Genomic DNA, 50,238 nt, shown 5'->3' on the forward strand with positions numbered 1-50,238 from the left:
CCTTACGGGCGTCAGACGCCCGTAAGGTGGCCTTAACGGCATTTCCGCGGGAGGGAGGCGAGCGGTTAGGGGAGGGTGTCGAGGCCGGAGCGGACGGTGGTGGCGAAGGAGTAGCCGTTCGAGGCGTCCCAGTTGATCGACCAGGTCATCGCGCCGCGGATCTCCGGGTACGTGGCCGGCGGCTTGAAGTTCCCGCACGAAGTGCCCTTGGCCAGGCAGTTCAGCGCCGACACGGTGTTCGACGGCGACTGGTACCCGCCGCCCGCCGCCCGGGACGACGCGGGCAGGCCGAGGCCGACCTGGTCCGCGCGCAAACCACCCTTGAGCTGGATGCAGGCGAGCCCGGTCAGGAAGTCCACCGTGCCCTGCGAGTAGACGTTCCCGTCGCACCCGTTCATCGCGCCGCTGTTGTAGTACTGCATGTTCACCACGGTCAGGATGTCCTTGACGTTCAGCGCCAGCTGGAAATACCCACCGGACGTCGACTGCATGTCGATGGTCTGCGGCGCCATGGTGATCACCGTGCCGCCGCCGGCGTGGATGCTGCGCAGCGCGGAACCCATATACGTCGCACTGATGCCGTTCTCCAGGTCGATGTCGACGCCGTCGAAGCCGTACTGCGCGATCAGTGACTTCATGCTGCTCGCGAAGTTCGACGCCGCCGAAGAATCGCCGACGCTGATCGTGCCCTTCTCCCCGCCGACGGAAAGGATCACCTTCTGCCCGCGCGACTGGAGCGTCTTGATGTCGGCCTTGAACTGCGCGTCGGTGTACCCGCCGAGCTGCGAGGAAAGCCCGGGATCGAGGGTGAACGTGACCCCGCCGCGGTTGCTCGGGTCGGCGTCGGCGAAGGCCACGGCGACGATGTTGTAGCTGCTCGGGACGTCCGCCAGCTTCAACGCCTTCGCGCCGTTGTAGAAGTTCTGCCAGTAGCCGGTCAGCACGTGCTTGGGCAGCGAGCCGGTCGGCGGCGTGGTGGTCGTGGTCGTGGTCGGCGGCGTCGTAGAAACAGTAGTCGTCGGAGTGGTCGGAGCCGTCGTTGTCGGTGGTGTGCCGGGGCCGTCGAGGTTGACGTCGTCGGCGTAGTAGGCGGGCTGCCCGTACCAGCCGTGCAGATACACCGTGACCTGCGTCGACGCGCCGGTGGTGAAGCTCAGCGACAGCTGCTGCCAGCCGGACGCGCCCGGCGTCCAGGTGCTGGTGTCCGAGCCGCCGGTGCCGGAAACACCGAGGTAGACGTAGCTGCCCTGCACCCACGCCGAAAGCTTGTAGGCGGTGTTCGCCTGCACGGTGACGGTCTGGGAGCACTGGGCGTTGTCCTGGCCCGCCGGGGTCGCGCTCAGCGCGCCCTGGCCGCTGTGCACCGGGCTGGTCACCACGGCGGACGTGCCGGTGCAGGACCAACCGGAAAGCGTCCCGGCCTCGAATCCCGGGTTGGACAGAATGTTCGCCGCGGAAGCGCTTCCACTCAACGTGAGCGTGACGCCGAGACACAGCGCGAGCGTGGAAAAGAGGGCGAGGAGAGCGTTCCTGGGTTTGAGGACCACGTTGGCCTCCACGAATGGGTGAACTGAGTCCCCCCAAAATGGACTAGACCAATATGGGTGTCAAGGGACTAGCCCGGGAGGCCCAGTCCGAACGTCGCACCGGCCGGACGGCACAATGCTGGATCAGGACGGTGCAGGATCAGAGCACACATCCATAGGCGGAGCGGGAGCGTGGCAGTGAGCGTGCAGTCGGTCGAGCAGAAGATCGCCGAAGAGCTGGGGGTGCGCGAGGGGCAGGTCAAGGCCGCGGTCGACCTGCTCGACGGCGGTTCGACGGTGCCGTTCATCGCCCGGTACCGCAAGGAAGTCACCGGCATGCTCGACGACGCGCAGCTGCGCACGCTCGAGGAGCGCCTCCGCTACCTGCGTGAGCTGGACGAACGCCGCGTCGCGGTGCTCGACTCGATCCGCACCCAGGGCAAGCTCACCGACGAGCTGGAGGCGCAGATCGTCGCGGCGGACACGAAGTCCCGCTTGGAGGACATCTACCTCCCGTACAAGCCGAAGCGCCGCACCAAGGCCCAGATCGCCCGCGAGGCTGGGCTGGAGCCCCTCGCGGACGGGCTGCTCGGCGACCCGAACACCGACCCGCAGGCCGCCGCCGCGGTGTTCGTCGACGCCGAAAAGGGCGTCGCGGACGCGCAGGCCGCGCTCGACGGCGCCCGTGCGATCCTCGTCGAGCGCTTCGCCGAGGACGCCGACCTCATCGGCGAACTGCGCGAGAAGATGTGGACGCAGGGGCGGCTCGCCTCCAAGGTCCGCGAGGGCAAAGCCGAGGCCGGCGCCAAGTTCGCCGACTACTTCGAGTTCGACGAGCCGTACACCAAGCTCCCCTCGCACCGCATCCTCGCGATGTTCCGTGGTGAGAAGGAAGAAATCCTCGACCTCACGATGGAGTCGGAAGAGGCCACCGAGGAGCCGCGCGTCGGGCCGACCGAGTACGAGCAGCGCATCGCGCAGCGCTTCGGCATCGCGAACGAGGGCCGTCCCGGCGACAAGTGGCTCGCTGACACCGTGCGCTGGGCCTGGCGCACCAAGATCCTCCTGCACCTGGGCATCGACCTGCGGATGCGGCTGCGCCAGTCCGCCGAGGACGACGCCGTGCGCGTGTTCGCGTCGAACCTGCGTGACCTGTTACTCGCCGCCCCCGCCGGGACCCGCGCGACGATGGGTCTCGACCCCGGCTTCCGCACCGGCGTCAAGGTCGCCGTCGTCGACGCGACCGGCAAGGTCGTCGCGACGCACACGATCTACCCGCACCAGCCCGCGAACAAGTGGGACGCCTCGATCGCCGAACTCGCCGCGCTCTGCGCCCGGCACAAGGTCGACCTGATCTCGATCGGCAACGGCACCGCCTCGCGCGAGACCGACAAGCTCGCCGGCGAGCTGATCAAGAAGTACCCGGACCTGAAGCTCACGAAGGTCGTCGTCTCGGAAGCGGGCGCGTCGGTCTACTCCGCGTCCGCCTTCGCCTCGCAGGAACTGCCGGAACTCGACGTTTCCCTGCGTGGCGCGGTTTCCATCGCGCGGCGCCTCCAGGACCCGCTGGCCGAGCTGGTCAAGATCGACCCGAAGTCGATCGGTGTCGGGCAGTACCAGCACGACCTTTCCGAGGTCTCGCTGTCGCGCTCGCTCGACGCCGTCGTCGAGGACTGCGTGAACGCCGTCGGCGTCGACCTCAACACCGCGTCCGCTCCCCTGCTGAGCCGCGTTTCCGGCATCACGACGGGCCTCGCCGAGAACATCGTCGGGCACCGCGACCAGCACGGGCCGTTCCGCTCGCGGACCGCGCTCAAGGACGTCGCGCGGCTCGGCCCGAAGGCGTTCGAGCAGTGCGCCGGCTTCCTGCGGATCCCGGACGGCGACGACCCGCTCGACTCCTCGTCCGTGCACCCCGAGGCCTACCCGGTGGTGCGGCGGATCCTGTCGACCACCGGCTCGGACATCCGCGAGCTGATCGGCAACACCCGGACGCTGCAGAAGCTGCGCCCGGCGGACTTCGTGGACGAGACCTTCGGGCTCCCGACCGTCACCGACATCCTGTCCGAATTGGACAAACCGGGCCGCGACCCGCGTCCGGCGTTCAAGACCGCGACCTTCGTCGACGGCGTCGAGAAGATCTCCGACCTCAAGCCGGGCATGACGCTGGAGGGCGTGGTCACGAACGTCGCCGCGTTCGGCGCGTTCATCGACGTCGGCGTGCACCAGGACGGTCTCGCGCACGTTTCCGCGCTGTCGAAGAACTTCGTCAAGGACCCGCGTGAGGTCGTGAAGCCCGGCGACATCGTGAAGTGCAAGGTCCTCGACGTCGACGTGCCGCGCAAGCGGATCTCGCTGACGCTGCGCCTCGACGACGAGCCCGGCGCCGGTGGCTCCGGCTCGCAGGACCGTCGCGGCGGTGGCGGTCAGGGTGGTGGCCGCCAGGGCGGCGGCGGTGGTCGCGGTCAGGGCGGTGGCCAGGGCCAGCGCCGCGGTGGCCAGCAGGGTGGCCGCGGTGGGGGCCGGGGCAACGACTTCGGCGGCGGCGGTGCCATGGCCGACGCCCTCCGCCGCGCTGGCTACAAGAAGTAGATCCCGATGGTCCGTGAATGCCACATTGAGGGACTCTGATTCCCTCAATGTGGCATTCACGGAACGCTGGCGGCGGGGTCGAGGCGGACCAGTTCGAGGGTGGCGGGGTTGCCGAGGACGGCAAGCAGGGAATCGGGTGAACTGAACGTGCCGTGTACCCGGCTGTCAACGGACTGCGCCATCAGGTGATCGTCGAATTCGAGGCCCCACGCGATGAGGGCGCAGTCGTGGCCGCGCTCGTCCTCGGCGAACGAGCACACCGCGAAGCGCTTCGGCGGGTTGTCGCGGGCCCAGGTGCGCATCATGGCGCCAGCCTGATCGCGGGTCAGGCGTACCGTGAGCGGGGTCCGCGCGGCTTCCCGGGCGATGGAGCGGTCTTCCTCAGGTGTCATGGTTCATCACCCTGCCATCGGGTGACGCATCTCAGTACATGAAACAGGGCATCCGATCGTGTGATAGCGCGGAGCGCATCATCGCTGGTGAGATCGGGTGCCATGACAAGGAAACACGGTTCCGCCCGGATGCGCAGCCTGGCCCACGATCTGGCGGCGCTGCGAGCCGCCGCGGGACTGAACACGCGGGACGCGGCGAAGAAACTCGGCATGTCGGCCGCGACCCTGAACCGGCTGGAGAACGGCGGCAAGGAGATCGAGCCGGAGCACGTGGCCGCGCTGTGCGTGGTCTACGGAGTAATCGGCCCCGAGCGCGAACGCCTCATGGCCATGTCGCGGGAACAGCATCTGCCGGGCTGGTGGGAGACGAGCGGAACCCCCCTGCCCGAACAACTTCCGGCCCTCATCCGCTTCGAAGCCGACGCCACCCGGATCGTTCACGTCTCGATGCTGCGCATCCCCGGTTTGCTCCAGACCGCTGAGTATTGCCGCGCGATCATGGCGGCCACCGGCGTGGTCGGCACGGAGCGCGAGGCGATGGTCGCGACCCGCTTGGGACGACAGGCCGTACTTTCCAAGGCACGGCCCCCGGCTTACTTGTCGATCATCGACGAAGCAGCGCTGCGCAGGCCTGTTGGCGATCGAGCGGTCATGATCGCGCAGGTGCAGCACATCATCGATGTGGCCACGACGAAGCCACACGTGGACGTGCGGGTGGTCCCGTTTTCCTTGGGTTCGCACACCGGGCTCGACGGGACGTATGTGGTGCTGGAGTTCGCCAAGGACCGCACGATCGTGCATTTGGAACACAAGCGTTCCTCGCTGTTCCTGGACGAGCCCGAGGAGGTGGACCCGTTTCACGAGGCAACCGATACGCTGATCCAGACAGCGTTGGGACCAGCCGATTCGGTGAAGTTCCTCGCCTCGGTTGCAGCGGACTACGGCAAAGGGTGAAACACGATGAGCCTTGCTGACGCTCAGTGGCGCAAGTCCAACTACAGCGGTTCCCAAGGAGAGTGCGTCGAGGTGGCATGGTTCAAATCCAGCTATAGCGGCTCACAGACCAACTGCCTCGAAGTCGCTTGGCACAAGTCGAGCTACAGCGGCTCGCAAACTGAGTGCGTCGAGGTGGCTGTGGCGCCGAGCGTGGTCGGAGTCCGTGACACCAAGGACCGCCAAGGCGGGACGCTCACCGTCCCCGCCGCCGCGTGGTCCGCGTTCCTGAAAGCGCAGCGTTGAGCCAAGTCATCGTCCTCACCGGGCCGCCCGGCGCCGGTAAGAGCACCATCGCCCGTCTGCTCGCCGACGCCGTCTCCCCCAGCGTCCACCTGCACACGGACGACTTCTACGCGTACATCCGCAACGGCGCGATCCTCCCCTACCTTCCCGAGGCCCAGCAGCAGAACGAGGTCGTCACCGACGTCCTCGCGCAGGCCGCCGCCGGGTACGCGCGGGGCGGGTACGAGGTGTTCTGCGACGGCGTCGTCGGGCCGTGGTTCCTCGACCCGTTCCGCGCCGCCGCCGAACAGCACGGCGTCCCACTGCACTACGTCGTCCTGCGGCCGGACGAGGCCACCACCGTGCACCGCGCCAGCGGCCGGGGCACCGACGAGCTGACCGATCCGGAGCCCGTCCGCGCGATGCACCGGCAGTTCGCCGACCTCGGCGAGCTGGAGCACCACGCCGTCGACTCGACCGGTCTCGGCGCGGAGGCCACGGCCGCCGCGGTCCGGGACGTCATCGCCAAGGGATCGCACCTCCTCAAACCATGACGCCCGACGAGATGGCCTCGGTCTTCGGCTCCTTCATCCACGCGCACCGCGTCAGGGACATCGACGGACTGGTCGCCCTGTTCACCGAAGACGCCGAATACGAGGTCGTCGGCGACCCGTACGGTCGGCGTCACGGCCACGAGTCCATCCGACGGCGCTACGAGGAAGCCTTCGAAGAACTCGGCGACGCGTGTATCACCGTCGCGCGGCAGGCGTCCGGCGAGAACCTGCTGTTCACCGAGAGCGTCATGACCGCGAAGGCCATCGGGACGATCTTCGGCGTCGAGGGCGGCGGCCGGGACGTCACCTATCGCGTGCTGCACCTGTGCGAGTTCCGGGAGGGCCGGATCAGCAAGCAAACCGTCTGGGTCGACGCGTCCGAGCTGATGGCCCAGCTCCTCGCCCCGAAGGAATAGCGCTACTCCTCGGACGCATACGTCCCGGTCAGGTTGCTTTTCGCGTTCCCGGCTTGCCCGTTCGGGCTCCCCTGACAACCGATAAGACCGGATCGCTTGTGGGCCGTGCCGCCTTCTCCTGACGATGCCATGAGGCCCTGGGCTTCCGGGCTGTCGGGGAAAGGGTATTGCGGTGGCGAAGACTTCACAAGCACAGGTGAGACGATTCGTGCGCTTCGAGCGGCGCCGGTGGTGGGCGCCGTGAGCGAGCAGCACATCGCCCGTGACCGGTTGTTCTCCGTGATCACGGTGGTACTGGCCGTATTCCTGTTGCCGATCGCGTTCGCCGGACGTCCCGGTTGTGCTCGCGAGCTGGCGTGCCAATGGGCACTCCGCCTGCGCTTCCCCGCCGAGGACCTCAGTGGACTCGCCGACGACGCCAAGGCCGCCTTCATCGCGGCGCGCACCGAGGCGCTCTGGGGCCACGGCCAGCTGCTCGGCCTCACCTCGGGGTACCGCGATCACCAGACGCAGCAACAACTTTTCGACGAGGAGGTGCGCCGCTCCGGCTCGTCGGCCTCGGCGCGCACGCTCGTGCTGCCGCCGTCGGAATCCAGTCACGTCAAGGGTGTCGCGCTGGATGTCCGCCCACGCGAGGGCGCCCTGTGGCTCGAGGAACACGGTGCGCGCTACGACCTCTACCGCACCTACGACAACGAGTGGTGGCACTTCGAGCACTGGCCGGAGCGCGTCCCGCAGTTGCTGGCCCACCCCGGCGTCAAGACTCGCGAGTGCTGCCAGCGGTTCTAACCGGTTCTGGTTCTCACGGACGCAACGCTCACCAGCCCTCGTGCTCCGCGTTCGAGTTGTGCGGTGGTCATGCGCCCCAATGTGGCGTTCGCTGCGCTCAACGCACCCAATGCCACATTCGCTGCGTCCAACGCACCCAATGCCGCATTGGGGCGCTCGTCCCCGCCGATAGCCGGCCCGGTGTCGCCCTAACCGGTCGCGACGCTCAAGAGCCGTTGACCAGGTAGGCGATTTCGCGGCGCTGGGTGGCTTCGTCGTTGAAGTAGCCGGTGTGGCCGACGCCGTTCCAGGTCAGCAGTTTCGCCCCGGCGATCTGGCTCGCGAGGCCGACAGCCCACGGGTGTGGCGTCGCCGGATCGTGTTCACCGCCGACGACGAGGATCGGCGGCGTGCCGCGCACCGGCGTCGGGCCCCACGGATTCGCGGGCCGGACGGGCCAGCCGAGACAGCCTGCCTGGACGTCCCAGGCTTCGACGTAGCCTCCGGTCACCGGGGCGATCCGGCGCGCTTCCCGTTCCCGCGCGGCGAAATCCGCGAAGCCGCGGACGTCCGAGGGGAAGTCGTGGCAGGCGATGACCCGGTAGGCGGCGTCATTTCCCTTCACCCGGGCGAAAATCCCCGCGTCGGGGTCGGGCGCGACGGCGCCGCTGATCGCTTCCGCCAGTTCCTTCCACCGCCTCGGTACTTCGGTGAGCGCCGAGTAGGTGCCGTAGCCGATCTGGTCCGCGGTCGCGCCGTCCGCGGATTCCCTCGAAGGGATCGGCTTTTTGGCGGCCCTTTCGAGCAGTGCGCGATATTCGGCGACGACGTCCCGGCCGTGCATCGCACAGCTCTTCTCGGCAGCGCACCAGTCGGCGAACTTCCCGAAGACGTCGTCGGTGACTCGTGCTTCGTCGGCGGCCATGCGGCGCGAGCCGATGGTGTGGTCGACGGCGCCGTCGAGCACCGCGGCGCGCACGCGCACCGGGTAGAGCTGCGCGTAGGTGGCGCCGAGCAGGGTGCCGTAGGACAGGCCGAGCCAGGTGACCTTGTCGACGCCGAGCGCGCTCCGGACGACCTCGACATCCCGGGCAGCGCTGATCGTGTCCACGTGGTCGATCAACGGGCCGGTCGCTCGCCGGCAGCCTTCTCCGACATCGCGGTTATAGGCGACCAGCCGGTCGTATTCGGTGCGGTTACGCGGAAATTGGCTGATCTTCGGGTTCAGCGTGGGCTTCTCGCAGGCGATCGCGGGAACGCTCTCGCCGACGCCTCGCGGGTCCATGCCGACGATGTCGAACCGGTCCCGCAAGTCCTGCGGGAAGAACTCGCCCGGCGCGTCGCGGACCAGCGGCACCGCCGGGCCACCCGGCCCGCCGGGGTTGACGAACAACGTCCCGGCCCGGCGCGCGGGGTCGGCGGCCTTGAGGCGGCTCAGCGCCAGCGTGATCCGCTGCCCGCCGGGGTTCGCCCAGTCGAGCGGCACGCGCAGCGACGCGCATTCGGCGCCCTGGTCACCGCATTTCCGCCAGGCGATCCCGGCCTCGGCGGCCTGTGCCGTGGTGGGAGCGAGGGCCAGCGCGGCCCCCGTCGTCGCGGTCAGCACCAGTGCCCACAGCCGTCGCATGCGTCTCCCCCGATCTCCCGGACTCCGGGCGATCATGGGGCACCGCGGCCCTCGACGTCATCAGCCTGCGGGATGACCGGGACTCGGGGATTTCCCTGAGGGTTAAGGATTCATGGCGTAGGCACCGGAAAGGCCGCGGACCTGGGCCCACACGCGGTCGAAGCGTTCGGCGTCCACGACCGGCTTGCGGACCGACGCCAGCGCCAAAGCCTGCTGCGGCTCCGTCGAACTCGCCTTGCCGTTGAGGTCGACGGCGGCGACGCTGAAGTCCTGCACCAGCACCGCGAAGATCTGGTCGATGACATCGGTTTCCAGCCCGGTGATCTCGGCCTGTTCGAGGATCAGCTGGCCGTAGACGATCAGCGTGAACAGCTCGGTCAGCGCGAGGCCGAAGTCGAGATCGGCCTGCTGTGTCTCGTCCGGGGTGGCCTCGGTCAGCAGCTTCACCAGATAGCCCGCCTGCTCGGTGAAGAGCACGACGTTCGGGATGGTGGCGAACTTTTCGTAGGCCTCGCGCCAGTTGTGGAAGCGGACCTTCGAAAGCCCGCGCGCGGGGCCCTGGCGGAAAAGGAACTCGTCGTCCGCGGCGTCGGTGCGGGTGGGCACCGGCGCGTAGTCCTGCGGGGCGAAGAGGTAGGCGGGCATGAACTTCGCGATGAGCGCGAGGTTCACCGCGACGGTGCCCTCCAGCTTGGGCAGGCCGTCGATGTCGTTCTTCGCCATCGCGAGATAGGTGTCGGCCTCGAAACCCTTGGCCGCCACCACATCCGCGACCAGGCCGATGACGCGCTGCGCCTCGGTGGTCACCTTCATCTTGGTGATCGGGTTGAACAGGAGATAGCGGCGGTCGTCCGGGTTCGCCGAGCGGAAGTAGTCCACGGCGCGGTCGGAGAACAGCTTCATCGCGGTCAGCCGCGCGTACGCCTCGACGAATTCCCTGCGCACGTGCGGGAAATCGGTCACCGGCTTGCCGTAGAGAACGCGGTTGTGCGCGTGCGTGATCGCCTCGTACAGCGAGTGCGTCGACATCCCGATCCCGCCGAAGCACAGGTTGAACTTGCCGATGTTGACCGTGTTCAGCGCCGCGCTGAACGCCTCCGCGCCGACGTGCAGGATGTCCTCGGCGCGCACCGGGTAGTCCTCGAGCCGGAATTCGGCGACGTACATCTGCGACGGCACCACGTTCTTGACGACGTGGTAGTTCGGGTGGTTCGAGTCGGCGTAGAAGAAGACGTACTGCTCGGGGCCTTCGATGCCCTCGATGCGGCCGAAGACCGACACGGTCTGCGCGCAGTTCCCGTTGCCGATGTAGTACTTCGAGCCGGTCGCGCGGTAGCCGCCGTCACCGTCCGGGGTGAGCACCATGTCCGAGGAGTAGATGTCCGCGCCATGGTCCTTTTCGGACAGTCCGAACGCGCCGACGCCGCCGGCGGCCAGCGCGTCGGCGGCACGCTTGCGGGCGACCTCGTTCGAGCTCTGCCACACCGGGCCGAGACCGAGGATGGTGACCTGCCACGGGTACCAGTAGTTGAGCCCGTAGAAGCCGAGAATTTCCGACAGCGCGGCGACGCGGCTGGTGTCCCACCGCTTGTCCGGGTTCCCGTCGGCGTTCGCGGCCGGCGTCAGGAACGTCGAGAAGAGACCTTCCTTCCCGGCGAACTCCAGGAAGTCGGCGTAGAACGTCCGCTCGTGGTAGTCCTCGGCGAGCTTGCGCTTGCCGCGCTGCTCGAACCAGTCGATGGTGGCACGCAGCAGGCGGCGCGTTTCCGCGTCGAAGTGCTTCGGGTCGTAGGTACCCGGGTTCAGCAACTGCGCCGTGCTCATCCACGCTCCCGAAGTGTGTGACGTTACTAAGCGGTAACTTAGCAAGCGGGACCGGTGCGGGCAATCTCACGTGCTGGGCGCCACCCTCACCCGATATACTGATTACGCGGTCCGCTCAGTTCTGCCTCGGACCGCGTCTACATGTTGTTCAGTGACCACGCGCCGCGACCACGGGGTCTGCGCCGGGCAGGACAACCCTTCTCAGCAATGGAGAAACAGGGCGCCGCGCGCCCGTACCCACGATGAACGTACCGACTTTCGCCGAACTCGGCCTGCCCACCTCGCTGGTGCGCGCGCTGGCCGAGCAGGGCATCACCACCCCGTTCCCGATCCAGGCCGCCACCCTGCCGCACGCGCTCGCCGGGCGCGACGTGCTCGGCCGCGGCCGCACCGGCTCCGGCAAGACCTACGGCTTCGTGCTGCCGGTCCTCGCCCGGCTGGCCGCCAACCCCGCCAAGCGCCGCTCTGGCCGTCCGCGCGCGCTGATTCTCGCGCCGACCAGGGAACTCGTGACGCAGATCGAGGCGTCGATCCTGCCGCTCGGCAAGGCGCTGGGCCTGCGCACGATGACCGTCTTCGGCGGCGTCAGCGCGAACCCCCAGATCTCGAAGCTGCGCGACGGCGTCGACATCGTCGTCGCCTGCCCCGGCCGTCTCGCCGATCACATGCGTTCGGGCGTCGCCAAGCTGGACGACGTCGAGATCACCGTGCTCGACGAGGCCGACCACATGGCCGACCTCGGGTTCCTGCCCGAGGTCCGGCGCATCATGGCCGCGACGCCGGAGCGCGGGCAGCGGCTGCTGTTCTCGGCGACGCTGGACGCCGGCGTCGACGTGCTGGTCAAGAAGTTCATGGACGACCCGGTGCTGCACAGCGTCGACTCGGCGCAGTCGCCGGTTTCGACCATGACCCACCACGTGCTGCACGTCGAGGAGACGCACCGGCTGCCGGTGCTCGTCGACCTGACCGCCGCGCCAGGCCGGACGCTGGTGTTCACCCGCACCAAACACCGCGCGAAGGCGCTGACCCGCAAGCTCAACGCGTCCGGGGTCCCGGCCGTCGAGCTGCACGGCAACCTCGGGCAGAACGCGCGGACGCGCAATCTGGAAGCGTTCTCCTCCGGGTCGGCGAAGACGCTGGTGGCCACCGACATCGCCGCCCGCGGCATCCACGTCGACGACGTCACGCTGGTGATCCACGCCGATCCGCCGGTCGAGCACAAGGCGTACCTGCACCGCTCGGGCCGGACGGCGCGGGCGGGTGCGTCGGGCACCGTGGTGACGCTGATGACCGACGAGCAGGTCCGCGACGTCCGCGATCTGGCCCGCAAGGCCGGGATCAAGCCGACCACCACGCAGCTCGGCCCCGGCCACCCGCTGCTGGCCGAGCTGGCGCCCGGCGAGCGGACGCTGGTCAAGCAGGTGCGTCCGGTGGTCGACAACCGGCCGAAGAAGGTGTCGGCGTCCGGTGCGGCGAAGCCGGCGGGCCGCCGGTCCGAGGGCAATCGCGGCGGACAGCGCTCGCGGGCAGCGGGCCAGGCTCGGCGGGAGGAGCAGCCCGGGCGTTCGGGCGGTCAGGGCCGTTCGGGTGGTCAGGGGCGTGGGCGCGGGCAGTCGCAGGGCGGCTCGGCTCGTCAGGGCTCGCAGCGTCAGGGTGCTGAGCGCGGTGCCCAGCGTCAGGGTTCGCAGCGGCAGGCCGAAAGCGGCGGACGCCGCAGCGGTGCGGCCTCGTCCGGTGGTGCACGCCGGGGCGGTGCGGCCGCGTTCTCGGCAGGCACCCGCGCTGGTTCCCGCCGCACTGGCAGGTAGGTCTTAGCGGCTCCGCTCAACGGGGCGGTTTGTCCCGTGGCCCCCTTTGGGTGGTTTGGATGCCCGGGGGCCCGCCCCCGATGCATCCAACGCACCGAGGGGAGCCCTTGTCGCATCCTCGCCCCGCGAACAGAACCCACCGCCCGGCACGCCACCGCCCGCGGCGGAGGTCCCGCTGTCCGTGAATGCCACATTGAGGGACTCTGAGTCCCTCAATGTGGCATTCACGGACCTTTCCCAGCGGCGAATCCGGGCCGTGCTCCTGCCGCGAACGACGCGTACGCGACGCTCAACGTCCCGAACGGAGCGTTCGCGACATCCGGAAGCGGCCCGGACCCGTCAGGTCGCCGAGGCACCTCGGGCCGCCGCCCGCGCGGCCGCGGCGTCGCGGCGCTCTTCGAACCGCGCCGCCTGCGTGTCCAGCCCCTTGAGGAAGGCGGCGAGTTCCTCTCGCGCGGTCTCGCCGACCTCCCCGAGGCCTTCGAGGTCGAACACCTTCCAGTACCGCAGCAGCGGCATGACGACGTCGTCGTGGTGAATGCGCAGGTCGTAGATCCCGGCCTTGGCGATCAGCGCGGCCTTGCGCGCGAAGCTCGGGATCACCGCGCCGGGCATGGCGAACGTCAGGACCTCGTCGGCGATCGCGCGCATCATCGCGTCCGGGGCGATCTCCAGCGAGGCCTTCACCAGGTTCCGGTAGAAGACCATGTGCAGGTTCTCGTCGGTGGCCACCCGCGCGAGCAGCTTCTCGGCCAGCGGGTCCTTCGTGTACCGGCCGGTGTTGCGGTGCGAGAGCCGCGTCGCCAGCTCCTGGAACGAGACGTAGGCGAAGACGTGAAGCAGCGGTTTGTCGCCGCTGTCGTACCCGGCCTGCATGGTCTCCATCCGCATGCGCTCCAGCTCGACCGGATCGACCGCGCGGGTGACCAGCAGGTAGTCGCGGATGCAGATCCCGTGCCGCCCCTCCTCGGCCGTCCAGCGGTGCACCCAGGTCCCCCACGCGCCCTCGCGGCCGAACGCGCGCTCGATCTCGCGGTGGTAGCTGGGCAGGTTGTCCTCGGTGAGCAGGTTGACCTCGAGCGCGGTCCGCGCGACCGGCGACACCCGCGACTGCTCCGGATCCCAGGGTTCGCCGCCCAGCTCGGCGAAGTTCTTCCCCTCGCTCCACGGGACGAACTCGTGCGGCATCCACTCCTGGGCCATCGCGAGGTGCCGGTTGAGGTTCTCCTCGACTGTCCCCTCCAGTTCGAACATCAGGCGGGTGGTGTCGGAGACCGTCATGCGGGATTCCTTCCGGGACGTGGCGGCGAACCTACGAAGCCGTAACTTACGGTCCCGTAGGTAATGACAACGCGCGCCACCCCCGTCCGGTTCCCCGAAGCCGGAAGTCGTTACGGGGAAAGGGACTCCAGCGGACGACGAGCGGTCTCGACGCCGAAGAACACCAGGACCAGACCGCCAAGAGCACCCGCGGCGGCGAGCACGGCGAACACCGGCGCGATGCCGCCCGTGTCGACCAGCGCGCCGGTGAGCACCGGCCCGGCGATCACGCCCAGCCGCGCGAAGATCCCGCCGACACTCGCGCCGAGCGCCCGGCTGCGCGTCGGATACAGCTCCGGCCCGTAGAGGTTGAGGCCGAGGTTCACCGCGAAGACGAAGATCGACGCCGCCGAGACGAACAACATCACGCCGTACCCGGTCGCGGGATGGACCCACGCGGCGACGCCGAGGACCAGCGCGCCGCCGAGCAGGCAGACGGCCAGCCCCGGCCGCCTCCCCACCCGGTCGACGGTGAGGGCGAGGACCACGCAGCCGACCAGCCCGGCGGCCATGGTGATCATGCTGTACCGCAGGGAGGTGTCCAGCGGGAGGTGATACACGGTGGTGTAGATCGTCGGCAGCCACGACGTCAGGCCGTAGTTGACCAGGAACGCCACGAACCACAGCACCGAGACCACCAGCGTCCGGCGCAGATACCTGCCGGTGAACAGGTCGGCCAGCCGCGGGCGGGGCGCCGGGGCGACGGCTACGGGCGCGACCTCGGGCAGTGTGCCGAACTGCGCGACGGCCCGGCGTTCCAGCTCGTCGACGATCCCGGACGCCTCGGCCGTCCGTCCCCTGGCCGCCAGCCAGCGCGGCGACTCCGGGACCTGCCTCGGCAGGACGAACGCGAGCACCACCGGAAGCGCGCCGATCAGGAACAGGACCCGCCAGCCGAACGCCGGGACCACCCACGTCGAGACGAGCGAGGCGGCGGCGAGACCGAAGACGAACGCCAGCTCGTAGACCAGGACGTACCGTCCGCGCCGCGTGGCGCCGACGATTTCGTTGATGTAGGCGGCCGCCACCAGCACCTCGCCGCCGATACCGACGCCCTGCAGGAACCGCGCCGCCTGCAGCCAGCCGATCTCCGGGGCCGCGGCGGCGAGCGCGCTGGTCAGCGCGTACAGCAGCAGGCACCAGGTCAGCGTGCGCACCCGGCCCGCCCGGTCGGCGAGATATCCGGACAGCGCCGCACCCACCAGCATGCCGACCGATCCGGCGGTGATGGTGAGCGTGACGTCCGCGGTGTCCAAAGTGTACTGTTTCCGGATCGCGGGCAGCGCGTAGGCGATCAGGAGCTGGTCAAAGCCGTCGAAGAAGGTCACCACCCCGATGAGCAGGCGCACCTTGACGTGCCAGCGTGACAACGGGAGCCGTTCGATCCTGGCCGCGATCGTCCCGGCGTCGTTCACGATGTCCGTCACGACGCCACCTCGAAATCGAGATCACGCGACGTCGGATTGAGCATCCCCGCCACCCGCAGCGCGATTTCCCTTCTGCGATCGGGATCGGCGAGCCAGGCATGATCGGCCACGCAATGCTCGTCGATCTCGGGGCCGGTGGCGGCCTGCCGCAACGTCTGCTCGTGCGAAGCGGCGAGCGCGGCCACGTTGACCGGGCGCCGCGCCTGTTCGTACCGGCCGAGCGAAGCGTCGCTCACGCCCTCGACGTCGACACAGCGTTTGACGACCGCGGCGAGGACCTCGGCGTCGAGCATCGCCATGTTCATGCCCTGCCCGACCGTCGGCGGCACGACGTGCGCGGCGTCCCCGACGAGGCAAACCCGGTGGCGCACATAGCTTTTCGCGTGCCGCAGATGGATGCGGTAGGAGTGCGTGCCGTCGGTGATGACGTCCGGGGTGGCGACCGGTTCGAGGATCGGCGCGCGTTCGAGCAGCCGGTCCCGCAGCTTTTCCGGCGGCAGCGACCGCCAATGGCCGGCGTCCGCCGACTCGATCTGGAACGGGATTCGGACCTGCTCGCCGCCGTCGAGCGGGATGAGCATGGTGAGCCCGTCCTTGCCGACGTACCGCATCGAGCGGTGCTCCAGCTCGGGCACGCGCGGCCGCGGGCACGAGAGCATCAGGTACTCGTGCTCGTAGAGGTAGGGTTCCTCGACCTCGATCCCGAGGAACCGGGCCAGCTTCGACTGGGCGCCGTCCGCCGCGACGACCAGCTTCCCGCGCGCGTGAAAGCGTTGTCCGGCAATGGAACCGCCGATACCGACGACGTCGTCGCCGTCGACCAGCACCGTGTTCGCCTGCGCGCCACGGCATACGCGCACCAGATCCGGTTTCGCGGCGAACGCGGCGTACAGCGCGCGGTGGAAGTTGGTGTGCCGCAGGATGATCTGATGCTGGAACGGCCCCGGCAGACCCTCGAAGTCCCAGGAGCCGAGAAAACCGTGCTTCCGGTGGAAGAACCCGGACCCGGACACGGGATAGCCGGAGAGTCCTTCGATCTCCGGCAGCACACCCCAGCGGTCGAGGAAACCCAGGCTCAGCGGCTGGATGGTGTCGCCGCGGTTCAGCTCGGGGAACTCGACCGCGCGTTCGAGCAGGATCGAGGTGAGCCCGTACTCGGCGAGGGCGTGCGCGGTCACCGCGCCCGCGACCGAGCCGCCGACGATGACGACGTCGGCGTCCCAGCGGAGGTCCGGGTTCCCCTGCAGGTCGGTGTTGCCCAGCGAAAGCTCACGCATTCACCGAGTATTGCCCGCCGCATTGTGCGAGACGACATTCTTGCCCTTAAAGAGAAGCAGTGAGTCCTCTCGCACGCAGCACGGCGCGCTCCAGCGGGCGGAACACGATCAGCTCGATACCGATCCCGACCAGCAGGATGAGGAAGATCGCGGCGATCACGGTCGGCATGTCGTTGAACGACGAGCCCTCGTTGAGGTACGCGCCGAGCCCGATCCCGAGGTCGGGCGAGCGCGCGATCAGCTCGGCGGCCATCAGCGAACGCCACGAGAACGCCCAGCCCTGCTTGAGTCCCGCGAGGAAACCCGGCAGCGCGGCCGGGAGCAGGATGTGCCGCGCGGCCGCGAGCCGGTTGGCGCCCATCACCTTGCCCACGCGCGGCAGGATCGGCGGGATCTGGTCGATGCCCGCGACGAGGCCGTTGGCGATCGAGGGCACCGAGCCGAGCAGCACGACGAAGTAGATCGCGGCGTCCTTGGTACCGAACCAGATGACCGCGGCGGGCACCCACGCCACCGAAGGCAGGCTCTGCAGGCCGGTCAGCAGCGGGCCGATCGCCGCGCGCACCACACGCACCTTGGCCACCAGCAGGCCCAGCGGCGTCCCGAGGACGACCCCGGCCGCGAAGCCGAGCGCGGCGCGGTGCACCGAGGTCCAGACGAAGCCGAACACACTGCCGTCGACGACGGTCGCCCAGAACTTGTCCCACACCGCCAGCGGCGCGGGCAAGGTCGTCTCGGGCCAGAACGCGGCCGCCCACAACACCTGCCACAGCACGATGAGCAGGGCGAGCGCGACCAGCGGAGGCAGCACGCTGCGCACGAACCGGCGACCGGCCGAGGGCCGCTGCTCCCCGACCGGCGTGTCGAGGGTGTCGAGGCCCGCTTCGACCCTGTCGATGTCGGAACGGGCGCTGCTGTCCGGTTCGGTCACGAGCCGGTCAGGCCGCGGCATGGGTACTGATCACCTCGCGCAGGTGAGCGGTGATCTCCTCGGTCAGCTCCTCGACGTCGGCCGACGGCACGTCACGCCACTCACGCACCACGCGTCCCGGGCGCGACGACAGCAACACGACGCGCTGGCCGAGCCGGACCGCCTCGCGCACGTCGTGCGTCACGAACAGCACCGACGTCCCGGTACGGCGGTAGACGCGCAGCAGCTCGCCCTGGAGGACGTCGCGGGTGATCGCGTCGAGCGCGGCGAACGGCTCGTCCATCAGCAACAACGCCTGGCCCTGGTCCTCACCGGTACGCAGCGTCGCGGCGAGCGCCCTGGCCAGCGCGACCCGCTGGCGCATCCCGCCGGACAGCTCGTGCGGCCGCTTGCCGCCCGCGCCGCCCAGCCGGACGAGGTCGAGCAGCTCGGCGACCTTCTCCCGGCGCTCGGCGCGGCCGAACCCGGCCAGCCGCAGCGGCAGCTCGACGTTGCGGGCCGCGGTGAGCCACGGCATCAGCGCGGCCTCCTGGAACATCACCGCGGGCCGCGAGGTGTTCAGCGTGATCTCACCCGAGCTCGGCTGGTCCAGGCCCGCGACCAGGTTGAGCAGCGTGCTCTTGCCGCAGCCGGACGCGCCGAGCAGGCAGACGAACTCGCCGGGCTCGACGGTCAGGTCCACGCCGTCGAGCGCGACGACCGCGCGACCGGTGGGGCCGAACGCCTTGCGCACGCCGTCGAGCCGGACCGCGGCCTCGGTGGACAGGCTCGGGACGGAAAGGGTCGTGGTCATCGCTGGCCTCCGGTCACTTGGTCAGTTCTGGGGCACTGACGGCGGGCTGTCCCTGTGCCTTGAGCACCTCGTTGAGCGGGCCGAAGTCGGCGAACCCCTTGAGGTTGACGGCCTCCTTCACGATCCCCGCGGTCACCGAGTCCTTGGCGAGCTGGGGGAACTGCGCGGCGACCGGGTCGGTGGTCAGCTCGATGCCGGAGAAGGCGCGGTCGAGTACGGCCTCGCCGAGCGTGCTGCCCGCCAGTTCCTTGAGCGCGCCGTTGACGACGGTCTTCGCCTCGGCCGGGTTCGTCTTCGCCCAGTCGATCGCGGCCAGTTCGCCCTTCAGCAGCGCACGCACCGTTTCGGGGTGCTGCTGCAGGAACTCGCTGCGCACGATGACCACAGTGGACGGAAACTTTCCTTGCGGCCACAGGCTTTTCTCGTCAACAAGTACCTTCGCGCCGGCGTCGGCGACGAGCCGGGACGACCACGGCTCGGGCAGCCAGCCGCCGTCGACTTCGCCCTTCTTGAAGGTGTCGAGCGTCTTGGGGTTGTCCATCGCGGTGACCTTGACCTGGTCGGTCAGCTTCTTCTCGGCCAGGAACTTCTTCAGCGCGACGTCCTGGGTGTTCCCGAGCTGCGGGGTCGCGATGGTCTTGCCCTTGAGCTGCTCGACGCTGGTGATGTCCGGTTTGACGACCAGCTGCGCGCCGCCCGAGACCGCACCGGAGACCAGCTGGATCGTGCCCTTGGACTTGGTGAAGGCGTTGATCGCCGGGCCGGAGCCGATGAAGGCGACGTCGAGGGAGTTGCCGAGCAGCGCGTTGACCTCGTCCGGGCCCGCGTTGAACGTCTGCGTGGTGAGCTTGGTCTTGCCCAGCTCCTTGGCGAAGAAGTCCTTCTTCGTGCCGATGAGCGCCGGGGCGTGCGTCACGTTCGGGAAGTACCCGACCCGGACCTCGGCGGCGGCGCCCTGGTTCTGGGCGGGCCCCGAGGAGCTGTCGGCCCGGGAACAGCCCGCGAGCCCCGCTGCGACGGTCAGGGCGGCGAGCACCGTGGCCAGGACTCGGGATCTGTGGTGGGTACGCACTTTCGACGTGCCTTTCACGGGGACGGTCGGGAGGGCCGCCCGAGAGTTGCACGCTCACCCACCCAGCCGCATAGTCATCCGCATCCCGGGAAATCTCGTGAGAATCCTTGACATCGGTGCCCGGGACGTACTCACCAGGTCAAACGTCCATTCGCGACTTACACCGGCCCGCACTGTGTAACAGAACGTGTCGATCCCGCGAATCATGGGTAGCCGGTGCGATGGGCTGCGGGGTCTCTTCGGCACAGGCACCGGGAGGGTACGACAAGTGGCGGCGAGACACCCTCGGACGCTGATCATGACCGGCGTGCTGATCGCCGGGTTCGCGCTCGGGATCGTCGCGGCGACCCTGAAGATCCAGGACGGCGGGCACTCCGCGTTCGACACCACGCTGAGCACGCTGACCGGTTCGCTCTTCCTGGTCTCGGGTGCCGTCGCCCACGTGCGCCGCCCGGAGAACCGGATCGGCGCGCTGATCGCCATGGTCGGCGTGGCGTTGTTCTGCGAGGACCTGCAGTTCTCGCGGAATCCGGTGATCTACACGGTCGGGCTGGCGCTGACCGCGGCGTCCAGCCCGATGATCGCGCATCTCGTGCTCGCCTTCCCGCGCGGCGGGCTCCGCTCGCGATGGGAGCGGCTGGTCGTCGTCGCGGCGTACGCGGCCGTGCTGGCGTCGGCCACCCTCCGGATCGTGTTCGGCAACGATCCGCGGGACCTCGCCTCCGTGGTGTCCAAGCCGGCCGTCTACGACGTCGCGGTGCGGGTGCTGGACTTCGTCGGCGCGCTCACCGGCGCCGGCGTCGTCGTCATCCTGCTCTACCGCTGGCTCACCGGGCGGCTGCCGCAGCGGCGGCTGCTCCACCCCGCGGTCGCGATCGCGCTCATCGGCGCGTTCGCCTCGGCGGTCGGCAGCGCGCTCGGCCCCCATCACCCGCTGGCCGAGCCGCTGCTGGACGTCTACCGGGTCGCGTTCTGCCTGTGGCCGCTGGCTTTCCTGCTCGGTGTCCTCCGCTCGCGCGTCGGCAACGCCGAGATGATCCGGCTGCTGCTCGAACGCGACGGCACCGGGCTGGCCGCACTGGTGCAGGACGACCAGGTGTGGAAGGACAGCCGGTCGATCGACGCGCTCAACGCGGCCGCCGGGCTGGTGCTGGACAACCAGCGGCTCGCCGCGGAACTCGAAGAACGGCTGGCCGAGGTGCAGGCGTCGCGGGCGCGCATCGTGGCCGCGGGCGACGAGGAACGCCGCCGGATCGAACGCGACCTGCACGACGGCGCCCAGCAACGGCTCGTCAGCGTCGTCCTGCTGTTGCGGATGGCCGAACGGCGGCTCGGCACCGACCTCGGGCCCGAGGTGCGCACGCTGCTCGCCGGGACGGTCGCGGAACTCCAGTCGGCGATCACCGAACTGCGGGAGCTGGCGCGGGGTATCCGGCCCGCGATCCTCACCGAGGCGGGCCTGGTCGCGGCGGTCCGCTCGCTGCTGGACCGGACCCCGGTGTCCGTCGAACTCGCGGTGAGCGAGGTCCCCCGGCTCGACGCGGCCGTCGAAGCCACCGCGTATTTCCTGACGTCCGAAGCGCTGACGAACGCGCTCAAGCACGCCAAGGCCGACCACGTGCGGGTCGAGATCGCGGTGGAGGGCGAGGGCCTGCGGGTCGAGGTCGCCGACGACGGCGTCGGCGGCGCCGACATCGACGGCGGCACCGGGCTCGCCGGGCTGCGGGACCGGGTGCGGGCGCTGGGCGGCGAGCTGTACGTGCACAGCCACGCCGACGCCGGAACCTGCGTCTCCACCACGATCCCGCTGCGCTGAAGGGGACTTTCCTCGCATCCGATGCGAGGAAAGTCCCCTTCAGCCCAGCCTTCGGTCTAGACGAGCATCAGGAACAGCAGGCCGTTCGGCGAGCCGAGGCCGGTGACGTCGTCGTAGCCCTTGGTGGTGTGGATGGTCAGGTTCGGGTAGTCGAACGTCCGCGCCGAGTGGAGCAGGCCGCCCGAAGCGTCGACGCTGTTGGCGAAGTCGACCCGCGCCACGGCCCCGTCCACGTGCTGCACGTCGCTGATCGCCGAGGTCCGCGCGGTCAGCTTGTAGATCACCGGGTTGATGAACCCGTGGTGGAAGTGGTCGAAGCTGTCGGCGACGGCCATGATCCCGGCGAACACCGGCGACGCGAGGCTCGTGCCGCCGATCCGGTACTGATCGTAGTGCGCGCCCTCGGGGAAGGTCTGCGTCTGGCCGACCAGGAACCCGGTGTTCGGGTCACCGATCGCGGAGATGTCCGGGACGACGCGGCCCTTCTTGTTCCCCTTCTGGTTCTTCGTCGACAGCGCGTCCGGCACCGAACCCTTCTGGTAGAAGGGCTGCTCGAACTGACGGCTCGTGCCGCCACCGGAACCGCTGGTGTACGCGCCGGGGAAGCCCGGCGTGTAGGTGCCGTTGGTCAGGCTGGACTTGCCGGTCTCCCACCCGGTTTCGAACATCCGCTTGCCGTCCTTGCCGACCGCGAGGCTGGTGCCGCCGACAGCGGTGACCCACGGCGAGGAGGCGGCGAAGTCGGCCGAAGGCGTGCCCAGCCGGGCGACCTCGTCGCCGTTGTCGCCGGAGGAGAAGTAGACGCCGATGCCCTGCAGCACGGCCTGGACCGCGATCTGGTTGAACGCCTTGATCTCGGTGGGCGGCAGGTCCTCGCCGGTGTCGCCGTAGGAGTTCGAGACGATGTCGGCCCGGTGATCCGCGACGACGTAGTTCAGCGCCTGGTCCAGCGAAAGGTCCTGGCAGTCCGCGCCACCCACGTAGAGGATGTTCGCGCCGGGGGCGAGCCCGTGCGCGGCCTCGACGTCGAGGGTTTCCTCGCCGTACCAACCCGCGGCGTCACACTGGTCCGGAGCCTCCGAGCCCGGGGTGGGCGGGAAGATCTTCTGCGAGAACTGCGAGGCCTTCAGCGGGTGCTCGGGGTCGTTGCGCTTGGCGTACTCGCTGGCATCGGCGTAGATGGTCGGCGACGCGAAGGCGTCCACGATCGCGATCGTGGTGCCCTTGCCGTCGGCGCCGAATCGCGCGGCCTGGTCGACGCCGTAGGCCGAGCGCAGCTGGGCCGGGGTGTACCCGCACGGCGCGTACGGCAGCTGCTTGCCGTTGTACGCCGGGTCGGTGGTATCGATCTTCTCGCCGTAGTAGGTGCTGCACGGCCCGGAGTTGCGGAAACCCTTGGCGGGCGGCACATCGCCCGGCTTGGCGGACTGCGTCTTCACAGTGTCCGAGCCGTCGGTGTGATCCGGCTTCAGCAGGTTCGTCGCCTGGTCGACACCGATGACACCGAGCACGTCCTTCGCCAGCGACGCGGGCACGGACAGTTCCTTGTCGGCCGCCCGCAGCGTCCGGCCCTTGACGGCGTACTTGCCGAGCTTGACCGAGAACGCCTTCTGCACCTGGTCCGCGGTGCCGGTCGCCTCGACGTACGCCCGGTTCGTCGGCACATCACCGACGCTGAACCCGCCGCCGGTGAGCCACTGCTTCACCGAGTCCACAGTGGACTGCGCGGCGGCGAAGCGGTCGCGGACCTGGTCGGGGCTCAGGAACTTCCGGTAGGACGGACTGTCCGGATCGGACACCGCCTGCGCCGCCGACTCGGCACCCGCCTGGTCGCGCTGGTTCAGGTACACGCGGAAGTTCAGCTTCGACGCCGGCGCGGTGTCGGCGACCTTGGCCTGTGGGTTCGCCCAGAACGGGTGCGACTGCGGAATGTCCTGGCGGTCCTGTGCCGACGCCGTGGCCGGCACGGTCGCGGCGAGGCCACCGGCCACCGCGAGCGACAGGAACAGGGTGAGACTTCTTCGCACAGGGTTCTCCCTCTTGAGAAACCCGGCCCCAGGGGCCGGTGAACACCCGGAGAGACTAGGCGCGGTTTCCGGTGCGAGGGAAGGCGCCTGTTGACCACAACAGAACCGTTATCTCGTCATTCTTTCCCGGACTTCGCCGAACTGCTTCGATAGTCACCGGAAATCCGATTTTTCGCCCGGAACGTCCCCGTTGGCGAATTACGCCCGATTTTCCCGCTGTCACCCGAAGCACACCGGACCGCGTCGCGCCACCTACTTCCGTCGGGTTCTCGCGCGGAGAAACCCATCTGGCGCAACCGTTTCAGCGAGTCGCGAGGCGTCGATCGACGGCGGCGGGCGCGAACTCGGTTTCCACCACCATCGCGACGGCGCCCCGCACGGCGACGCCGTCTTCGCGATCACCGATCTCCACCCGGAGGCTCCGCGTCGCACGCGGCAATGCGCGCCGGTACACGATTTCCCGGACTCCGGCGGCGAAATGCGGTTCGGCGAGATCACCCGCGATCACCAGGACGCCCGGATTGACCATGCACACCACGGTCGCCACCACCTCGCCGACCTGACGACCGGCGATCTGCGCGAGCCGGACCGCTTCCGGCTGTCCGGCCAGGACTCGTTCGCGGACACCCGAACCGGACACCGTCGGCAGGCCCAGCTCGGTCAGCTGGGCAGCCAGCGCGCCTCCGCTCGCGACGGCGGCCAGGCAGCCCAGCGACCCGCACGCGCACCGCGCGCCGGGATGGCCGGGCAGCCGGACGTGGCCGATGTCGCCCGCCCCGCCGTCGATGCCGCGGTACACCTCGCCGCCGATCACCAGCCCAGCGCCGATTCCGGTGGACACCTTGACCAGCACGAGCGACGGACAGTCCCGGTAGCGGGCGCGGTGCGCCCCGAGCGCCATCAGGTTCGCGTCGTTGTCGACGAGCACCGGCGCGGGGAACCGGGTGCCCAGGTTCTCGGCGATCGGGTAGTCGTCCCAGCCCGGCATGATCGGCGGCTGGACGACCCGTGAGCGCGCGGGGTCGACGGGTCCGGGCACCGACAACCCGATGCCGCAGACGTCCTCGGCCCGCTTGCCGCTCTCGGCGAGGAGCGCGCCAAACCACTTCGCGATGCGATCGAGTACCGCCTCCGGCCCGTCGGCGACCCGGAGCGGTCCGGCCCGGCGCGCCAGACGACGTCCCGACAGATCGGTGATCACGGCCTCGGCGTGCATCGTGTCCATACCGGCCGCGAGCACGACGGCGTGCTGATCGTCGAAGCGCAGATGCCGCGCGGGCCGCCCGCCGGTGGAGTCCTCGTGCCCGGCCTCGGCGAGCAGCCCGGCCTCCTGGAGCACTTCGAGCCTGCCCGTCAGCGTCGAGCGGGACAGCCCGCTGAACGTCTGCAACGCCTTGCGCGTGGTGGCCTGACCGGTGCGGACCAGGTGTAACAGCTCCCCAGCACTGGTCGGCGTCGAACCGCCTGTCATCGCTGTCGTCCCCCTCGAGTGTGACGCACATCGTCGCAGCCACCACTTTTGTCCATTGACAAGACATAAGTAGGAGATACGGTAGACATATCAGGGAAACATGGGGCGCGGCGGCCGCGCGAGTGCTCGAGGGTAACTGGATCGGCTCGTCGACCGTGCCCTCCCGCGAGCTGTACCCGCACCAGTGGAGCTGGGACTCCGCGTTCATCGCCTTCGGCCTGCGCCACGTCGCGCCCGAGCGCGCGCGGCGCGAGCTGGTGACCCTGTTCTCCGCGCAGTGGCGCGACGGCCGGGTGCCGCACATCCTGTTCAATCCGGACACGCCGCCGGAGGCGTACTTCCCCGGCCCTGGCTTCTGGCGGGCCGGCCGGACCTCCGGCCTGATCCAGCCACCGGTCCACGCCCGCGCGGTCTGGGCCACGCATCGGGCCGACCCCGACGGCTCGGCGGCCGAGGCGTTCCTGGGCACGCTGTACCCGAGGCTGGTGGCGTGGCACCGCTACCTGACCCGGCACCGCGACCTCGGCGGGCGCGGGCTGGTCTCGATCGTGCATCCGTGGGAGTCGGGAATGGACAACAGCCCGGCGTGGGACGCGCCGCTGTCGCGGGTCACCCCGGAGGCGGCCACGTCGTTCACCCGGCGCGACCTCGACCACGGCGAGGCCGCCGACCGGCCCAGCGACGAGGACTACGGCCGCTACGTCCGGCTGGCCGCCGAGTACCGCGACTGTGGCTACTCCGACGCTCGCTGGCCCGAGGTGTCCGACGGCTTCAGCGTCGAAGATCCGGGCGTCAACGCATTGCTGGCCGACGCCGAACTCGCGCTCGCCGAGATCGCCGACGCCCTCGCCCTGCCCTCGGCCGCCGCGGCGCACCGCGAGTCTGCGGCGCGCATCGCCAAGACGCTGGTGGACACGCTGTGGGACGACGCCGCCGGGTTCTTCTTCGCCCGCGACGTCCACGCGGATGTCCTTGGTGACAAACACACCTGCGCCGGGCTGATCCCCTTGGTACTGCCCGATCTCCCGGTGGCCCCGGCCTTGCTGGCGACGGCCGCCGGGCCGCGGTTCGCGCTCGGCCGGGTGCGCGGCGTGCCCAGCTACGACCTGACGGCCGCGGACTTCGACCCGGCACGCTACTGGCGCGGGCCGTCGTGGTTCAACGTCGGCTGGCTCGTGCACCGGGGCCTCGTCCGGCACGGCGAAGTCGCTCTGGCTCGGCGTCTCGGCGCGGACCTGGTCGCCCTCGCCGGGCAGACCGGTTTCGCCGAGTACACCGATCCTTTCACCGGTACGGGCCACGGCACGCGTTCCTTCGGCTGGACCGCGGCGCTGACGCTGGACCTCCTGTCGGGCCCGGCTCAGGAAGCCTTGGTGGCGTAGGCCGAACCGACCCAGGCCTCGTCGATCCGCAACTGCCGGTACCGCTTCGTGTCGCTCGAAGCCGCCCACGTACTCGTGACCTGAACACGCACGTAGCGCTTGGTCGCCGTGGGAAGGTCGAGGAACTGCACGCCGCGATGGCTGGGCAGCCGGCCGGTTTTCACCGCGCTCCCCCAGTTCTTGCCGTCGTCGGACACGAACACCTGATAGTCCTTGATCCGTGCCGACTGCTCGGTGGCCGAGCGGGCGTAGCCGACGGAGTCCTCGCGCTGGTTCAGGCCGACGTACTGGACCTTCTTCGCCGCGCCGAGGTCGAAGTCGAGCGACACCGGGAGAGTTTTTCCGTTGTCCCAGTAGGTCAGGTAATCGCCGTCGCCCATTGCCGACGCCGGATGCCCGTCCGCCGACGCGCTCGCCTTCTCGGTGACGGTCTTCGGGTCGTACACGCCCTCCCTGCCCGCGGTGTCCACTTTGAACACCGTGTCATAACTGTCCCAAGAGGACAGTCCGGTCAGCGTGAGGCTGCCATCGCCCTGGGTGAACGCGATCGGCGCGCCGGTTCGCAGATTCGTCACGGCGCGGACCCGGTAGCCGTTGTCACGGATCCGCAGCGTCGGCGTCGAGGGCGTGGTCAGGACGTGGATGTATTGGGTCTCCGGGGATTCCTTGCCGATCGTGATCACGCCGTGTGCGCCGTCGTTCCAGAACCCCGGCTGCATTCCGCCGTGCAGGTAACCGCCGCCCTCGGTACCGCCGAGCGAGGGCCAGATGGCGTCGAGGTAGCCCTTGGCGAAATTGTTGAACGCCTCCTGCTTGGCCGGGAACCTCCCGTTCACCATGGCGGTTTCGGCCATCAGCGATTTCACCGAGGAGCCGGAATTGCTGATCAGCCTGCCGAGCGTGAGCCGGTAGTCGACCGCCGAATCCGAGCCGCTGTACCACCAGGCGCCGGTACTCGGCAGCTTGAAACACGCCTCGGTGAGCCGTGGTTGCGCGGTGTAGATCGCCTGCGGATAGTCGTACGCCGGGCTCATCCCGGTCTTCTGCTCGTTGCTGATCGTGTCCATGATCGGCGTGTCTTCGTTGTTGTTCGAGAGCAGATAGCCCGGCCGTTGCCGGTAGATCTGGGCGTAGAGGTCGTGCTGTTCCCAGTACGCGTTGTCGTTGTCGATCCAGAAGCCGCCGAGGTCGGGGTAGTTCTTCATGACCTCGAAGAAGTTGTCGTAGCTGAACTGGCCGAACCCGTCGCGGGTGGTCAGATCGACGTTGTGGCCCTTGTACTTCGAGTACGCCGCGGAGTCGAGCCATTCGTGGCCGCCCTCGTCGTGCCACTGCGGGTCGTCGGTCATGTAGAGGATGACCTTGAGCCCCTGCGGTTTCGCGGCCTTGATCAGCTCGCCGAGGAAGTCCCGTTCAGTGGCACAGCTGCCGGGGATCGCGGACGGCCATGCCCGCGAATAGCCGAGTCTGCTGTGGAACGAAGCCAGCACGAGGTAGGAGGCGTGCAGTTTCTTCGCCTCGTCGACCCAGTACTCCGGCGTCCAGCCGCCGCCGGAGATCGCCTTTTCCCAGGCGGCGCAACTGGTGTACCCGGGCGAGGTCCGCATGCCCCAGTGCAGGAAGAGACCCGCCTGGCTGTCGCGAAGCCATTTCTGCCGGGGATTCTGCAGGTCCGCCGACGCCGGCGAGGTGAGACCGAGGATCACCAGCAGGAGGGCGAGCGCGACGGTCGTCCCGCGCCGGAGCGAATGTCTTCCTGACATACCAGGGGGTGTACTCCGGCGCCCACGGGCGGTCAAGGCGACTACCCACCCACCGGGCCATCCGGCCGGAAATATCTGATATATGACACAGAAAATCTGATCGCTCTTGACGTGGGAACTCCCGGGCGAGTAGACGTTCAATCAGGGTAAGCGCTTACGCTCACCCGGCCACCGCCCAGGCGACTCGGTCGCCCCTCGAGCCGGCCGGGATGCCGACGGACGGCGGATCGGCATCCCGGCCACCTTCTTCACCGCGTCACCGGGGCCAGCGCAGGAAAGGACTACGCATGTCCCACCCCTTTCACCCGGCGCGGCTGCCGCGGCGCACGTTCCTGGCGGGCACCCTCGGCGTCGCCGCCGCGGCCGCCGTGCCCGGTGTGGCCGCGGCTCTCCCCGGGCGGCTGCCGCCGAACGGGGCGGCGGACCTTTCACGGGCGGTCATCGACTCCACGATGAAACGGTTCACCCCCGCCACCATCGGCGGCTGGGGGTACACGCTCGGCCTCTACATGTACGGCCAGTACCTGTGTTACCGGCGAACCGGCGAGAAGAAGTATCTCGACTTCGTCATCGCGTGGTACGACAGGTTCATCAGCGACGGCGGGATCTCCAACGGGTTCACCAACCTCGACGCCATGCGGTCGTGTCAAATGCTCCCGTTGCTGTACACCGAAACCGGCGTCAAGAAGTACAAGACGGCGGCCGATCAGCTGCGCAAACGCTTCCCTGCCTACCCGCGCACGTCCGACGGCGGCATGTTCCACGCGACGAGCAAGGTCGGCCAGTTGTGGGGCGACGGCGTCTACATGGCGCAGCCGTTCCTCGCGCTGTACGGGAAGACGTTCGGCGATCCGGGATACTGCTTCGAGGAATCGGCCAAGAACCTCGTGGTGTACTTCAAGCATCTTTCCGAGCCCGGCAAGGGATTGCTGTACCACGCCTACGACGAGGACGGCTCGGAACCGTGGGCGTCCGGGCCGGGACATCACTCGCAGTTCCACTGGGCGCGGGCGATCGGCTGGTTCGGGATGGCCGCCATCGACATCCTCGAAGTGCTACCCGCCGATCATCCCCGCCGCGCCGCGCTCGTCGACATGGTGCGCTTCCTCGCGGCCGGGTACCAGCGGTACCAGGACCCGGCGACCGGGCGCTGGTACCAGATCGTCGACCGCGGCGGGGACGCGAAGAACTGGCTGGAGACGTCGGCCTCGTCGATGTACACCTTCACGATCGCCCGCGGCGTCGAGCGCGGCTACCTGCCCGCGTCGTACCAGTCCGTCGCGAACAAGGGCTACGCCGGAGTGCTGCAGAAGGTGTCGCGTGGCTCGGACGGGCTGACGAACGTGGCCGACATCTGCGAGGGCACCAACGTCGGCACCCTGGACTACTACTACGGCCGGGCCCGCAGGACCAACGACTTCCACGGCCTCGGCGCCTTCCTGATCATGAACGAACAATTCATGAAACAGCGCTCCTGAACCCGCACCGGTCTTGCGCCGCCACATGGTCCGTGGGGGCCTCCTTGAGGGACTCTGGGTCCCTCAAGGAGGCCCCCACGGCTTTGCGCTGCGGGCGGCGGGGCGGCTCTGCGCGGCGGCACCGAGGGACGCCCCGGGTGCGTTCAACGCACCGAGGGACGCCCTCGCCGCACCCAACGCACCGAAGGCGTCCCTCGGTGCGTCCGGCCCCACACGCCGGGTTCGCGCGAACGTCCCGAACGACTGCTCGGCGGGTCGGCGCGGTCATGAGCCCCGAAACCATGCGGAAGCGACCCAGGGAAGGTCCGTGAAGGCCTCCATACCGGCGTTGAGCGCCGTGAAGGAGGCCTTCACGAACTTTCAGGCGAGGCGTCAGCAGTGTGGGGTGGAGCCGGGGGTGGAGAGGCGCGGGGCGGCGCCGGTGGTCGTGGTGGTGTCGGTGACGCAGTAGCCGTCGACGTTCTGGAAGCCGACGTCGAACGGGCTCTTTCCACCGCGCTGCACGGTGAACCGGTCGAAGGCGATACCGGAGCTGTTGTTCGCGATGATCGCCGGGCGGCCGTCGTCCTTCGCGAATTTCACCGCACCGCCGTCGAACCGGATGCCGGACGCGTAGTGCAGGTACCAGCCGAACGCGGGGCGCGTGCCGATGCTCTTCGGGTTGTAGTCGGTGGCGTTGTTGCTCGGCACATCCGTGGACATCGTTCCGTTGCCGCCCGGCACGGTGAGATCGACGTTCGTGAACCGCACATCGCTGACCCGGTTCGCGGTACCGGCACCCCAGATCGTCGGGCTGAACGACCCGCCACCGGTGTAGGTGCCCTTGATGTTCTCGAAGGTGATCCCGCTGATCGAACCGACACCCGGATCGTTCCCGCACCGTTTCCGGGTCCCGATCTTCAGCATGATCGGCGAGTACGTCCCGGACATCGTGATGTTCCGGTAGTGCACGTCGGAGATCTTCGCGCCGTCCATGGAAACCATGCCCAGCCCCGATTTGTGCGCCCCGGTGATGACGACGTCGGAGAACTGGTACCCGGTGAAGTCACCACAGGTTTCCGAGCCGAACATCAGCGCGTTGCAACACACCGCCGAGAGTTTCGCGCCGGTCACCGTGACATCGCCGTTCGGGAGCTTCTTCCCGAGCGCGTAGTCGCTTTTGAACACGAGCGCGTCGTCGTTCGCGGCGACCGTGATGTTCGTGATGCGCACGTGTGTGGTGCTGATGATGTTCCAGCCGTCCCGGTCGCCCGCCGTATCGATGACCAGGTGATCCGAGACGACGTTCTTACAGCCGTTGATCAGCGCCGCGAAATGTCCGCCACGCCGCAGCTTGATCCCGTTCAGGGTGAGACCGTCGCACCGGGTCAGCGACAGGATCTTGTCGGCCTCGCCGCTTTTCGGGTTCCCGGTGATCAGGTGGCCGCCGCCGTCGATCGTGCCGGAGCCGGTGAAGGCGATGTTGGTGAGTCCGTCCCCGAAGAACATCGCGTCGTGGAAATGGCTGTGCCCGTAGTCCTGGTACTCGTCCCACTGATTGGGTTCGGCTTTGTCGTACGTCTTCGCGCCGTCCCCGAGAATCGTGGCACCGGCGTCCAGCTGGATCGTGACGTTGCTCTTCAGGTGGACCGTGTTGGCCGACTTGTAAGTACCGGGCGGAAAACGCACGGTCCCACCACCCGCGCCGCCCGCCGCGGTGATCGCCTTGTCGATCGCCGCGGAATCGTTGGCGGAGCCGTTTCCCTTGGCGCCGTAGTCCTTGACGTCGACCACGCCACCGGACACCGCAGCAGAAACCTGCGTACCAGCGAGGACCAGTCCGGCCGCCATGAGCAACGCGACCAGGCCTTTTCTCTTCGTTTTCACGGGGATACCGCCTCTGTCGTGAGGAGAATTTCGGGACACGACGGCGGAAAGCCCAGAATACGAGTAAGGAGGGTCCCGCACCACCCCCAGATGGGCGCGGGACCCTCCCGGTGTTCCACCCACGGTGAAACAGCCTCGAGGAGACGGAACTCAGACAGCGGACGAGACGCCCGAGTTCCGTCCTGTAACCCGCGTCACACCTTCTGCAAACCGGGTTTGCCCGCCTGCACGGCGAAACCGACGTCCGGCTTGATGGTGATCTTCGCGGGGTCGTGCTCGGTCGTGTCGGACACGACGACGAAGTCGGCCCGCAGCTGCGCGGCGGTGGCGTCCACCCGGACGTAGCCGCGCTTTCCCTGGCAGTACTTGATGTGCGGGTTGTTCGCCAGCCACGCCGCGCTGGGCGGGGTCGCGGTGTCGCTGTTGCTCGTGACCGAAGTGGTCACCAGCTCCGAGCCGACGATCGGGTCGCTGTGGTCGTAATAGTCCTTGCGCAGGTCCGCGGCCCAGTGCCGGTGGACGTCGCCGGTCAGTACGATCGGGTTCGGCACCTTGCGATCGATCCAGCCCTGGGTGATGCGGTCGCGGGAGGCCTGGTAGCCGTCCCAGGAATCCGGGCTCTCGCAGGTGTCCTTCTTGCCGTCGCCGTCGCGCTGCGCGAAGAACACTTGCTGGCCAAGGAAATCCCAGGTCGCCGGATGCGTCTCGAACGCCTTGAGCAGCCACTGTTCCTGTGCCGAACCGGTGATCGTCCGCGCCGGGTCGCGGTAGGGACCGCACGCCGTGCCGGACACCTGCGCACTCCGGTACTGCCGCGTATCCATCATGTGGAAGCGCGCCAGGTTGCCCCACAGGAACTGGCGGTACAGCTGGATCGAGGCGCCGTTCGGCTTGGCCGTGGCCCGGATCGGCATGTGCTCGTAGAACGCCTGGAACCCGGCCGCCTTGCGCGCGGCGGGCGCGGGGCTGGTCGTGCCGTTCCAGTTGTTCATCACCTCGTGGTCGTCGAACACGACCATCCACGGGGCGAGCGCGTGCGCGGCCTGGAGATCGGCGTCGGTCTTGTGCTGCCCGTGCCGGGCCCGGTAGAGCGCGAGCGTGTCGGCGTCGTCCGGGACAGCGAGGCGACGCGGGTTGAGCTCGGCCTTGGCGCGGCCGGACTTCTTCTCGTAGATGTAGTCGCCGAGGAACAACACCAGGTCGGGATTGTCGGCGACGACGCCCTTGTACGCGTGGTACCAGCCTTCCTCCCAGTGCTGACACGAGGTGAAGCAGTACCTCAGCTGGTTGACCGCGGCGCCGGCGGCGGGCGCGGTGCGCGTCCGGCCGACCGGCGAGAGGTAGCCGGACGTCTTGAAGCGGTAGAAGTATTCGCGCGCGGGCTCCAGACCCGCCGGTTCGACGTGCACGCTGTGTGCCGACGCCCTGGCCGCCGTCACCGTGCCACGCTGCACCACCGTCGTGAACGCCTCGTCCTTGGCGATCTCCCAGTCGACGGCATACGACGCGTCGGGCATTCCGCCGTAGCCGTCGGCGTTCAGCGGCGCGGGTGCGAGGCGGGTCCACAGCACGACGCTGTCGGGCAGCGGGTCGCCCGAGGCGACGCCCAGCTGGAACGGGTCGTGGATCGGCGGTGCCGCCGCGGTGGTGCGTGCGCTGGCCCACGACGGCAGCGACGCGGGCAGCGCGACGGCGCCCGCCGCGGCCAGCCCGCCCAGCAGCACCGATCGCCGGTTCACTCGGCCCATGGCAAAACCCCTTCGTGGGAACATTCAGTGGTGGGGACTTCGGTGGAAGAGAAAGCGCTTACGCGGCGAAGTCGGTGAGACCGGCGCTGCACGCTTCGAGCGTGGGATTCGTGGCCGCGTAATGGCCCACGCAGGCCTTGTAGAAGACCCAGCCGCCCTTGGGCACGGAAACGGCCTTGTCGACGACCGTGCCGTTGCCGCCGGAGTTCCACACGTAGAACGGGCCGGCGCCGCCCTTGAGCCAGTACGCGACCACGGCGGACTTGCCGTCCGCTTCGCTGTCGTACACCAGGAAATGCGCGTCCGAGGACCGGAACTGGCCCTCCCCCGCGCAGGTCCCGGCCGAGCACTGGGCGCTGCCACTGCCGACACCGCAATCGGGGGCGACGCGGGTGTCCGCGCCGGTCTTGACGTAGGCGTCGGAGATGTACCCGCCGAGTGCGGGCACGTAGTCCCACAGCGTCGAGGTCCCGAGCGGACCGGTCACCTTCGTGCCGGTGGTCTGGCAGTCGATACTCACCGTCGCGCCGTTGGCCACGGTCCGTACCGAGGTCGCCGCGGTGTTCGCCGCGCGACGGACGTTGAGGGGGTCACCCGCCGTGGTCACCGTCCCGGACACCGCCGCCGACGCGGGGAGCGCGCCGGCCAACGTCAACGCACCGGCCGTGGCCAGGACGATCCCGAAACCGGCGAGACGTCGTAACTTCGAACGCACCATGAGCCGAGCCTGACGAGCGGGCATACACGACTCGTACAAATCGCCGGTCCCGCGCGCACGCGCGCGGGACCACCGAATGGATCTAGCGAATCACCCAGAACGCCCATAGCATCCGGGCCATGGGGAACTTGCCGACTGGGGCGGCATCTCCCGCCGGGAACGCGGCTGTCCGCTTCCGGATCCTCGGCCCGCTCGAGGTGACGGTGAACGGCCAGGTGCTACCCCTCGGCGGGCCGAAACCACGGCTGCTCATGGCCGCGCTGGCCTTGCAGCCCAACGTCGTCGTGTCCACGGAAGTGCTGGTCGAGGTGCTGTGGCCGGAGACGGCGCCGCGCTCGGCGGCGGCCAACATCCGCACGTACGTGCACTCGCTGCGCCGGCGGCTCGCCGACTGCGCGCCGGAACTGGCCGATCGGATCAGCAGCCGCGCGTCGGGCTATCTGCTGACCGCCGAACCGGACGAGCTCGATCACGTTCTGTTCACCGGACTGGCCATGAACGCACGCAGCGTGCTCGAACGCGGCGAGCCCGAGGCCGCGCTCGGCCTGCTCGACCAGGCCGAGTCGCTGTGGCGCGGCGAGGTCCTCGAAGGCCTCCCGCACGATCACAGCTGGGGCGCGACTGTAGCCCGTCTGGGTGAATTACGGCTGTCGGTCCAGGAGCAGCGGCTCAAGGCCCGGATCGATGTCGGCCGCTGTGACGAGGCTGTCGCCGAACTCCGCGGCCTCGTGACCGAGCACCCGCTGCGCGAGGAACTCTGGGCTCAGCTGATCGCGGCGTTGCGCGCCGCGGACCGGACAGCCGAGGCGATCGAGGCGTACGAAGCCGCCGAGCAGGTCCTCGGCGATGAGCTGGGCGCGAAACCCGGTGCCCGGCTGCGCGAACTACGCGCCACGCTCGTCCCGGCCCGGGAAACCCCGGTGCTGCCCGAGGCTCCCGTCACCCCGGTCTGCCAGCTGCCGCTGGACCTGCCCGACTTCACCGGCCGCGACGACATCGTCGGCGACGTGGTCGCGCTGCTGCGCGAGCGCGCCAGCCGGGGCACTCCCGCCGTGGTCGTGCTCTCCGGGGCACCCGGCGTTGGCAAGTCCGCGATCGCGGTCCGGGTGGCGCACGCCGTGCGCGAGGTGTATTCCGACGGCCAATTGCACGTCGATCTGGCGGGCACGTCGTCCGCGCCGCGCGCGCCGATGGGCGTCCTCGCGGAACTGCTGCGGACGCTGGGAATTCCCGACGCCGGGCTGCCGCGCGAGCTGCCGGAGCGGGCCGCGCTGCTGCGCTCGCGGCTCGCCGGGCGGCGGATGTGCGTCGTGCTCGACGACGCGGGCAGTGCCGCGCAGGTGCGTCCGCTGCTGCCGGGCAGCGGGGCGTGCGCGGTGCTGGTCACCAGCCGCGTCAAGCTGCCGGACCTGGCGGGCGCCACGCCCGTCGACGTCGAACTGCTGCCCGAGCCCGAGGCCGCGCGGCTGCTGGAGGGCATCGTCGGCACCCGGCGGGTCGCGGCGGAGCCGGAGAGCGCGGCGATGATCCTGCGGCAGTGCGGTCACCTGCCGCTCGCGATCCGGGTCGCCGGGGCGAAACTCACGCACCGGCCCGGCTGGACGCTGCGGGTGCTCGCCGACCGGCTGCACGACGAACACCGGCGGCTGGACGAACTGCGTGTCGGCGACCTCGCCGTCCGCGCGAGCGTGACGCTGTCCTACGACCTGCTGCCGATGTCGGCGGCGACGGCGTTCCGCGGGCTCGGCGGGCTGGGCGCGGTCCAGTTCCCGGCATGGGTGGTCGCCGCGCTGCTCGGCAGGCCCGAGGCCGACGACGTCCTCGACGTGCTCGTCGACGCGCATCTGGTCGATCTCGTCGGTTCCGACACCACCGGCCAGCCGCGGTACCGGCTGCACGATCTGTTGCGCTGCTACGCCGTCGAACTCGCCGAGCAGGACGACGCGCGAAGATCGAGAGCCGCGACCAGACGGGTGCTGGAGGGCTACCTCGCGCTCGCCGTCGAAGCCGCGGCGCGGATGCCGATCCACTTCTTCGGCCAGTATCGCGACGAAGAGGCCGGGCATCCGCCGCTGCCGCCGGGGACCGACGGGCTGCTGGCCGATCCCGCCGCGTGGTTCGCCGCGGAACGGCACACCGTGGTCGCGGCCGTGACGCTCGCCGCGGAAACCGGCTGTGACGATCTGGCGTGGCGCCTGACCGCGGCGATGACGCCGTATTTCGACCTGCGCGGGCATCAGGACGACTGGCTGTCCACCCACGCTGTCGCGCTGGAAGCGGCGCGGCGTGCGGGAGCCGCGCACGGTGAGGCGATCATCCAGCGCAACCTCGGGCAGATCTTCCTCTACCAGGACCGGTACGCGGAATCGCAGGTGGCGTTCGAGCACTCGAAGGCGTTGTACGAACGGATCGGGGACGCGCAGGGCGCCGGGATCGCGCTGGCCGGGCTCGCCGCGATCGTGCGGATCCACGGCGACAACGAGACCGCGCTGGCGCACTGTCACGAGGCGCTGAAACTGTTCGCCGAGGCCGAAGACCGGCACGGCGAGGCCGTCGCCAGGATCGCGACGGGCGCGGTCTGGATGGCACGCCGCTGCTTCGCCGCGGCCGAACGCTGGATCCGCGACGGGCTCGAACTGTCCGTCGCCATCGGCGACCGGCACCGCGAGGCCCACGGGCTGAAGCGGCTCGCGCTGATGTACCAGCACAGGGGCAATCTGGCGGACGCGCGCGAGCACGTCGACCGCGCGATCGCGATCTTCTCCGAGCTCGGCGACGACCACTGCGTCGGTTACGCCAACCAGAACCTCGGCGAACTCTACTTGTACAGCGGGGATTTCGCGCACGCGCAGCTGTTGCTGATGAACTCGCTGAGCGTGCACCGGCGCAACGGCGACCGCCGCTCCGAGGCCGAGGTGTCGCAACTGCTCGGCGAGCTGCACGAGGCACTCGCCCAGCCGGAACGCTCGCGGACCTACTCCGAACGCGCGCTGGCGATCTGGCGGGAACTCTCCGCGCGCCCGCAGGAATCCGCCCTCGCCGACCGCCTCCGCGACCCCGATCCCCCGTCCCCCGAGGAGCCCCGAGGCCCCCGCCGCATCGCCTCCGCCTGACCCCTTCCAGCGATCTCGCCGGATCACGCGAGATCTCCGTCTGATCACGCGAGATCGCTCTTCGATCACGCGAGTGGCGTCTCTGATCACGCATATGTCGCGGAGCGGGTTTGTACAGATCGTGTACGCGGCGTGCGCAAGCTTCACCCGTTCTCATTCGTGTGGGTGAAGGGAGACCGGACATGGTCCGGAACGCGATGCTCCGCCGGGTCACCGCGGCGGTACTGGCCGCCGGGGCCGTCACGGCACTGGCCTCGACCCCGGCCACCGCCGGACCGGCGGCGCCGTCCGGGACCTGGCGGGCCGATCTGTCCACTGTGGACAACGACGACGTCAATGTGCGGGCCGACGGCGGAGTGCTGACGCTGGACAACGCCGCCTGGCACAGAACCGCGGCGGTGACCTCGGGCAGCGAGGGCAAGCTGCTGCTGGCCGAGCACCCGCTGGGCGGCCCGGCGAACCGCGTCGCCGCGCAGGTCGCCGCGGACACGCCCGCCGGAACCACGGTCGAGGTCGACGTCCGGGGCCGCACCGGCGCGAACGACTGGACGGAGTGGACTCCCGCGGACCAGGGCGCCGCGACGTTCGCCAAGCCGGTCGGCTCGGTGCAGGTGCGGATCTCGTTGTCCAGCACCACCGACGGCGTCCGTCCCACCGTCCGCGACGTCCGGCTCAGCGCCGACAGTGCCCCCCAGAACGCCCCGCAGGCCAACGCCGTCGCGGCGGGAACCCCGTTGACGTACAAGGTTTACGGCACCCGCGAAGGTCTCGTCGGCGGTACCACCGCCAACGGGCACGTGATCACCTCGCGCGACCACTTCGTGTCGTTCCCGTCCGGAAGGTCGTTGTCCCCCAAGGGAACCGGCAACTACACCGCCCGAGTCTGCCGCACCGACAACAGCCGCTGCGAGTACGCGCCGGTGTGGGAGGTCGGCCCGTGGAACGAGCAGGACGACTACTGGAACCCGTCCTCGACGCGCCAGAAGTTCAAGGACCTGCCGCAGGGCAAGCCCGAGGCGCAGGCCGCGTACCAGGACAACTACAACGGCGGCAAGAGCGGGCTGGGCTACAAGGTGCAGAACCCGGCGGGCATCGACCTCGCCGACGGCGTGTTCTGGGACGGGCTCAAGATGTCCGACAACGGCTGGGTGAACGTGACCTACCTGTGGACCGGCTCCGGCCCGACCGGCGTCGTCACCACCGCCGGTGACCCGATGAACGTGCGCGCCGGCGCCAGCACCTCGGCCGCGGTCAAGGGGCTCGCGGCGAACCACGCCAAGGTGACCATCGAATGCTACGTCGAAGGGGACACGGTCACCGGCAAATTCGGCACCAGCAAGATCTGGGACCGGATCGGCCCCGGCCACTACGTTTCCGACACCTATCTGCAGACCGGCTCCGACAGCCCGGTCGCGCCGAAGTGCGCCTGACACCGCGAAGGTAAACGCCCTGATAACGAGTGCGGCTTAATTCCTCCAGCAGATCTTGAGCGGCGTATCGTTTACTACCACTACGGCGGGCCCGCCCCGCCGTTGACGCGAAGGCCCGGTGGACCCCCTGCACCGGGCCTTCGCCCTTTCGGGCATCCGGTCCCGTGATGACGACAATCGACGAGAACCACCACGACCCGACTGTCCTGCGACAACGGCTCAGTGGCGAAGTGCTCACGGCGGCCGACGACGACCACGACGCTCTGCTCATCGACCTGTCCGCGCTGCGGGCGATCACGGTCGCCCCGGTGGCCAGGACCGCACACCGTGCTGGCGGCACGACCTGGGCCGAGCTCGACGCCGCAACCCAGCGGCACGGACTCGCCGTCCCCGGTGGCACGGTCAGCGACACCGGTGCTCGACACCCTCGTCACGTACCTGCCCGGCAAATCCTCGCCGCTTTCGCTCGTGCCGATCTTCCCCTTGCAGGACGCGCACACGACGAAGGCCGCGGACGCGACGGCGTTCGGCGGCAACCGCACCCTGGGATTCTTCCGCCACAACGCCAACATCCGACCAGCGAATTCACATCCTTGAACAATCGCGGCACTAAAACCGGCCGAACGCGGCTATACAAACACGTCGCCATCATGGAAAACTCGGCGCGATCTTGTTCCCCACCGGATGGCGGGTACTCGTGAGCGTTTCCCGGCGGACCCTGTTGAGCACCGCGGCGGGTGCCGCGGTGGCCGCGACCAGCCTCTCCCCCACGGCCGCGGCGGCGGAAGACCTTTCGAGCCAAGAACATGCGCTGCGCACGGCAGCGGACTACGCCGTGACGAAGCTGCGCGCCGTCGCTCCCGGTGTCACGGCCTTTCCGGTCGGGACGAAGTTCGAGAAATGGACCTATTCGAGCAATGGCGACTGGGTGGGCGGGTTCTGGCCGGGAACGCTGTGGCTGGCGTGGCTGTACAGCGGCGACGAACAATTCCGTGCGCTCGCGCTCGCCTCGGCGGAGAAACTCGCGCCGCGCCAGAACGACACCGGCACGCACGACCTCGGATTCCTGTTCTACCCCTCCTGGGTCACCGCGTGGCGGCTCACCGGCGACGGCCACTGGCGTGCCGGCGCGGTGCGGGCGGCGGATTCGCTGATCCAGCGCTACAACCCGCGCGGGCGGTTCATCCGGGCCTGGGGCAGGCTGGACGATCCGAAGAACGCGGGCCGGATCATCATGGACACGATGATGAACCTCGATCTGCTGGCGTTCGCGAGCAAGCAGACTCAGGACCCGAAGTACCTCGGCATCGCCACCGAACACGCGAAGACCGCGCAACGCGTGTTCCCTCGCCCGGACGGCTCGACGCCGCACGTGTTCGACTTCGATCCGGCCACCGGGGCGCCGATCGGCCCGGGCACCGTGCAGGGCTACAGCCCGGCGTCGTGCTGGTCACGCGGGCAGGCCTGGGGGATCTACGGGTTCACCACGATGTACCGGCGCACCGGGAACCCGGAATTCCTCGCCACCGCACGGAAACTCGCGGACTTCGCACTGAAGGCGCTGACGCCGGACCACGTGCCGGTGTGGGACTACCTCGCGCCGCAGCAGCCCTACGACGTCAAGGACGCGTCCGCCGGGGCGATCATGGCCTGCGGGCTGCTCGACCTGGCGGTCGTGGCGAAGCGACCGCAGTACCGCGAGGCGGCGCTGCGGCTGCTGACGGCGTTGTCCCGCACCTGCCTCACGACGCGCTCCACGCGAGCCGAGGCGATCGTGGCGCGCTGCACCCGCAACCGCCCCAGCGAGGACGGCGTCGAGATCTCGCTCCCCTACGCCGACTACTACCTGCTCGAAGGCATCCTGCGGGTGCTGCGGCCGCACGACGCCGACCGCGCGATCGACCTGTCCTCGGTCTGATCACGCGGCCGGCGCCCTCGGTGTTCAGTGGTGGTGCTGGGCGTGGACGACGGCGTGGCCGAGGCCGCGGCCGATCATCCACTTGTTGACCGGGACCGTCACCACGAAGGCGATGGCCAGGGAGATCACCAGCGACAGCCAGAACAGCACGCTGGTCAGCCCGGCGTCCATGGCGCCGGGGATCGCGACGATCACGGTGTTGTCGACGATCTCCATCACCGCGATCGACACCGTGTCCGCGGCCAGCGCGACCTTGAAGGCAGCACCGAGGCCGAGTCCCGACTTCAGCACGCCTCGCATGGTCAGCCCGTAGCCGAAGACGAACGCCAGCACGATCGAGAGCACCACGGTCGCCGCGTTGTGCAGGCCGAACGCGGTCCCCAGGATCATGCCGAGCACCTCGCCGATGGCGCAGCCGGTGAGGCAGTGCAGGGTCGCCGTGGCGGCCATCGACCAGCTGGCTCCGTGTCGCGTCTCGTTCATGCGGGCAACTATACCCCCCTGGGGTACTACCGCAAGAGAGACGACTTTCACGTCACCAGGCACGTCGTTCGCGGAATAACCAACGACGGGGAGCACCAATCCCCCCAGGGGTACCCAGCCGGAGCGGTCCGGACGCGGCGAGCGCGACAAACAAATGAGTAACCCTTTGCGTACTGCCCGTTGACCATCGTTACCTATTCCCCTACTTTCGCCCCAGGTCTCCACCGCGCGTAGACCGTTCGTGAGTGCTGTGAGGACCTGTGAGGAATGGGTGGGGATGCCGGCGCCGATGAAGACGCTCGTACTGGGTGTGGTGCTGCTTTCGGTGCTGTCCGCCGTGGCAGGCTGTGGCCGTCAGGCCGTGGACGGCGCGGCGCCGGGCAAGGAGCCACGTGTGGCGTTCGTGCCGAAGGTCGCGGGTATCCCGTACTTCGACGCGATGGACACCGGCGGCCGCGCGGCGGCGAAGCAGCTGGGCATCCAGTGGATCTCGAAAGGACCGTCCTCGGTGGACCCGGCGGCCCAGGTGTCGATCGTGCGGGACCTGGTCGGGCAGCGGGTGGACGTGATCGCGGTGGCACCGAACGACCCGATCGCGCTGGCCCCGGTGATCGCGGACGCCCGCGCCAAGGGCATCCACGTGCTCACGTCCGACACGGACGCGCCCGGCACGCAGCGCGAGGTGTTCGTCAACCAGGCGACCGCGGAGGGGGTGGGCACCGCGCTCACCGACGCGCTGATGGCCAAGACGGGCGGGAAGGGCAAGTACGCGATCGTGTCCTGCGGTCCCACCGCGGCGAACCTCAACGCCTGGATCGCGGTCCAGCGGAGCTACACCGCCGAGCGGTATCCGCAGGCCCAGCTCGTCGAAACGGTGTACGCCGGGGAGGACAAGGACAACGCCACCAGCCTCGCCAAGGAGCTGCTGGCCCGCCACCCGGATCTCACCGGGCTGGTCGGCGAGTGCACGACGTCCGCGCCCGGTGTCGCACAGGCGGTGCGGGACCAGCAGAAGATCGGGCAGGTGTTCACCGTCGGGGTCGGCACCCCGCAGGCGATCAAGCCCTATCTGCTCGACGGGTCGAGCTCTCAGTCGGTGCTGTGGAACGTCGAATCGCTCGGCTACCTGACCGCGTGGACGGGCAAGCAGCTCGCCGAGGGCAGGCAGCTCGCCCCGGTCAACAAGGTCAGCCTCGAGCTGCCCGCGGTGAAATACGACGTGACGCAGCGGATGATACTGCTGGGTGACCCGCTGCTGATCACCCAGCAGAACGTCGACCAGTTCAAGTACTGACCTACCGCACGGTGATCCTGACCGTGGCGGTGCTCGTCGCGGCGGGGAGCCGCCCCGTGTCGACGACCAGGTATTCGCCGTCGTCCTGGCGGCCGTCGGGCAGCAGCTTCGGCCCGAGCTGGTATGGCGGCGCGGAGTTCGTCACGTGGTCGATGCCGAAGTCGTTGTCGTTGGCCAATACCACGGTCCGGCCGCCGTCGGGGCTGAACACGCCCTCGATCTTGTCGTGCCCGAAGAACCCGCCCGCCGGGTCCAAACCGGACACCAGCGCGCCGACGTCCAGATGGAGTTTCTTCGACACCGGCTTGATCCCCGCGGCCGCGAGGTCGGCCGCAGCGGTCGCCGTGTCGTCGGTACCGACGTAGGCGTCGACGCTCTTGCCCTTGACCAGCAGACCGCCCTTCGCCGCGTCGTACGGCCCGGCCGTCGTGCGCGGGCCGGCGTCGGTGGCAGCGGCGAGGTCGATCTCGAACAGCTTCTTGTACGCGCCGGGCTGCGTGGCGCCGTCCCGCTCGTCGACGAGGAACCGGGTCGCCGACAGCGCGGTGATCTCGCTGACCGCCGTCTTGGTGTCCTTCGGATTGTCGAGCAGGTAAAGGAATTCGCGGGTGGCACGCGTGGCGAGGTCGACCGTGACGATCCGCACCGTGGTGACGTTGCCCGGTTTCTTGGTGAGATCGGGCTGCTGCAACGCGGACTGCATGATCCCCACCAGCGTCCGGCCGTCCGGGGTCAGCGTCAGGCCTTCCATGCCCTTGTTCGGCACGCGGTTCGCGAGTTCCTTCGGCAGCGAACCGTCGAAGGGCGACAGCCGCTCGATCGCGCGCCCGTCCCGGCCGAAGTGCGTGATGAACGGGCCGTACTCGTCCGACACCCAGAACGTGCCGTCCCGTTGCACGGCCAGCCCCTCGGAGTCGTAGCCGTTCGGGTCGGCGGCGAGTGGTTTCCCGGCCAGGTCGACGATCTTCTCGCCGGTGTTCGCCTGCGTGTTGACCCGCCCCGAATACGGCGTGCCGTCCGCCGCGCGCAGCGGAATCACCTTCTCCGGCACGGCTTTCCCGCCGTCCAGCCGGAACTTCCCGATCGCCGGGGTGAACGCGGGCAGCGGTTCGATCTTGCCGCCGTCCGGGCCGTCGACGTTCGGGCCGCGGTCGGTGAGCCCGTAGACCTCGTGCGGCGAGCCCGGCACCGCGGCCAGCGACGAGCCGTACGCGCCGCCCTTGATCTGGACGCCGCCGATGGTGGCCAGCGGCGGCACCTCCGCCGGGTACAGCTTCACCGCGTCGGACACCGTGTAGGTGAAGGAATCCGTGCCAGTGAACCCGGGCGCCGGGGTGTAGCGGAACGTGCCGGACGGGTCGATGCTCACCGAGCCGTGCGACGGCGCGGTGTGCCGCACCACCGACCCGAGCGGGCCGCGCAGCCGGTCGTTGGCCAGGACACCGTGGTGCCGCACATCGAGCGTCTTCCCCGCCCGTACGCGGTAGTGGTCGTCCCTGGCCCGCAGCCCCTGCGCCTCCGCTGTGCCCGCAGTGAGCACTGGCAGCGCCAGAACTCCCACCGCGGCAACGATTCTCGCCCGCTTCATCCGTCTCTCCTCCTCCGGCGTCGCACGACACCGGAGGAGGAGTCTGGGCGCCCGACATGGACGGATGCCGTCTTCGAGACGAAGGTGACGTTAACGGCCACGCCGCACGTGGGTCGCGACCGCTCCCGCGCCGAGCACCAGTACCAAAGCGGTGACGCCCCAGCGACGCTGCGTTTTCACGCTCTCCGCGTGGGACCGCTTGGCATCGGCCGCCTGGCTCTGGCTCGGGGTCGGTGTCGCCGCCGGATGCGGCCGCTTCGAGGACGTCGGCGGCGTGGGCGGTGGCGCGGTGGGCGGCTTCGTGGCCGGAGGCGCCGAGGTCACCGGGGGCGGTGGTGGCTGTGGTGGCGGAACCACCGGGGCCACCGGCGGCGGCTCCACCGGCAACGGCGGCACCGGCGTCGGACTGGACGGCGGGCTCTTCGGCGGCTCGACGCTCGGCGGCGTGCTGGGTGGCGTGGTCGGCGGTGTGCTCGGCGGTGTAGTGGGCGTCGTCGGCGGCGTGCTGGGCGGGAGTGGCGGGCCGAGACAGCCCGCGGCGTCCGCGCTCACCAGCGGCGGGCCGGTCGCGACCTCGGTGACCGGGCCCGAACCGTCCCGCGGCAAGCGGTAGGTCACACTCCGGTGCCCGATCCGGTTCGCGGTGGCGTACAACGCGTCGTCCTTGCCGAGCACGACAGCGCCGTACGCGGTCGCGGGCGGGAAGCGCAGGCCCGGCCGTTCGGCGACGCGGCCGGTCGCCGGGTCGATGGTGACCACCGCGCTGCCACCGCGTGAGGACGTCGAGACGCCGTACAGCAACCCGTCGGCGGCGTCGTACGCGAAGTCGTCGACGCTGATGGCCAGCGCGATCGGGCGCAGCGCGACCTGGCCGACGACGCGGGCGTAGTCGGGGCTCGCCGGGTCGATGTCCACTGTGTACAGTTCGCCGTCCCGCCGCACGTACCAGGTTTTGCCCGCCACGGCGCCCGCGGTCGCGCCGGTGACCAGGCTCCACACCGGACGGCGCGCGCCCGCGCGCGCCACCGGGCCGAGGTCGGCGACCGCGTTGTGCCGGTCGATCGTCACCGCGTGCGCGCCGTCGGGGAACCGGCCCGCCGGGGTACCGTCCGCGACGGCGTAGACGAGGTCCTGTTTTTCCGCGTAGCCCATCGCGTTGACCCAGTAGCCGATCTTGGCCAGGCTTTCGGTGGCCCCGGAGGGTAGGGCGAGCCTGCGCAACGTCGACGGCGCGCCCTCGTGCTCGTTCTCGGCCTGCAGGACGACGCACTCCGCCGGCGCGCCCGCGGTGGACTCCGGCGGGGCGAGCGCGCCGGTCATCGCGAGCAGGCCCGCGACCGCGACGGCCGCCGCCAGAGCCACCCACTGTGCGCGCATGGCTCAGGAAAGCCGTTGCAGCGCCGCGCTGAACGCGTCCGCCGGGACCCTCGCGCCGCCGCTGAACGGGTTCTGCAGCTGGTAGATGGCGAACAGCAGCAACGTGACGGTACCGGCCAGGGTGGAGACGATGACGATGTGCGCGGCGAGCCTCGTCCCGCCGAAGAGGTTGGGCAGCAGCACCGAAATCAGGCTGCCGAGGATGAGCGCGAACCACACCACGCCCCCGACGTTGCGGTGCCCGGCGTTCTCGAGCCGGGTCTGGCGGGCCTGGAAGACCTCCCACAGCTGGGTGGTCGCCTGCTGCTTGCGATCGACGAGCCAGCCGTCCTGGCCGTCCACCTCGACGGCGGCCACCACCTGGCGCATCTGGTCGAGCTGCGACCAGCCGGTGTCGGGCACCTTCCCGCCGTCGGCCAGCCGCGGCCACTCCTGCTTCTCGACCGTGGTGACGTAGGCCTGTGCGAGCTGGCGCACCTTGTCCTTGACGTCCCCCGGCAGCGATTCGGCCGCCCATGTGGCGGCGATGACCCCGTTGGCCTCCTTGTACGAGTCCTCCCGCGCGGTGTTGACCGCGTCGAACAGCGAGATGAGCACGAACGCGACGAGCACCGCGTGCAGCCCGCCGATGATGGTGAAGACCTGACCTGCCGCGTCGTTGTTGTCCCGGCGCCCCTCGTCCCAGCCGAACCGGCGGACCAGGTAGCCGATCACCCCACCCACGACGGCGGCCCCGACGACCCAGAGGATCCCGGTGACGTAGATGTTCATCCGGTTGTACCTTTCCGGTGTATTCGACCCGGCGACTCGCTCAAACTAGTCACCTATTGAATAGGCGACAACCGGGGAATCGACGATTCATCCGAGTGGCCTTATTGGACGGCGGGCTCTTGGCCGTTCGGCCCAATTTCCCCGACCGGACCCCGCCGGACGCTCGCCCTGCGCACCAGCCATTCCCCCTGTGAACAAGGAGTTTTCCCGGTCGAGTGACGCTCGGATACATGCGGTCACCACTGTCCGAAATGATCATTTTCACCTATCGCGACAGAGCGGCTCCTGACCCGATCGTGTGCTTGTGTGATGCCCCCGGCTTGCTATGTTGAATCCGCGGTGCCCCTCGACCCGCGTTATGAGCGGAAATACGAAGAATCCCAGCTGCGTGCGTTTTCGCGCGCGGTCAGACACTCGACGATGGGTGGTTCTCACTGTGACTGTCACCGAGCCGGTCGACTCCGCGAACCCGACCGAACAACCGCAACTGAGTCTCGGCCGTGCCGCCGCGCGCACCCTGGCGACGACGACCAAGTCGGTTCCCCAGATGCAGGGCATCTCCTCCCGGTGGCTGCTGAAGGTGCTGCCCTGGGTCGAGGTCTCCGGTGGTACCTACCGGGTCAACCGCCGGCTGAGCTACACCGTCGGTGACGGCAGGGTGCAGTTCACCAGCGCCGGTTCCGAGGTCCGCGTCATCCCGGCCGAGCTCGGCGAGCTGGCACCGCTGCGCGGCTACGAGGACGAGGACGTGCTGGGCGAGCTGGCGCGCCGGTTCAGCCAGCAGGAGTTCCAGCCCGGCGACGTGCTCGTCGAGTTCGGGCACCAGGCCGACCGCGTGTACCTCATCGCGCACGGCAAGATCAGCAAGGTCGGCGCCGGCGCGTACGGCGACCAGACGGTGCTCGGCACCCTCGCCGACGGCGACTATTTCGGCGAAACCGTGCTCACCAACGGGGACGTGATCTGGGAGTACACCGCGAAGGCCGTCACCGCGTGCACGGTGCTTTCCCTGCCGCGTCAGTCGTTCGACGAGATCGTCGGCCGCTCGGACACCCTGCGCGATCACCTCGAGCAGTTCGTCGCGGGCGGGCAGCTGTCCCGCAACGAACACGGCGAGGCCGAGATCGACCTCGCGTCCGGCCACGACGGCGAACCGCAACTGCCCGGCACGTTCGTCGACTACGACGCCTCGCCGCGTGAGTACGAGCTGAGCGTCGCGCAGACCGTGCTGCGGGTGCACAGCCGGGTCGCCGACCTCTACAACCAGCCGATGAACCAGATCGAGCAGCAGTTGCGGCTGACCATCGAGGCGCTGCGCGAACGCCAGGAACACGAGCTGATCAACAACGGCGACTTCGGCCTGCTGCACAACGCCGACTTCGATCTGCGGGTGCCGACGCGCAGCGGCCCGCCCACCCCGGACGACCTCGACGAGCTGCTCGCGCTGGTGTGGAAGGACCCCGGGTTCTTCCTCGCGCACCCGAGGACGATCGCCGCGATGGGGCGCGAGTTCACCAAGGCCGGGGTGTACCCGGACTCGGTCGACCTCGGCGGGCACCACGTTCCCGCGTGGCGCGGCGTGCCGATCCTGCCGTGCAACAAGATCCCGGTGACCGAGACCAGGACCAGCTCGGTCCTGCTGATGCGGACCGGCGAGGAGGCACAGGGCGTCGTCGGCCTGCACCACACCGGGCTGCCCGACGAGTACCAGCCGGGGCTGAACGTGCGGTTCATGGGCATCAGCGATCAGGCGATCATCTCCTACCTGGTCAGCGCCTACTACTCCGCGGCCGTGCTGGTGCCCGACGCGCTCGCGGTACTGGAGAACGCCGAGATCGGACGGGAAGGCTGAGCCGTGACGCTCATCGAGGAACCCGCGGCACCGCCCCAGCAGTCCCTCAGTACCACCGCGGCGCGCAAACTCGCCACGACGACCAAGACCGTCCCGCAGATGCGCGGGATCACCCCGCGGTGGCTGCTTTCGCAGCTGCCGTGGGTCGGCATCCCGGCGGGCAGCTACCGGGTCAACCGGCGGCTCACCTACACCGTCGGCGACGGGAAGGTCACCTTCCTCGCGACCGGCGCGCAGGTGCAGGTGATCCCCGCCGAACTCGCGGAACTCCCGCTGCTGCGCGGATTCTCCGACGAACAGGCGCTGGCCGCGCTCGCCGAACGGTTCGAACAGCGGGAGTACGGGCCGGGCGAGGTGATCGCCACGGCCGGGTCCCCTGTGGACATGGTCGTGCTGATCGCGCACGGCAAGGTGAGCAGGCTCGGCGTCGGCGAGTACGGCGACCCGCAGCTGCTCGGCACGTCCAGCGACGGTGATCAGCTCGGCGGGGAGATGCTCAGCGGTGAGGCCAGGGAATGGGCGTTCACCGCGAAAACCGCGACAAGCTGCACCGTGCTGGTGCTGACCGAAGCGGCGTTCCGGGCGCTGAACGGGCGGGCGGACTCGCTGCGCGCGCACATCGCCGAGGTGCTCGCGAATCCGGAAAAGCCCCACAACAAGGCCGGTGAGGCGAGCATCGACCTCGCCTCGGGGCACGACGGCGAACCGCCGATCCCCGGCACGTTCGTCGACTACGACGCCTCGCCGCGCGAGTACGACCTCGCCGTCGCCCAGACCGTCCTGCGGGTGCACAACCGCGTGAAGGATCTCTACAACGACCCGATGGACCAGCTGGAACAGCAGCTGCGGCTGACCGTGGAGGCGCTGCGCGAACGGCAGGAGCACGATCTGGTCAACAACACCGATTTCGGCCTGCTGCACAACGCCGATCTCGCCCAGCGGATCACCACCCGCACCGGGCCGCCGACGCCGGAAGACCTCGACGATCTGCTGTGCCGCCGCCGCAAGACGCGCTTCTTCCTCGCACACCCCCAGGCGATCGCCGCGTTCGGCAGGCAGTGCACCGCGCGCAAGGTGTATCCGGCGAACGACGTGCTGGACGGGCGGCGGGTCACGACCTGGCGCGGGGTCCCGATCCTGCCGTGCGACAAGATCCCGATCAGCGAAACGGGCACGACGTCGATTCTGGCCATGCGCACCGGCGCGGACGATCACGGTGTCGTCGCGTTGCGGCCGGAATCGCTGCCCGACGAACGGCAGCCGGGGCTGAACGTGCGGTTCATGGGCATCAACGACCGCGCGGTGACGTCCTATCTGGTCAGTGCCTACCACTCGGCCGCGGTGCTCGTGCCCGACGCGCTCGGGGTACTCCAGGACGTCGAGATCGGCCGGTGAGATGAGCACGACCGACACCCGCGCCGTCGAGCGGTCCGCCGGCGAAGTCCTCGCCTGGAGCCGGGATCTGCTCGATCCGGCGCTGCGCGCGGCGGTTGACCGGCTGCCCGCGGCGATGCGGCACATCTCCGGCTACCACTTCGGCTGGTGGGACGAACGGGGCGAGCCGAGCCACGCCAGGGCCGGGAAAGCGGTCCGCCCGGCGCTGGTGCTGCTGTGCGCGGAGGCGGCGGGAGGGGAGGCCGTCGAGGCCCTTCCCACCGCCGTCGCGGTCGAGCTGGTGCACAACTTCTCGTTGCTGCACGACGACGTCATGGACGGCGACACCACCCGCAGGCACCGGCCGACGGCGTGGAGCGTGTTCGGCACGTCGGCGGCGATACTGGCCGGGGACGCGCTGCTGTCGCTGGCCATGGAGATCCTCGCGCCGGGCGGTGCGGCCGGGGTCCGGGCGCTCAGCACCGCGACGCTGGAGCTGTTGGAGGGACAGAGCGAGGATCTCGAGTTCGAACGGCGCGCCGAGGTGCTGCCGGACGAATGCGCGCGGATGGCGATGGGCAAGACCGGCGCGCTGATCGGCTCGGCCTGCGCCCTCGGCGGTCTCGCCGTCGGGGGACGGCCCGAGCTCGTCGAGCGGTTCGGCCTGTTCGGGCGGTCGCTCGGGCTGGCGTTCCAGCACGTCGACGATCTGCTCGGGATCTGGGGCGATCCCGAGGTCACCGGGAAGCCGGTGTTCTCCGATCTGCAGAACCGGAAGAAGTCGCTGCCGGTGGTCGCGGCGCTGGCCTCGGGTGCCGACGGGATGCGCGAGCTGGCCTGCCTGTACGCCCAGGAACTCCCGCTTTCGGCGCCCCAGCTGGCGCGCGCGGCGGAGCTGGTCGAGCTGACGGGCGGCCGCGCGTGGAGCCGGTCGCAGGCGGATCTCCTGCTGTCGGAGGCGATGCAGCACCTCGCCGTCGCGAACCCGTCGCCCCGGCCCGGCGCCGAACTGGCCGCGCTGGCCCGGCTCCTCACCCACCGGAGCCGCTGACTCCACGGTCTCCCGCGCGGGGAAAGTCGGGTTCCCTTGCGCGGGAGCGTGTGCGGGGGGGGGCCCCCCACCCCCCCCTGGGGGGCTCCCCGACCCACCCGCCGCAGTGGGGGCGGGGTCATATTAAAAAATACGATCCCCCCACACAATGGACAAAAACGGTTTGCGGGTTG

38 protein-coding genes are annotated in these 50,238 nt (G+C 69.4%); 18 read left to right on the forward strand and 20 right to left on the reverse strand.

The window, feature by feature from the left end; translation table 11 throughout:
- Positions 1-65: 65 nt before the first annotated feature.
- Positions 66-1,547 (reverse strand): chitinase, encoded by a 1,482-nt coding sequence (locus tag ACFW0G_RS01945; RefSeq protein ID WP_378322756.1) that lies wholly within the window; start codon positions 1,545-1,547, stop codon positions 66-68.
- 177 nt (positions 1,548-1,724) lie between these two features.
- Here ACFW0G_RS01945 and ACFW0G_RS01950 point away from each other — a divergent pair, with 177 nt between their 5' ends.
- A complete protein-coding gene (locus ACFW0G_RS01950; protein ID WP_378323123.1) occupies positions 1,725-4,118 on the forward strand; it encodes a Tex family protein in 2,394 nt (797 codons plus the stop codon).
- 56 nt (positions 4,119-4,174) lie between these two features.
- On the opposite strand, the gene ACFW0G_RS01955 is transcribed toward ACFW0G_RS01950, so the two are convergent.
- Entirely contained in the window at positions 4,175-4,510 is a 336-nt protein-coding gene (locus tag ACFW0G_RS01955) for a hypothetical protein (protein ID WP_378322757.1), read from the reverse strand.
- A 129-nt stretch (positions 4,511-4,639) separates the two neighbouring features.
- Between ACFW0G_RS01955 and ACFW0G_RS01960 the strand changes: the two genes are divergently transcribed.
- The 5 genes from ACFW0G_RS01960 (at position 4,640) to vanY-N (ending at position 7,487) form a co-directional block, all read left to right on the forward strand.
- Entirely contained in the window at positions 4,640-5,464 is an 825-nt protein-coding gene (locus tag ACFW0G_RS01960) for a helix-turn-helix transcriptional regulator (RefSeq protein ID WP_378322758.1), read from the forward strand.
- A gap of 6 nt (positions 5,465-5,470) precedes the next feature.
- Positions 5,471-5,749, forward strand: coding sequence for a DUF397 domain-containing protein (locus tag ACFW0G_RS01965; protein ID WP_378322759.1), 279 nt, complete (start codon positions 5,471-5,473; stop codon positions 5,747-5,749).
- Positions 5,746-6,282, forward strand: a complete 537-nt coding sequence (locus ACFW0G_RS01970; protein ID WP_378322760.1) for an AAA family ATPase — start codon at positions 5,746-5,748, stop codon at positions 6,280-6,282. Before ACFW0G_RS01965 ends, ACFW0G_RS01970 begins: the two co-directional genes overlap by 4 nt.
- Positions 6,279-6,698, forward strand: a complete 420-nt coding sequence (locus tag ACFW0G_RS01975; RefSeq protein WP_378322761.1) for a nuclear transport factor 2 family protein — start codon at positions 6,279-6,281, stop codon at positions 6,696-6,698. The genes ACFW0G_RS01970 and ACFW0G_RS01975 overlap by 4 nt, the downstream gene beginning before the upstream one ends.
- 240 nt (positions 6,699-6,938) lie before the next feature.
- Entirely contained in the window at positions 6,939-7,487 is a 549-nt protein-coding gene (gene vanY-N, locus ACFW0G_RS01980; RefSeq protein WP_378322762.1) for a D,D-peptidase/D,D-carboxypeptidase VanY-N, read from the forward strand.
- A 205-nt stretch (positions 7,488-7,692) separates the two neighbouring features.
- On the opposite strand, the gene ACFW0G_RS01985 is transcribed toward vanY-N, so the two are convergent.
- Positions 7,693-9,093, reverse strand: coding sequence for an alpha/beta hydrolase (locus tag ACFW0G_RS01985; RefSeq protein ID WP_378322763.1), 1,401 nt, complete (start codon positions 9,091-9,093; stop codon positions 7,693-7,695).
- Positions 9,094-9,195: 102 nt separating this feature from the next.
- Positions 9,196-10,917, reverse strand: a complete 1,722-nt coding sequence (locus tag ACFW0G_RS01990; protein ID WP_378322764.1) for an acyl-CoA dehydrogenase — start codon at positions 10,915-10,917, stop codon at positions 9,196-9,198.
- Positions 10,918-11,159: 242 nt separating this feature from the next.
- Between ACFW0G_RS01990 and ACFW0G_RS01995 the strand changes: the two genes are divergently transcribed.
- Complete coding sequence (locus tag ACFW0G_RS01995) at positions 11,160-12,725, forward strand: DEAD/DEAH box helicase (RefSeq protein ID WP_378322765.1); 1,566 nt, start codon at positions 11,160-11,162, stop codon at positions 12,723-12,725.
- A 339-nt stretch (positions 12,726-13,064) separates the two neighbouring features.
- Here the strand turns inward: ACFW0G_RS01995 and ACFW0G_RS02000 are convergent, their stop codons facing one another.
- The 6 genes from ACFW0G_RS02000 to ACFW0G_RS02025 form a co-directional block, all read right to left on the reverse strand.
- The gene (locus ACFW0G_RS02000; protein WP_378322766.1) at positions 13,065-14,006 is read right to left on the reverse strand and encodes an acyl-ACP desaturase; all 942 of its coding nucleotides are present in this window, start codon (positions 14,004-14,006) and stop codon (positions 13,065-13,067) included.
- A gap of 110 nt (positions 14,007-14,116) precedes the next feature.
- Positions 14,117-15,472: an MFS transporter gene (locus tag ACFW0G_RS02005; RefSeq protein ID WP_378322767.1), complete on the reverse strand. Its 1,356-nt coding sequence runs from the start codon at positions 15,470-15,472 to the stop codon at positions 14,117-14,119.
- Complete coding sequence (locus ACFW0G_RS02010) at positions 15,469-16,749, reverse strand: FAD-dependent oxidoreductase (RefSeq protein ID WP_378322768.1); 1,281 nt, start codon at positions 16,747-16,749, stop codon at positions 15,469-15,471. Before ACFW0G_RS02010 ends, ACFW0G_RS02005 begins: the two co-directional genes overlap by 4 nt.
- A gap of 46 nt (positions 16,750-16,795) precedes the next feature.
- Positions 16,796-17,701, reverse strand: coding sequence for an ABC transporter permease (locus ACFW0G_RS02015; RefSeq protein ID WP_378322769.1), 906 nt, complete (start codon positions 17,699-17,701; stop codon positions 16,796-16,798).
- Positions 17,688-18,473: an ABC transporter ATP-binding protein gene (locus tag ACFW0G_RS02020; protein ID WP_378322770.1), complete on the reverse strand. Its 786-nt coding sequence runs from the start codon at positions 18,471-18,473 to the stop codon at positions 17,688-17,690. The genes ACFW0G_RS02015 and ACFW0G_RS02020 overlap by 14 nt, the downstream gene beginning before the upstream one ends.
- A 13-nt stretch (positions 18,474-18,486) precedes the next feature.
- Entirely contained in the window at positions 18,487-19,545 is a 1,059-nt protein-coding gene (locus tag ACFW0G_RS02025; RefSeq protein ID WP_378322771.1) for an ABC transporter substrate-binding protein, read from the reverse strand.
- A 298-nt stretch (positions 19,546-19,843) separates the two neighbouring features.
- Here ACFW0G_RS02025 and ACFW0G_RS02030 point away from each other — a divergent pair, with 298 nt between their 5' ends.
- A complete protein-coding gene (locus tag ACFW0G_RS02030; RefSeq protein WP_378323124.1) occupies positions 19,844-21,361 on the forward strand; it encodes a sensor histidine kinase in 1,518 nt (505 codons plus the stop codon).
- A gap of 56 nt (positions 21,362-21,417) precedes the next feature.
- Here ACFW0G_RS02030 and ACFW0G_RS02035 read toward each other — a convergent pair whose 3' ends face one another.
- Positions 21,418-23,388, reverse strand: a complete 1,971-nt coding sequence (locus tag ACFW0G_RS02035) for a protease pro-enzyme activation domain-containing protein (RefSeq protein ID WP_378322772.1) — start codon at positions 23,386-23,388, stop codon at positions 21,418-21,420.
- 301 nt (positions 23,389-23,689) lie between these two features.
- On the reverse strand, positions 23,690-24,859 hold the full coding sequence (locus tag ACFW0G_RS02040; protein WP_378322773.1) for an ROK family protein: 1,170 nt from the start codon (positions 24,857-24,859) through the stop codon (positions 23,690-23,692).
- Positions 24,860-25,014: 155 nt separating this feature from the next.
- Here ACFW0G_RS02040 and ACFW0G_RS02045 point away from each other — a divergent pair, with 155 nt between their 5' ends.
- A complete protein-coding gene (locus ACFW0G_RS02045) occupies positions 25,015-26,241 on the forward strand; it encodes a trehalase family glycosidase (RefSeq protein ID WP_378322774.1) in 1,227 nt (408 codons plus the stop codon).
- On the opposite strand, the gene ACFW0G_RS02050 is transcribed toward ACFW0G_RS02045, so the two are convergent.
- Complete coding sequence (locus tag ACFW0G_RS02050) at positions 26,220-28,004, reverse strand: alpha-L-fucosidase (protein ID WP_378322775.1); 1,785 nt, start codon at positions 28,002-28,004, stop codon at positions 26,220-26,222. The genes ACFW0G_RS02045 and ACFW0G_RS02050 overlap by 22 nt on opposite strands.
- 287 nt (positions 28,005-28,291) lie before the next feature.
- On the opposite strand from ACFW0G_RS02050, the gene ACFW0G_RS02055 reads away from it, so the two are divergent.
- Positions 28,292-29,482, forward strand: coding sequence for a glycoside hydrolase family 105 protein (locus tag ACFW0G_RS02055; RefSeq protein ID WP_378322776.1), 1,191 nt, complete (start codon positions 28,292-28,294; stop codon positions 29,480-29,482).
- 372 nt (positions 29,483-29,854) lie between these two features.
- Here ACFW0G_RS02055 and ACFW0G_RS02060 read toward each other — a convergent pair whose 3' ends face one another.
- From ACFW0G_RS02060 to ACFW0G_RS02070, 3 genes are all read right to left on the reverse strand, one after another.
- The gene (locus ACFW0G_RS02060; RefSeq protein WP_378322777.1) at positions 29,855-31,348 is read right to left on the reverse strand and encodes a glycoside hydrolase family 28 protein; all 1,494 of its coding nucleotides are present in this window, start codon (positions 31,346-31,348) and stop codon (positions 29,855-29,857) included.
- A 194-nt stretch (positions 31,349-31,542) separates the two neighbouring features.
- Positions 31,543-33,096 carry an alkaline phosphatase D family protein gene (locus ACFW0G_RS02065; protein ID WP_378322778.1) on the reverse strand — a complete coding sequence of 518 codons (1,554 nt, stop codon included), beginning with the start codon at positions 33,094-33,096 and terminating at the stop codon, positions 31,543-31,545.
- 58 nt (positions 33,097-33,154) lie between these two features.
- Positions 33,155-33,814 (reverse strand): hypothetical protein, encoded by a 660-nt coding sequence (locus ACFW0G_RS02070; protein ID WP_378322779.1) that lies wholly within the window; start codon positions 33,812-33,814, stop codon positions 33,155-33,157.
- 119 nt (positions 33,815-33,933) lie between these two features.
- Between ACFW0G_RS02070 and ACFW0G_RS02075 the strand changes: the two genes are divergently transcribed.
- The 4 genes from ACFW0G_RS02075 (at position 33,934) to ACFW0G_RS02090 (ending at position 40,275) form a co-directional block, all read left to right on the forward strand.
- Entirely contained in the window at positions 33,934-36,927 is a 2,994-nt protein-coding gene (locus ACFW0G_RS02075) for a BTAD domain-containing putative transcriptional regulator (RefSeq protein WP_378322780.1), read from the forward strand.
- A 182-nt stretch (positions 36,928-37,109) separates the two neighbouring features.
- Positions 37,110-38,357 carry a hypothetical protein gene (locus tag ACFW0G_RS02080; protein WP_378322781.1) on the forward strand — a complete coding sequence of 416 codons (1,248 nt, stop codon included), beginning with the start codon at positions 37,110-37,112 and terminating at the stop codon, positions 38,355-38,357.
- Positions 38,358-38,771: 414 nt separating this feature from the next.
- Positions 38,772-38,954 carry a hypothetical protein gene (locus ACFW0G_RS02085; protein WP_378322782.1) on the forward strand — a complete coding sequence of 61 codons (183 nt, stop codon included), beginning with the start codon at positions 38,772-38,774 and terminating at the stop codon, positions 38,952-38,954.
- Between the two features lie 100 nt (positions 38,955-39,054).
- A complete protein-coding gene (locus tag ACFW0G_RS02090; protein WP_378322783.1) occupies positions 39,055-40,275 on the forward strand; it encodes a glycoside hydrolase family 88 protein in 1,221 nt (406 codons plus the stop codon).
- A gap of 24 nt (positions 40,276-40,299) precedes the next feature.
- On the opposite strand, the gene ACFW0G_RS02095 is transcribed toward ACFW0G_RS02090, so the two are convergent.
- A complete protein-coding gene (locus ACFW0G_RS02095; protein WP_378322784.1) occupies positions 40,300-40,758 on the reverse strand; it encodes a DUF4396 domain-containing protein in 459 nt (152 codons plus the stop codon).
- A 277-nt stretch (positions 40,759-41,035) separates the two neighbouring features.
- Between ACFW0G_RS02095 and ACFW0G_RS02100 the strand changes: the two genes are divergently transcribed.
- The gene (locus ACFW0G_RS02100; protein WP_378322785.1) at positions 41,036-42,052 is read left to right on the forward strand and encodes an autoinducer 2 ABC transporter substrate-binding protein; all 1,017 of its coding nucleotides are present in this window, start codon (positions 41,036-41,038) and stop codon (positions 42,050-42,052) included.
- A gap of 1 nt (position 42,053) precedes the next feature.
- Here ACFW0G_RS02100 and ACFW0G_RS02105 read toward each other — a convergent pair whose 3' ends face one another.
- From ACFW0G_RS02105 to ACFW0G_RS02115, 3 genes are all read right to left on the reverse strand, one after another.
- On the reverse strand, positions 42,054-43,640 hold the full coding sequence (locus ACFW0G_RS02105) for an esterase-like activity of phytase family protein (protein ID WP_378322786.1): 1,587 nt from the start codon (positions 43,638-43,640) through the stop codon (positions 42,054-42,056).
- A 90-nt stretch (positions 43,641-43,730) separates the two neighbouring features.
- Positions 43,731-45,017 (reverse strand): DUF6923 family protein, encoded by a 1,287-nt coding sequence (locus ACFW0G_RS02110; protein ID WP_378322787.1) that lies wholly within the window; start codon positions 45,015-45,017, stop codon positions 43,731-43,733.
- Positions 45,018-45,020: 3 nt separating this feature from the next.
- Positions 45,021-45,788: a hypothetical protein gene (locus tag ACFW0G_RS02115; protein WP_378322789.1), complete on the reverse strand. Its 768-nt coding sequence runs from the start codon at positions 45,786-45,788 to the stop codon at positions 45,021-45,023.
- Between the two features lie 436 nt (positions 45,789-46,224).
- Here ACFW0G_RS02115 and ACFW0G_RS02120 point away from each other — a divergent pair, with 436 nt between their 5' ends.
- From ACFW0G_RS02120 to ACFW0G_RS02130, 3 genes are read left to right on the forward strand one after another with little or no spacing between them, the layout of a single operon-like run.
- Entirely contained in the window at positions 46,225-47,640 is a 1,416-nt protein-coding gene (locus ACFW0G_RS02120) for a family 2B encapsulin nanocompartment shell protein (protein ID WP_378322790.1), read from the forward strand.
- 3 nt (positions 47,641-47,643) lie between these two features.
- Entirely contained in the window at positions 47,644-49,035 is a 1,392-nt protein-coding gene (locus ACFW0G_RS02125; RefSeq protein WP_378322792.1) for a family 2B encapsulin nanocompartment shell protein, read from the forward strand.
- 1 nt (position 49,036) lies between these two features.
- Positions 49,037-50,065, forward strand: coding sequence for a family 2 encapsulin nanocompartment cargo protein polyprenyl transferase (locus ACFW0G_RS02130; RefSeq protein ID WP_378322793.1), 1,029 nt, complete (start codon positions 49,037-49,039; stop codon positions 50,063-50,065).
- Positions 50,066-50,238: the final 173 nt, after the last annotated feature.

This window comes from Amycolatopsis sp. NPDC058986 (assembly GCF_042741125.1).
GTDB lineage: Bacteria > Actinomycetota > Actinomycetes > Mycobacteriales > Pseudonocardiaceae > Amycolatopsis.

Excerpts from the sequence above, each read along its gene's own strand:
- ACFW0G_RS01965 (WP_378322759.1), top strand. The coding sequence starts at position 5,471 with ATGAGCCTTGCTGACGCTCAGTGGCGCAAGTCCAACTACAGCGGTTCC.
- ACFW0G_RS02055 (WP_378322776.1), top strand. The coding sequence starts at position 28,292 with ATGTCCCACCCCTTTCACCCGGCGCGGCTGCCGCGGCGCACGTTCCTG.
- ACFW0G_RS02075 (WP_378322780.1), top strand. The coding sequence starts at position 33,934 with ATGGGGAACTTGCCGACTGGGGCGGCATCTCCCGCCGGGAACGCGGCT.
- ACFW0G_RS02010 (WP_378322768.1), bottom strand. The coding sequence starts at position 16,749 with ATGCGTGAGCTTTCGCTGGGCAACACCGACCTGCAGGGGAACCCGGAC.
- ACFW0G_RS02110 (WP_378322787.1), bottom strand. The coding sequence starts at position 45,017 with ATGCGCGCACAGTGGGTGGCTCTGGCGGCGGCCGTCGCGGTCGCGGGC.
- ACFW0G_RS02065 (WP_378322778.1), bottom strand. The coding sequence starts at position 33,096 with ATGGGCCGAGTGAACCGGCGATCGGTGCTGCTGGGCGGGCTGGCCGCG.
- ACFW0G_RS02000 (WP_378322766.1), bottom strand. The coding sequence starts at position 14,006 with ATGACGGTCTCCGACACCACCCGCCTGATGTTCGAACTGGAGGGGACA.
- ACFW0G_RS02100 (WP_378322785.1), top strand. The coding sequence starts at position 41,036 with ATGCCGGCGCCGATGAAGACGCTCGTACTGGGTGTGGTGCTGCTTTCG.
- ACFW0G_RS01985 (WP_378322763.1), bottom strand. The coding sequence starts at position 9,093 with ATGCGACGGCTGTGGGCACTGGTGCTGACCGCGACGACGGGGGCCGCG.
- ACFW0G_RS02040 (WP_378322773.1), bottom strand. The coding sequence starts at position 24,859 with ATGACAGGCGGTTCGACGCCGACCAGTGCTGGGGAGCTGTTACACCTG.
- ACFW0G_RS02130 (WP_378322793.1), top strand. The coding sequence starts at position 49,037 with ATGAGCACGACCGACACCCGCGCCGTCGAGCGGTCCGCCGGCGAAGTC.
- ACFW0G_RS01995 (WP_378322765.1), top strand. The coding sequence starts at position 11,160 with ATGAACGTACCGACTTTCGCCGAACTCGGCCTGCCCACCTCGCTGGTG.
- ACFW0G_RS02115 (WP_378322789.1), bottom strand. The coding sequence starts at position 45,788 with ATGAACATCTACGTCACCGGGATCCTCTGGGTCGTCGGGGCCGCCGTC.
- ACFW0G_RS01975 (WP_378322761.1), top strand. The coding sequence starts at position 6,279 with ATGACGCCCGACGAGATGGCCTCGGTCTTCGGCTCCTTCATCCACGCG.
- ACFW0G_RS02050 (WP_378322775.1), bottom strand. The coding sequence starts at position 28,004 with ATGTCAGGAAGACATTCGCTCCGGCGCGGGACGACCGTCGCGCTCGCC.
- ACFW0G_RS02015 (WP_378322769.1), bottom strand. The coding sequence starts at position 17,701 with ATGCCGCGGCCTGACCGGCTCGTGACCGAACCGGACAGCAGCGCCCGT.
- ACFW0G_RS02095 (WP_378322784.1), bottom strand. The coding sequence starts at position 40,758 with ATGAACGAGACGCGACACGGAGCCAGCTGGTCGATGGCCGCCACGGCG.
- ACFW0G_RS01990 (WP_378322764.1), bottom strand. The coding sequence starts at position 10,917 with ATGAGCACGGCGCAGTTGCTGAACCCGGGTACCTACGACCCGAAGCAC.
- ACFW0G_RS02020 (WP_378322770.1), bottom strand. The coding sequence starts at position 18,473 with ATGACCACGACCCTTTCCGTCCCGAGCCTGTCCACCGAGGCCGCGGTC.
- ACFW0G_RS02105 (WP_378322786.1), bottom strand. The coding sequence starts at position 43,640 with ATGAAGCGGGCGAGAATCGTTGCCGCGGTGGGAGTTCTGGCGCTGCCA.
- ACFW0G_RS01960 (WP_378322758.1), top strand. The coding sequence starts at position 4,640 with ATGCGCAGCCTGGCCCACGATCTGGCGGCGCTGCGAGCCGCCGCGGGA.
- ACFW0G_RS02080 (WP_378322781.1), top strand. The coding sequence starts at position 37,110 with ATGGTCCGGAACGCGATGCTCCGCCGGGTCACCGCGGCGGTACTGGCC.
- ACFW0G_RS02070 (WP_378322779.1), bottom strand. The coding sequence starts at position 33,814 with ATGGTGCGTTCGAAGTTACGACGTCTCGCCGGTTTCGGGATCGTCCTG.
- ACFW0G_RS01955 (WP_378322757.1), bottom strand. The coding sequence starts at position 4,510 with ATGACACCTGAGGAAGACCGCTCCATCGCCCGGGAAGCCGCGCGGACC.
- ACFW0G_RS02030 (WP_378323124.1), top strand. The coding sequence starts at position 19,844 with ATGACCGGCGTGCTGATCGCCGGGTTCGCGCTCGGGATCGTCGCGGCG.